Raw genomic sequence first — 57,671 nt, forward strand, 5'->3', positions numbered from 1 at the left:
ATTGCGGAACTGGAACGCGCATTGTCGGATCGCCAGAGTGAAATCGATCGCTTGCGTGGAACTGCCGGGCAGGTGTCCTCCCTGGAGGATCAGCTCCGTCGCAAGGACCAGGAAATCTCCTCCCTGCAGTCTCTCTCGAGTGAGCGGGACCGACTGACCAGCGAAAAAGACCGACTGACCAGCGAAAAAGACCGACTGGCCAGCGAAAAAGACCGACTGGCCAGCGAAAAAGACCGACTGACCGGCGAAAAAGACCGACTGACCGGCCGCATCGCTGACCTTGAACAGCAACTGTCGTCCAAAGACCAGGAACTCGGCGGTCTGCGTGGGCAGGCAGCGGATAGCAACCGAACGGCGCAACAGCTCGCAGCCCTGCAGGGCCAGTTGTCGACGAAACAACAGGAGTTGGCCGCATTGAAAACCGGTGCAGAAGACCGGAATCGGTTATCCTCCGAGCTGGCGCAGGCCAAGCAGCGCGTCGCGGAGCTGGAGCGACAGCTGATGGCAAAGGACCAGGAGTTAGCTGCGCTCAAGGGCGCAGCCGCCGACCGGGATCGCGTGACCGCAGACCTCGCCGCGGCTCGACAGCGGTCCTCCGATCTGGAGGGCGAGCTCTCCCGACGCGACCAGGAAATGGCCGGCCTGAAGGGCGCCCTCGACCAACAGCGCACGACCCTAGCCCAGGCGAAGGATGACCTCTCGAAGCTCCTGCAGGCTGAGGTGGCTAAAGGCAATGTCACGATGAAACAGTTGGGAGACCAATTGACGCTCGGCCTGGCCACGACGCTGCTGTTTGATTCCGGAGAATCGAGCCTCAAGCCCGGGGGCATGGATGTCTTGAAGCGTATCGGCGGAGTGCTCAAACAATACCCGGACCGTTCGATCCACGTGGCAGGCCACACGGACAATGTGCCAATCAGAGGCGCATTGGCCAAGAAATTCCCGACCAACCAAGAACTCTCACAAGCTCGGGCAGAAAGTGCGCGTCAGGCATTGATCGAGGGCGGGATGACCGTCGACCGCATCGATGCGATGGGGCATGCCGACAGCCGCCCGATCGCCTCTAATTCAACCGTCGAAGGCCGCCAACGGAACCGACGCGTCGAAATCGTGGTCAAACAGTAATTCACTTCCCCCCGGTCAGACTTGCAAGCCCAACCGGGAAAGCGCTACAGTAACAGCGCTTTCCCGGTCGCGACGACTGTGAGTTCCTGTGGCCATGTCGTTTGACGGGTTGCGTCTTCTCTTCTGCTGCTGCCGCTCTTCGTGCCTGGCACTCTTTACCGGCGACAATCCCTTCCCGGGACATTCTAGCTATGTCCGTTTTCATTGGGAGGTCTCATGAATCGCCTTGGATGGTTTCCTTTACTCTGCATCATGACCGCCGGCTGCAGCGCCGGTCCTGCATCCACACAGAGCACGGGAATGCCCGTGCCGCAGGAGCGGCCCGTCGCTCGTTCAGCTACGGATCTCAAACTGATGGCCCTGCAGGAGGAACGCGAGCAATTGCTTGTCACGCTCGGTGAGTTCCATGACCGCATCGGGGAACTGGAAAGTATGTTGGCTGACCAAAGCGGTCGGCCGGTCGGAAAATCTTACGATGAACTGTTGGCCGCCAAAGAAGCCGAACTGGCGGACCTTCGCAAGTTGATTCCGGAACGGGACAAGCAAGCTGCGCAGCTCGTCGCCGTGACTGCGTCCCTCGATACCGCCCGTCAGCGGCACGCCACACTAGAGCAACAGCTCGCTGCGCGCGACCAGGAATTGGCGGCCGTTCGCACCCAGGTGAACGCGATCACCGAGCTGGAGGCGGCACGCCGTCGAGTATCGGAACTGGAAACGCGCACGGCCACGCATGAAATGGACCTACGGGCCCTGAAGAGCAGCGGCGCCGAACGGGAAAGCCTTGTCGCCCAGCTGCAGACCGCAACCTCCACGCTTGAGAAGATGAAAGAGCGCATCGCAGCACTGGAGCACCAGCTTGCTGATCGCGAGCAAGCCTTCACGGCATTGCGGGCCGGCCTCGGTGAACGAGACCGGCTTGCCATCCAAGCAAAGGGACTTTCCACTGACGTGCAGCAATCGAAAGTGAAAATCTCTAGCCTTACGGGACAATTGGCCGAGAAATCACGCGAGTTGGAGTCACTTCGAGGTGTGATCGCTGAACGCGACAAGTTGTTGTCGCAGCTCAATGCCAGAAATGCCGAGCTGGGGCAAGCCAAGCAGCTGATGAACGAAATGGCACGACAAGGAAACGGAAAGCCCGGTCCGCCCCCGACTCATCCCGGGCGCAATCCAACGAGTACTACCGCCACAGCATCCACGACCCAGGCTGCCCGCTCGCCCCAAACCGGGTTGAGTCAAACGAAGGCTGACTTGATAAGACTGCTTGCAAACGAAGGGGGACCTGACGGGGTACTGGTCGGGGAACGGGGAGGGAGAGTCACAGTTGCGCTCCCATCACACCTGCTGTTCTCACCGGGAGAGGTAACGCTCAAGCCTGAAGGCATCGCGATTCTGAAGCGTATCGGCAACGTGCTGGGCCAACGCCCCGAGGCATTGGTGCAGGTCGCCGGCCATACGGATAATCAGCCGCCCAGCAAAACCCTACGGAAGTCGTTTCCAAACAATAAGGCGCTTTCGTGGGCGAGGGCGGAGAATGCGCGTCGCGCTCTGATAACCGGCGGTCTACCGGCCGATTCGACAAAGGCCATGGGGCTGGCCGATTCTCATCCGATCGCCACAAACAAGACCGAGGAAGGACGCCAGAAAAATCGGCGCGTGGAACTCGTCATCGCCCCATCGGCAATGACCGGTTCCGCCACCCAAGACCGCCAAACGCCCGACGGTCACCATGTTGCGGCACTATCCAACGCCGACTCCTCGCCCACGCACTAAGGCGGAAGGAGCCGACCTGTCTCAGGTCACAGATGGCAGAGACTGCTTTCAGGAGAACCCGCCACCGTTTCGCCAGACACCGTGGCCAGGATCCTGTAGTGGCCAAGTCCAAGTTCTTTTCCAAAAGCCTCACCGACCAGAACATCTTGCACGTGCTGATGGTCTGTCGCACGGAAATAGGAACGCCCTTCCTTGAGCCCATCGAACTCATGCCCATCGAGCGCTTTGATCAGCGCGCTCGCCTCGGTCGTGCCCGCACGTTGAATCGCTTCTAGGATTTGGGTCATCGCGGCATAGCCCAAATAGCAGCGCGACGTCGGGGTATGGTTGTACTTCTCGACGACGCCTTGAATGAATCGACGGGAACCCTCCGTATTGATCTTGGGATCCCAGATGAGCCCCCAGATTCCGGCGTTGTTGGCATATCCGAGCGGGCGTCCGATCTGTTCGCCGCTGATCATGCCTCCGACTCCTATCTTCTCCTTGGCCAACTCCAGTTTGCTGTAGGCCTTGAGCGCGTTGACGAGATCCCAGCCATATAAATTGAGGAGGATCCCCTGCGGTTTCGCATTCTTGGCATCCGTCATGGCGTTGGTGAAATCGGTCGTTCCGAAAGTTGTCGTCGCAGAGCCGATGATTTCTCCCCCAGCCCCTCTGAGCGCCTCCGCCATAGCATGATCGGCGGCCCGTCCGTCGAATGTGTCGGCCGTAATGGCATACCACTTGTTTCCATAAGCCTTCACCAGATGAGGCACCACCGCCTGCGCTAGCATTCTGGCACTCGGCATGAACACAAATGTATGGCTCTCACATTTTGCCCCGGTCAGGTCCGGAACGTAGGAACCGGTGACCATGAATAATTTCCGTTCCTGCTTAGCAATCTCAGACACTGCCAACGCCACGTCCCCGTTGAATGTGCCCATCAGGACATCGACACGGTCTTCCTTGATGAACTTCATGGCTGCCTTCACGGCCGCCTGTGGGTTGGAGGCATCGTCGGCCTCAAGTATCATGACTTGTCGCCCTAACACCCCGCCTCGTTTATTGAACAAATCCACCGCCACATTGGCGCCGTGGACATCATGAATCGAGGAAGTCTTATAGGGGCTCGAAAGCGGATCGAGGATTCCGATCTTAATCGGTTCGGCGGCATGAACCTGATTTAGTGGCCGCAACCGCCAGAAGTCTGGAAGGGAGAGAGTTCCCAGCACCATCGCCCCGCCCGTGGCAGCGGAGAGGCGCAAGAATTGTCGGCGCGACATGGTTTTCATGGGTTTCTCCACATTATTATCGTGATAATCCTGACGCCCTGCTGCTGCCTTTTTGGTACAGCTGCGTCGGAGAGACTTGTAGCACCGACGTCCATACCGGTCAAACGGTAGACAGAGCGGCTGGGGGAACGCTGGCTGGGAATTCCAACAACCAATACTGACACCGACAGGAGTCTAGGCAGGCAAAGCCGTGCAGGTTGGATCAAGAAGGGGACAACACACGATTAACTGTATTGGTCCCACGTATCACATTGCTTAATAGCCCAAAATACTGCCTCTTTTAGTCGCTTGAGGGCCATATTATCAGGATCCCTGATTGCCTGAAGTTTCTTGTCGAGGTCGTATAGCGGCTGAATAGACCGCTTGTCGGGGATCTTGCCGAGGGCCCACGCCACCTCCGTCAACACGGCCCAATCGGTCTTGGGGTCCTGCAGCTTCGCGAGCAGCGGCAACACGACTGACGCATCGCCATGTATTCCACCCAACTGCCCGAGCCCCTTAGCCGCCGCCGCTTGAAGTTCGATCTGCGGAGCTGAATCCAGCATTTCGACAAGCAAGGGAACGCCATCCTTCCCCATGTTTCCCATGGCGACCAAGGCCTGGTTAGCCAAATCGCGATCCTGCAGCGCTTCCCGCAGTTTCGGCAGAGCGGTATCAGCTTGCATCTCACCGAGAAGGGCAATAACTTTCAGCTTTCGGGCCTGTGATGTGTCGGAAGAATCCAGCACCTTGAGTAACCGGTCCGGCTGTCCCCATTCAGCCGCCAGTAACAGGGGAAATTCATACTTCTCGAGCCCCTCGCGCAGCGCAGCCATCGCATAGGGAGCTGCGTCTCCAGCCTGGGCCACCTGCGCCGCTTTCCCTGCATCCTCGAAGTCGGTGCGGACCTCCTTCTGCCATCGGACCTTCATCCCGCCCAAGGCATAGGTCAGCTGACAAGCAGGCCCCTTCCACAAACGGGACGGTGCATCGGGGAGATCATTGTCTCCCCCGGAAGAAGCCGTACCTTCCCACGTCTTCCGTTGCTCACATTTCACACGGAAGACCACATCATGGGGCTTAGCTGAATCGGTTACGACGGTATAGCCCAGGCTGGATAGCCGGCGCGCGATGACGTCGGCAAACTCACGCGGATCGCCTGGCCCCTTCTCGGACAACACCAGGGCCTCCACGAGCACGGTCTGAATTCGGCTGAGTTGGGCTTTTTGCTCTTCGGTGAAGTAGTCACGATAGGCCCAGGCACCGGTTATGGCGCCGAACAGGATGGCCGCACTCGCCGCAAGACTTGATAGCCGCTTCATCGCCAGTCCCTCCAGGTTCACCAGTACGCCGGACGGTGCTGCGTGGCGGGTCCCCCGCCCATCTATCTATTATATCCTCTCAGTTAGTGCCACTCCACCCATTTGCCAATCGGAATGTCCCGTCACCGCACACGCGCCAACCCGCAACGCCCATCGGCGAGGAGGTACCCGTCTATAGCCGTCTCAAATGCTGGAATTGAGACGGTGCCCCACCTGTGTATGGGTTGACAGGTATGCTCATTCGACGGTACAAAATGCCATTATCTAACGGGTCTTTCCACACGCAGGCAGCTGGTAAGGCATCCGGATACGCGATGCTCAGCGTCGTGCGAGAGTGGCGGAACTGGCAGACGCGCGAGACTTAGGATCTCGTGGGCAACCGTGGGGGTTCAAGTCCCCCCTCTCGCACCATTTCCCGAAGATCTCACAGCATCCATAATCTCACTCGGTATCCGGAGGGTTCGATCTCAACATGAAGATGGAAGTGACAGAGCTTGGCCCGATGAAACGGGCTCTAAAAATTGAAGTGCCCGCCGACGAAGTCAATCTGCGATTCAAAACTGCCTATTCCGAGCTGAACCGACAAGTCCGAATTCCGGGGTTCCGGCCTGGCAAGGCGCCGTTGCATCTCCTCGAACAACGCTACGCCAAGTCTGTTGAAGAAGATGTCATCCGCAGCCTGGTTCCAGACTATTATGATCGCGCCGTCCGTCAAGCAGGGATCGTTCCGGTGCTGGTTGAAATTCCTCCGCTCGAGCGGGTCAAGATCAAGAAAGATACGCCCTTTACGTTTACTGCAACCGTAGAGATCAAACCTACATTCGAGCTGCGGGACTACAAAGCACCGAATCCGATCTCCCTCAAGAAGGATGAGCGAACGGTCAGCGACGAACAAGTGCAGAAGGCGCTCGATGTGCTGCGGGAACAGATGGCGCAGTTGCATCCGGCACCCGAGACTGCTGCACTATCCGAAGGGGACTACGCGGTCCTCGACATCACCGGTACTCTCGATGGCCAGCCGCTTGAAGGAACTAAGAAGGAAGGCCATCTACACAAGGTAGGCTCAAAGGCCGCGGTCCTCGGGATCGATATCGAACCACACCTGCTGGGCAAGAAGCAGGGCGAGACGATCACCATCCCCCAGGCCTATCCTCCGACCCACCCAGACGCGCGTGTGGCTGGAAAGACGGTGACGTTCACCTGCACCGTGAAGTCGATCAAGCAGAAACAACTTCCCAAACTTGACGACGAGTTCGCCAAAGACTGCGGCCCATACCAATCATTGGATGAGATTCGCACCAAGTTGCGCACGGAAATCGAGCGCGCCCTTGCAAGAGACGTCGAGGAATCATACAAAGATACGATCTTGAAGCGACTCTCCGAGACACACCACTTCGACCTCCCGGAAACCCTCGTGGAGCGCGAACTCTCCGCCATGGTGCGGCAGCAACTCCAGAGCCGGCAGCGTCAGGCCGATGAGCCGACGGATCCCACCGCGTCGTCCCGAACCGAAGAAATCACTAAGCTTCAGACTGACTATCGTCCGGAGGCCGAACGCCGCGTGAAGGTCAGTTTGGTTCTGGAAGCCATCGCAGAGAAAGAAGGGCTCTCCGTCACGAACGAAGATTTCAATGCAGAGATTTCTCGTCTGGCCGCCGAAGTGAAACTCTCAGTCGAGGAAATTACCCGCATGATTCAGGCGGGAGGACGGGACTCGATTGATGACCTCAAGTCCAGAATTCTGGCGGACAAGGCGCTGGACTTCGTATATCGCCACGCCATGATCCAAGGGTAAAATTTGTATGGATCGTCAACGTCGAGTCCACAATGGTGCCGTCGACGTTCACTGTAGCGACCATGTAGACTGAAACACGTGCTCGCACTGGGCCTTTAGCGGAAAGGACTTGGCTGAATGCTAGTTCCGATTGTCGTCGAACAAACCAACCGCGGTGAACGTGCTTACGATATCTATTCGCGACTGCTCAAAGATCGCATCATTTTCCTTGGTGCCCCGATCGATGACGTTTTCGCAAATTTGATCATCGCGCAGCTGTTGTTTTTGGAGGCTGAGGATCCTGAAAAGGACATTAACCTCTATATCAATTCCCCCGGCGGGAGTGTGACAGCAGGCCTTGGGATCTACGACACGATGCAATACGTCAAGGCGCCCATTACGACCATCTGCCTCGGACAGGCCGCTAGCATGGGGGCATTCCTCCTGACCGCAGGCACCAAAGGCAAGCGTTTCGCCCTGCCGAACGCCCGAGTCATGATTCACCAACCGATGGGCGGTTTTCAGGGGCAGGCCACGGAGATCGACATCCATGCGCGCGAGATCCTCAAGATTCGCGAACGCCTCAACGAGATCATGGCCAAACACACCGGACAGCCGCTCGACAAGATTTCCCAGGATACTGAACGTGACTATTTCATGTCGGCGGAAGAGGCCAAACGGTACGGGCTCATTGATGAAGTGATCACAAGGCCGCTCAAGAGTCTCAAAGGGGCGGGGCAGTCGGAATCTGGCAAAGACGGTGGAAAGAGCTAGTTGACCTTGGAGTACAGGAGGCAGCATGGCTAAGCAGGAGAAGATCGACCGGCATCTGAGGTGTTCGTTCTGCGGGAAGAGCCGCGACGAAGTCCGCAAGCTGATTGCCGGGCCGACAGTGTATATCTGCGACGAGTGCGTCAATCTCTGCAATGACATCATTGCGGAGGATTGGGAAGAGGCCAAAGAGGAGATCTCGTCTAAACTCAAGAAGCCTGCTGAGATCAAGCACCACCTGGACCAATACGTCGTCGGACAGGATCGCGCCAAACGCATCCTATCGGTGGCAGTCCATAATCACTACAAGCGTATCTCGGCCAAGGAAAAGGACGTCGACGATGTTGAACTCCAGAAGGGCAACATCTTGATGATCGGTCCGACTGGGACCGGCAAGACTCTTTTGGCCCAAACGCTTGCCAAGTTCTTGGATGTCCCCTTTACGCTGGCGGATGCTACCACCTTGACGGAAGCCGGCTACGTCGGCGAGGACGTCGAGAATATCATTCTCAAACTGCTGCAAGCAGCGGACTACGATGTCGAGCGGGCGGAGCGGGGGATCGTCTACATCGATGAAATCGACAAGATCAGCAGAAAGAGCGACAGCCCCTCCATCACGCGCGATGTGTCCGGTGAAGGGGTCCAGCAGGCACTGCTGAAGCTGATAGAGGGGACGGTTGCGAACGTTCCTCCACAGGGTGGTCGTAAGCATCCCCATCAGGAATTCATCCAGGTGAACACCGCTAATATTTTGTTCATCTGCGGCGGAGCCTTCGTCGGGTTGGAGCATATCATCGAGCAACGGCTGAACCGCAAATCAATGGGGTTCGGTGCGGAAGTCAGGGGCAAGAATGATATCAGGCTGGGAGAACTCCTCCCACACGTCCAGCCGGAGGACCTTCTCCGATACGGGCTTATCCCGGAGTTCATCGGGCGATTACCTGTGACTGCGACCCTGGATGAATTGGACGAGAAGGCCCTGATCAAGATCTTGACTGAGCCGAGGAATGCCCTCACGAAACAGTACGAAAAGCTCTTGTCTTTCGAGAAGGTGAAGCTGCGGTTCACGGAAGGGGCTTTGGGCGCCATTGCTCGCAGGGCGTTCACCCAGAAAACCGGAGCCCGCGGGCTCCGTGCGATTCTGGAAGAAGTGATGCTGGACGTGATGTACGACGCCCCGTCCCAAAAGCAAATCAAGGAAGTCCTGATCACCGAGGATGCCATTAGCGGCAAACACGCGCCGATCCGCATCTTCGAGCATGATAAGGACGTTAAGAGCGCCTAGCCTCGAACCCGGTCTCGAGAAGGCAGGACCGCACATATGTCGGAGAGGAGGGGGCTTCGGCCCCCTCCTTGTTTTCTCCTAGACCCGTCCCCCTCCCCCCTACCAAGCCTAAAACTCTGTTTTAGTCGACAATCGACAATCCTGCGGTATACTTCCAGCAAGGACGGGATACCCTAGAACTTTACCTAAGGACGATGTCTGTGAAATTCCCCGTTGTTTCCAGCAACCGACACAAGGGCAAAACCATAGAGATCGATGCCTCGCGGGAGACCATTACGCTGGTTGGCATTAACGGAGAACCGATGGGGAGCCTCGCATGGGACTTCGTCGTCGACCAGATTCTCGCCTACCGAAAACCCCAGCAGCCGCGAGACGCACGCTCGGAGCCACGCATCTCGCTGTCCATACGCGTCAAGTACAACACCCCCGAAGGTCACCAGTTTGAAAGCCGTGCCGGAGGAATCGGCGGCGGCGGATTGTTTATAGAAAGTTCAAGCCCCCTGTCGGTTGGCATCAAACTGTCGATGGAATTTACATTACCTGAGAGCCCCACTGAGTGGCTCTCGGCGAAAGGCGTGGTCGCCTGGGTATGCCCCAAGGCCGATCAATACACGTTCAGCCCAGGCATGGGCGTTCGGTTTACCGATATCGCCCCGGAAACCAGAAATCGCGTGCTGAGCTTGGTGCACTCGGTCAAGGGTGTACCGCCGGCCGCATAGGAACCCTCGCCACGTACCACGCGACGGGTACGCAACACACCCTCGACGCCTTCAGGAACTAAATCGCGATGAAATTTCCGGTTACTGCCACGCGTGAGCACCAGGGCAAGACCATTGAAATCGATTGCGACCAGGAAACGCTCACGCTCTTTAACGAGCGGGGCCAGCGGATGGGAACCTTGGGATGGGGCACATTGATCGAACGCATCCTTTCCGTGGATGAAGATGCCAGATTCGCACATAGCCGGGCACACCCACGGGCCCCCTTGGCAATCAAGGTGCATTGCGTCACGCACGACGGCAAGAAGTTTGATAGCCTGACGGGTGGAATTGGAGGGGGCGGGCTATTTATTGAAAGCAGTACGCCGCTTGCCCAAGGCACCGAACTCAGCCTCGAATTTGCCCTTCCTGACAGACCCGGTGAGAAGTTCACGGCACGTGCGAAGGTGGCCTGGACCCGGTCAAAACCCGAGCGGTACCTTCTCTTCCCTGGAATGGGCGTTCAATTTACCGACATCGATCAGCAGGCACAGCAGCGCTTGGTCGAACTGGTCAACGCCCTCAATCGTTCCCGGGCCGTGGCATAGAAAACTCGACGGCCCATTCCGCCCAGCGCCGCACATTCGAATTCGCATCGCGTGCGGCAACCCGCTGCAGATTCGCTAACACCTTCGGATCTCCAAGTTTCCCGAGACGATAGGCACATTCCGCCCGCACCCCGGCATCCGAATCCCGTTCCATCAACTCTGCAAGCGGCGTGACTGCGCGGGGATCACCCGTTTCCCCGAGCGTCGCCGCGGCGCCTTGCCTCACCGAAGCATCGGAGTCATTCAGAGCCGCCACCAGCACAGGAGAGTACTGGGGCGCGCTCTGTCCAAGCAGTGCATGGCTCGCCGCCGTCCGACTTGAAGTTCGGCCACTCGCCAACACCTTCAACATGTCGCGTTGCCGGTCGCGCCCGAGCTCCAGTTCCCCCAACGCCAATGCACTCGCCGCCGACACGTTGGACTGGGGGTCATCAAGGCCCACAACCAGGGCGGCCGCGGCCCCCTTGGCCCCAACCCGTCCCAACGCCAAAGCAACCGCCTCACGCACCCGAGGATCTTTATCTCTCAGGGCACCGGTCAATGCCGGTCCAGCCACAGGCGATCCCAGTTTCCCCAGCGCTTCGGCGGCGGTTCGACGCACATCCGCCGTGGGGTCCTGAAGAAGGGCGATCATTCGAGTGGCTACGGCGTCAAGAGGCGAAGGCGGAGTGTCGACGTAGCAAGCTGAGAGGGTGCCGACACAGATGGCGATGGCGGCACGAGCCCAGAAAGGACGGAGGGTACCCGCCGAACCATCCAGAGCAGCCGTCATGGGGAATATCCACTCAGACAGGTTTGGCGGGAGGAGGTTCATCCATCGCGGGAGCCTGTTTCGCAGCCTCGATGGATTGCTCCAGTTCCTTTTGTGCCGCGTCGATTTCTGCTTGAATCGTGCGCATTTCAGGATCGACAGAGCCTCGGACGTCCGCAACAGCCTGGCGGAACGTTCTCAAGGCATCGCCTAGCCCCTCCCCGAGACTCTGCATGTCGTTTGGAGACACACCCGTGGACGTCGGCGCCGCATTCTTAGCCTTCATGGCCGCTTGTGCCGCCTGCACACGAGCAACGGCGTCCTTATTGACGATGGCGGAGGGTCGCTTTGCGGCCGGCTTCGCTTGAGCGCCAGGGGGAAGGGGCGGATACTGGCCGCGCCCCATTGGAGCAGGGGTGGCCATGCGTTCTTCCATTGTTGGGGGTTGATGTCCCTGGGCTACGGCGGAGCCCTGCGCTGCCTGACCGGGAGCGACGGTTGCGACACGGGGCCTGTAAGGCTGGGCCGACTGCGGACCTTGCGGGGCCGCGGAAGCCATGAGTGCTGCCGTGGTCCCAGGCGTGAGTTCAGGTCCCGGCGTATAGGGGGCGGTTGGGGTCGGCCGAGGTGCCGAAGCCATCGCTGCCTGGGTAGCAACAGCGGGTGGTGCTGGTTCAGCCGAAGGTGTCGCGGCCGCAGGAGCCTGCACCGCTGAAGTCTCAGGGCTGCCGGCGGCAGCCTCGGGCGGCGGAATATCGTTCACTTCCTTCTTGAATCCTCTGAGCGCCTTCCCAACTCCTTCTCCGATCTGGGGAAGCTTTCCTGCGCCAAAAATGATCAAGACAATGACCAAGATGATGATCAGTTCGGAAAATCCCATGGTGCCAAACATTGTATATACCCTCTCTCGGTAAAAAGGGACCGCCGACCCTGACAACCGTCGCATCCGTGGCCCAAAGTATCACGTTAGCCGCCCGACAAGTTGCCTGTCAAGAAAGCAAGAAGCGTTGAAGGAATAGGGACTGGAGCCAGAGACTAGCGCGCAGGAATCGGTATGGGAACGATGGTCGTTTGGAGAGGTTGCCCATAGACAACCGCGTCATTTGGTGACAGATACACATCCAACTCGCTGCGAATACCGAATTCCCCTGGAAGGTAGATCCCCGGTTCAATCGAGAAACAGGTGTTCGGTAAGAGACGACGGCCATCCTGCGTCTCGAGGTTGTCGATGTTAGCCCCATTGCCGTGTACCTCTTCGCCGATGGAATGTCCGGTGCGATGTACAAACCGCTCGCCGTAGCCGGCAGACTGAATCACCTCTCGGCACACATCGTCCGCTTCCCACCCGAATGGGAAACTTCCACTCCTCACCCGTTCCTGGACAAAACTCAATGCGGCGTCCCGTGCTTGTCGCACGATCTGGAAGACCTCTTCCTGGCGTGGGGGAATGCGTTCGCCCACATAGCCGGTCCAGGTGATGTCTGCATACACCGACCCCTGCGTCGTTTGTTTGGCCCACAAATCAATTAGCACGAGATCTCCCGGCCTGATGGGGGAAGAACCCTCGGCCGTCGGACCATAATGAGGATCTGCGCTATGGGCATTTACGGCAGCGATCGGCGGGCTGGAGGTGTGCAAACCACGGGCAGCCATCCGTGACAGGATGAATTGCTGAAGATCGTATTCCGTCAATGGGGCCTGCCGAGCAAGCGCCGAGCCAACGAAAGCAAAGGCCTCGTCTACAATCGCCCGCAACCCTTCGGCAGCCACACGATGGGAGGCCAGTTGATCGGCATCCCAAACCGCTTCAAAGCGCTGGACGAGATCCGCGGAAGACACTACCTCGACGTCATAACTGCGCACGAGTTCGAGCGTTCCCGCATCGACACGCGACAAGTACGGGATCGCATTCATCGGGGAATACTGCATGGCGATACGCCGCGCCGACTGCAGGACATAGCCCAGCGCGCTCTGCTGCTCCTTCCAGGAGACATAAGGCCACGCTTCGCCGGGTAACGCGTCGAGCACATGCGGCTCGATGCGATGCAGCAGTTTTACCGGAGTGCCGTAGGCGGGAATCCAATAGTACCAGCGACGGGTCACATGCAAGGTTGAATCAAGCATCAACACTCGGTAGGCGATCGGATCTAGATGTCGAAAGTCGTAAAACAACCAGCCGTCGAGCTGCGGCTGCTCCCGTATGGCCTCCTGGATCCGCGCCACGCGGGTTGCATGAAGGGGTGAGTCGTCCATAGGCCCATCATATCCCGCTCGGCCCGTGGATGCCACCACTCCAGGCTGTTTTCGCCGACGCACGAATGGTACAATCCCACTCCTTGTCCATGACGCTCCAACCTGCATCCGACTCCAACGCATTTCGTGTCACGTTTTTTTTCGGGCCCGACCCGGTCGACGAACGGCCGGACCTGTCACACTGTGTGTTCAACGTGAAGAAGCGGAGTTGGAAAGGCGGCGTGCAGGTCTCAGTGGAGGTGACCCAGGATCAGATCGACCGGCTGAGACAGCAGATCGGTTATCAGGATTGGTTCATGACACTGCTCACCAAGATCAGCCCCGAGGACCGGCAGCCGGTTCTGGACCGCAGTGATGATCTCTTCGTCCAAGCGTTATGCGCGTGCAAGCTCGATTTGGCGATGGAACAAGGCTTGGAGCAAGCGAATCAAACACTCGCCGCAGATCGCCTTGGGCAAGAGCTGGAACTGCTCGCGAGCCAACGCCCGACCGCGATCATCGACTATGTGACCGCGGAGCTCGATCTGGCGACGGAGCTCTGAGAGGGGTTTGAAATCCAGATTGAATTTGTTATAACCGCTGAGACTGGCTACAATTGAGCGATACTGCGTCATTATTTCAACACATCACCCATCCAGCACACGGACTACTAGCATCAAGGAGGGGCCCATCGTGAACGTTTTGTCAAACAGCTGCGCCCGGACGACGCGCCGCCTCTGCACCCAGCTCGTCATTCTCACGATCATCATGACTTTCTGTTCAGCCCTCTTCGTGGCCCCGCTCTCCGCGCAGGAAACCGGCAACACGACGGCGTCATCGGCGGACAGCTCGCCCTCGGGTGTCGGCATCCAAGCCGGCTCGGCCCTGGCGACGATTCTCTACTTCCCGTTCAAGGCCGCCTTTGCACTGGGTGGAGGCGTCGTAGGGGGTCTGGCCTATGCATTCTCCGGTGGAAGCGAACAGACGGCCAAGAGCATTTGGATCCCCAGCATGTACGGCACCTACATCATCACTCCCGATCACCTGAGAGGCGATAAGCCGATCCGGTTCCTCGGCGTCCCGGGCGATTCATCGAAGGACGCCTCTGACGCACCGGTCCAAGAACCGGCGCCGCTCCCACTGGAGCCGATCCGATAGCATGAAACCGGTCATCGGCGTCACTCCGGACTTCAATGCCGGCGATCGGGAAGAGTGGGGAGGGAAGGAGCCGACGTACTTTCTCCGTGCCCGCTACGTCCGGGCCATCGAAGAATTGGGTGGCATTCCACTCATCCTTCCCCTCGTAGCCGGCCATTCCTCGCGCAAACGACTCCTCGATCGTGTCGATGGGCTGTTGTTCACGGGAAGTGGCCCTGACCTGAATCCCTCGCTCTACGGAGAACGTCAACGCTATAAGTTTCGGGTGGTGGCCGGCCGGCGCGCCGACTTCGAACTCGACCTCGTCTCGCTGGCGGCGACCAAGCAAGTGCCGACCCTCGCGATTTGCGGCGGCATGCAATCCATGAACGTCGCCTGTGGAGGCAGTCTTTATCAGGATATTGCCTCCCAGGTGAAAGCATCCCTCCCCCACCGGCAAACCGAACCGGCAACGAAACTCTCCCACAGCATCTCCATCACAGCCGGCAGTTTGCTGGCCCGCATCGTCAAAAAGCTGCGGATCAATGTGAACAGCTCCCACCATCAGTCGGTGAAAACGGTGGGGCACTCGCTGATCGCCAGCGCTACCGCACCGGATGGGATCGTCGAGGCGATCGAGTTGCCCTCGCACCCCTTCTTTTTGGGTCTGCAGTGGCATCCGGAATTTCTATTTGAACGGCATAAGCCGCATCGCCAGCTATTTCTGGCCTTCTTGAAAGCCGCTGGCCATCGGCCGTAGCGCAATGTCCAATCTCTCACAGGTCACTCCTTCCGTGCTTCGGCGATCTGCGCGCCCAAGCCACCCCCTACTTCCACCGCACAAGACGAACAGGAGCCTGCGTGGGTAACCCGTTGTTTCGAACGAAATCGATCGAGCGCATCCTGGCCGATTCGGACGCCCCTGAGCACAAGCTCAAACGAACTCTGACGGCCTGGGATCTGACCGGACTTGGGATCGGCGCAATCATCGGCACCGGGATTTTTGTCCTGATCGGCACGGCAGTGGTGGGCGACGCGCACCGACCCGGAGCCGGCCCCGGCATCATCCTGTCGTTCATTCTCTCCGGCATCACCTGCGCCTTGGCCGCCCTGTGCTATGCCGAGTTCGCCGCGATGATTCCGGTCGCCGGCAGCGCCTACACCTACAGCTACGCGACGCTCGGAGAATTCTTGGCCTGGCTGACGGGATGGAACTTGATCCTCGAGTATGGAGTCGCCTGTGTCGCGGTCGCAATCGGCTGGTCGGGCTATTTTAACAACATCCTCAAACTTTGCGGAATTGAATTGCCCTACTGGGCCACGCATCCGCCCGATGCGAACGGAGGGATCGCCAATATCCCGGCCGCCGTCATCGTGCTGCTGGTCACAATCATCCTCATCATCGGCGTGAAGGAAAGCGCCCGCGCCACCTGTACTATCGTGCTCATCAAGCTGGCCGTGATTATCTTCTTCATCACGGTCGGCGTCTCGTCCGTCAATAGCGCCAATTGGTCGCCATTCATGCCGTTCGGATTTTCTGGCGTCGGCGCGGCCGCGGCGATCGTCTTTTTCGCCTACATCGGATTCGACGCCGTGTCGACCACCGCGGAGGAAGCCCGCAACCCTCAACGCGACCTGCCGATCGGGATATTCGCGTCCCTGGCTCTCTGCACCATCCTGTATATCGCCGTGGCGGGTGTCCTGACCGGCCTTATTCCCTACGATAAGATCGACGTGCATGCCCCCGTTGCCGAAGCTCTCCGCGTTGTAGGATTTCAATGGGGCGCGGCAATCGTGGCCACTGGCGCCGTTGCCGGCATCACCAGTGTGTTAGTGGTGATGATGTTGGGCCAAATCCGGGTATTTTTCGCCATGTCACGGGATGGGCTCCTCGGCCCTTGGCTCAGCGCCGTGCACCCGCGTTTCCGGACACCGCACCACGCGACCTACTTGACGGGGATTGCGGTCGCCATCATGTCGGCTCTCATTCCCATCGGCGACGCAGCGGACATGACCAACATCGGCACACTCTTCGCGTTTGTTCTGGTCTGTGCTGGTGTCGTGGTCCTGCGCTACACCAGGCCCGACCACCCCCGCCCATTCCGCATGCCGCTGATGCCGTTCGTCCCGATCCTCGCCATGCTGGCCTGTCTCGGCCTGATGTACTTCTTGCCCTGGCTGACTTGGGTCCGCTTCGTGGTATGGACCATCATCGGCATCGGCGTGTACATGGGATACGGCAAACGCCACAGCAAACTCGCAGCCCTGCCTTCATCGGAAGCGGCTTGAGCCATTTCCGTGAGTCGAGCGGAGAAGAACAGCCGATTGGACCGAAACTAAGAAGAAGATTCGGTAGAAGCAGGGGTCTGTTGAGCCGGTTGTGCAGGCGTCGCGGCCGATGCCGCTGACGCAGGGGGCTTCACTGGCGTGGGAGCAGTCGCCGTTCCAGCCGTCGCAGCCGCCGGACTTTGGGCAGTTGGCTTTGCGGGAGCGGCCGGTGCGGCACCTCCGGCGGGGGCCTTTACAGCGGCAGGGGGCGCAGTTGCTCCAGGGGTAGCCGACGCCGCACCGGCCGCAGGAGCAGCAGCTGGTTTCGGTGGCGCAGCCGGTTTGGGCGGAGCCGGTTTCTCGGGCTTGATCCCCCCTTCCCAGGATGGACCGGAATACATATCCGCCGAGAGCCCCTTCCCCTTCCACTTATCCTCGAAGTCCGCCGCAGCCTTGTTCGGCGTCTCTCCCGCCCCCACCACGTCGTTCCACGGATACACCTTGGGGCCGATCTGGCAGCCCGTTTCGGTCCGCCGCAGATATAGCGCAATGGGATTGCCGCGGTAGGGTCCTAAGAAGATATGGACGGACCCGACGTATTCGAGCAAGTTGGCCACACTCCCTCCGGAAAGAGGTGCATGATGCCATAACAGGCGTCAGGAGGGCAAGAACGACCTGCAGGCCGGGGAGGATGCTCCCTTTCGGGGTCAGTGTGCGGGAACTACGGTCGGCGTGGGACGTTTGCGGAGAAGATAGACGGCAATGATAAGGACCAGTATCACCGTGACATTCAGCCCGACATCGACGACATATTGCTGAAACAATTCCGATTTCAATTCTTTGGCCGCCGCCTCCAGTTGGTGGGAGAGTTCGGCACTAGCCGTCAAAATCCGCCTTGTGCACGCAATGATTCCCACCGCCAGATAGGGTTCGAGCTCGAGGATCTCCGTCTGAAGAAACTTCACAACGGTGCGGAACAACTCCAGCAGGATGATGACGAGCAGCAGGTCATTGAGAAGTTTGAGGCCAGCCGGCAGCAGATCTACATGGTCGGGGCGTAACACGAACATGTACCAGGCATGGGCGAAGATGACCATTCCCAGGATCAACAGGCTGAAACCAGCGGTGATGTAGCCCAGCCGGTCGAGCCAATCCATGAACCCCAAAAGTCGCCGCATCGCGGCTCGTCGGGTCTTCTCGATCGCACCCGCTGAGCCAGCGTCGTCGTTCATGCGTGACCTGCTGGTCCCGACGGCATCGGAGGCTCGCCCGAGCGATGGCCGAGTCTCAGATCATTGATTGCCCCGGTCGTCATGGTATGGCCACAGCAGGCGATGCCCTGGAAACCGGCGCCGCCGTCCATCACCATGACGCGTAGTCCGCAAGAATCGGGGAATTGCCGTTTTTCTTCCAACATGCCTCCAAGAGGAAGTTGGCCTTTTTTTCGGCCCCGCGACGGCAGAATGTCGGGGACCACATCGGCTTCCGTGAGCTCGTGGCCGCAACACTGGATCGCGTGAAAGCCGTCGCCCCCACCCACGATCTTCACCACCAGCCCACAGGAATCGGGAAACCGTTTTCGCTCGTCGAGAATATCCCCGCGCTTCAACGCCATGTCGCCTCCCGAACAGTTCGAGCGAACTGCTCCTGCTAGTGAATCAAAAACAGTAAGGAAAAGCCAGTATAATCATCGGAGGCCCGTCTATCCGTGAACGACCGGCGAAGCTTCCGCCGGTTGAGTCCGGGCAACGGAGGAGGGATTGGCCTGCACGACCCGAGCGTGGGCTCTTGTGACGGAGTCCAGCAACACCCGGTGCGACCGGCAACCGACAACCAGACGCGCGTCGGAGATCGTGACAGGTCGGTACGGCAGGACATAGCGAGCTTTGACCCGCGCGATCCGACTCAACGACTGTCCCAGCCGCTCCTGTGTGATGCGGCCCTCCTTCACAGCAGCTTCCACCGCCTGCATTGCCGCCACCTCGCGTTCTTGATCCTTACAGATCAAGAGGATGTCGCAGCCCGCCAGAACCGCTCGAACCGCTGCTTCTCCCACACCGTAGTGGTCGATGATGGCATGCATCTCCAGATCGTCGGTCAAGATCAGTCCATCGTAGCGCCATTCATCCCGCACCAGCCCTTGGATGATCGCAGGAGACAGCGTCGCGGGCAGCTCGGAATCCAACGCCCTATACAAGACATGCGCCGTCATCATGCTGGCTACGCCGGCTTTCGCTGCCTGCTGAAACGGAGGGAACTCCACCTCACGCAGCCGCTGCAGAGTAGCCTCCACGACCGGTAATTCTTTGTGGGAGTCCGTGGCAGTGTCCCCATGGCCGGGTACATGTTTGCCGCAGGCGACCACTCGATTGTCCTGAAGGCCTGACAACATCGCCATTCCCATCTCGCCGACCAACTCGGGCACGGATCCGAACGCCCGATCTCCGATGACCGGATTCTCCGGGTTACTGTCGACGTCCAGCACCGGGGCCATGTTCATGTTAATGCCGACGGCGCGCAGCTCCTTCGCAACGGTAGCGGCGGCGGAATACGCCAGATCACGCGAATTGCACTGACCCAACACTTCGCAGGGCGGGAAGATCGTAAATTCCTTGGGAAGCCGGGACACCCGTCCCCCCTCCTGGTCGATCGAGATGAGCAGGGGTGACTGAGCAGAAAGCCGTTGCAGGTCGTTGGTCAATTGGACGATCTGCTCCACGGACTCAAGATTGCGCCTGAAGAAGATGATGCCGCCGGGCCGATACTCCTTGATGAACGACGCCCACTCATTGGTCACGGTGGGGCCCGCAAACCCCACCATGAACAATTGACCGATCTGCTCTCGCAACGTCATAGCCACGATCACACCATCCCGTCGGGAATTCATTGCACGTGGCGCGGCGTCGGGGATGCGTTCCCCATCGACCGCGCCGGCAGTCAATGTTTCAACGTGCGGTCGATCAGGAACTGAATGAGAAGTCTCGTCCCGATGCCGGTTGGGCCCTTGGGGATATAGGCCCGTTCGCGCTCGCTCCAATCGGTGCTGGCAATGTCGAGGTGAATCCAAGGACAATCGCCGACGAACTTGCTGAGGAACAGCGCAGCCGTGATCATCCCTCCCCCACGACCGCCGATATTGCGCATGTCGGCGACGTCGCTGCGAAGCTGCTCGAAATACTCATCCCACAGGGGCATTTCCCACACGCGTTCACCGGCCCGCAAGCCGGCCTTGCGCACCGACTCTTTTAGGCGGTCGTTGGTGCCGAACATGCCGATGGCGAACTGCCCCAGCGCCACCACGCAGGCACCCGTAAGGGTAGCAATGTCGATCAGAGCCGCGGGTTTGTACCGCGTGGCATAGGCGAGGGCATCCGAAAGAATCAGCCGACCTTCGGCGTCGGTATTTTGCACCTCAACCGTTTTTCCGGACAGCGTCTTCACGACATCCCCCGGCTTCATCGCCCGACCGCCCGGCATATTCTCAGCGACGGGCAGGATGCTGATCAGATGCAGAGGCAACTTGAGCCGAGCCGCCGCGCGCATCGTGGCCATCACCTCGGCTCCGCCGGTCATGTCCGCCTTCATCTGCTCCATGTTTTCGGAGGGCTTGAGCGAGATGCCTCCCGTGTCGAACGTGATCGTCTTCCCCACCAGCACAACCGGCTGCTCCGTTTTCTTCGCCTTCTCGCCTTTATATTCGAGAATGATGAACTTGGGCGGCTCGTGGCTGCCGCGCGCGACGCCCAGCAACGCCCCCATCCCGAGCTGCTCCATGTCCTTCTGCTCGAGTATCTTCACCGTCACGCCCGATTCCTTGGCCACTGCCTTAGCTTCGGTGGCAATCCGGCTTGGCGTCATCACGTTGGAGGGGTGATTGCACAGGTCCCGGACGAAGATGGTCGCTTCAGCCGCCGCAACGCCGCGTCGGATTCCCTCCACCAATTGCCGCTGCTGCACCCGTTGCGACGAATAGATCGTCATCCGCTCGACCTCGGACGGTTTGGCGCCGTTTTCGCTGCGGTAGGCGGTGAACTGATAACTTCCCAGAATCGCCCCTTCGGCCATGGTCTGGGCGAGATCCAGCGGCGACGCGCCGCGCGGCGCGTCCGAGGGCATGGCCACTGCAAAGGCGGTGACCTTCGCTAGGCGTACGCGCTTCACCGCGGCACCCAAGGCCTGGCGCACGGCGTCCAATCGAAGATCCTTTTTCTTGCCCAGACCGGCCAGGATAAGCCGCTTGACCGGCGCTTTGTCCTGGGTGTGCACTAAGAGCAACTCGCCGGATTTGCCTTCGAACTCTCCGCGGCGCACCAACTCAGTCAGGTGGCCAGCGAGCTGCTTATCGATCGCCGCGGCTTCCTGTTTGAGCCCCTCGCCTTCGCAATGCAGCAGAACCAACACTTCTCCCGACTGTTGGTCGACTCGACCGATCTGCGCATCAACCTGAACAATCTTCATCACGCCTCCACGTTCTGTCTATTCGCTGCAACTCGGGTCCCCGATTTCTCTCGTCCCTGCGCCCAGCCCCGTAACCGGCGCTGTTGGGCGGGCAGCACATCAGATGCTGTTTATACCCCACGCATGTCAGGAGCCCAAATATATTTGTGCATTTGCAGTTGGAAGCGGACCGGCAATCGGTCTGCCAGCACCCACTCGGCAAGCTGACGCGCATCGGTCACGCCAAAAACCGGACTGACCAGCACCGTGCAACGGCTTGCCAGGTTCTCGCGGCGCATGACCTCGCGAGCCCATTCGTAGTCGGCGCGATCGCGGATCACGAACTTTGCCTCGTCTCTTGCGGTGAGACGCGCCAGGTTCGGCCAGTGCATGCGGTCCGCCATACCGCTACCGGGACACTTCACGTCTAAAATCACGTGAACTCGTTCGTCGACGGTACTCGTATCGATCGCGCCGCTGGTTTCCAGCAGCACCTCGTACCCCTCATCGCACAGGCGCCGGAGGAGCAGCGGCGCATCGGGCTGACTGAGCGGCTCGCCGCCGGTGACTTCCACCAGATTGCAGCCTGTCCGTCGGATCTCCTCAAGGATCTCGTCGAGACTCATCTCCCGGCCTCCGTAGAAGGAGTACTCGGTATCGCACCAGGTACAGCGCAGCGGACAACCGGTTAAGCGGATGAAGACACAGGGACGTCCCGCATGGGTCGATTCGCCCTGAATGCTATGGAAGATTTCGGTGATGCGCATGCGCGTCTGTCTGATCGGAACGGCGCCGGTGCTCGGAGCCGGGGCTAGCGCCATCGAACCGTGGTCCAGCCTTGCTGACGGGCGATCCTACCCATGCCTCGTATGGGATTGACGACCAGCGGGTTGCCGACCATCCGTAACAACTCGACGTCCCCGGGACTATCGCCATAGGCGAAAGAGCGTGAAAGGTCGATGTTCGAACCACGGACCCACGCCGTGATGAGCTCCCGTTTACCCGGCCCATAGGGATAGGGCGCCAGGAGGTTACCGGTGAAGCGGCAATGCTCCTGTTCGGGACTGGCCGCCAACACTGTCTCCACACCCAACCATCGGGCCAGGGGAGCGATTAAAAAATCCAGCGATCCTGTCACCAGCACGATTCGGTGTCCGGCGCGGCGATGCTCGTCCATCCGCGCCAATCCTTCGGCTGCAATGCGGGGGAAAATTTCCCCGCGACAAAATTCGTCGGCCAACGGCACGATATCCGCCACGGGTTTCCCCGCCAGATATAGCTTCCTTTCGCGCAGCGGCTGCAGCGACAAGGGCGGCACTCGACGGAGCAGCCAGCCCGTGCTTTCCCGCAGCTCACGCCATCCAACCAAGCCCCGCCGCCACAGGAAGCGAAAAAATCGCACCTCGCTGGCCTGTCCCGGCAGGAGCGTATTGTCCACGTCAAACAGCGCGGCAATATCCGTCATCTGGCTCGTATGCATGGTGCGGGAGGTCGACAGCGGGGGCATCTGCATATCCTGCAGGCTAATCCGGTTCGTGATTCTAACGGACAACTAGTTGATTGACAAGCATTTTGGCCCGCTCTTATAATGCGCCTTCCTGATTCGTCGTTCGTCCCTCGGGGAGGAAGCGAACCCGAATTCAGGTAATCTGTCGCGAGAGATGTAGGCCGACAGCCCCCTCAGTCCTCATCCTGCGAAAGACGCTTCACCTGCGACGTTTCACGGATTCGGTAGCCGAAGTGGTGGAATGGCAGACACGCACGTTTGAGGGGCGTGTGGCGCAAGCCGTGCGGGTTCAAGTCCCGCCTTCGGCACCAACCTTCGCGCCAGCGAAGGTGACTTTCTGAACAACCTGCATTAGTCATCCGCATCAACACCATCCCGGTTCGGACTTCCCCCTGATTCTCTCCGCAGACGCCACGCCGACACGATTCGGTATTGCGAGTTCGGCATTGGACCTGTCCCCATCGGCGAAATGCATCCATTTGAGACACACTTGACCGACGCCCGAGCAATCTTGCTCATCCCTCCTTCTGAAGGTCACGCAGTGGACATTTTCTGAAAAAATAGCGCAAAATATGCTGCCTGAGCGGCCGGGAAGCTGGTTTACCGTCCACCTGGCTTCCCTCTGCGCAGGTCCATGCAGACCGCTGCGGGGGAGGATCAGACGTGGGAGCAGCGCACACTCCGGCAGCGTCGTCTCGATCACCGCGCTCAGCCGTCACCATCCCGGACAGGTCCTCGATGTATGACGTAGCCAACTTCTCGCTGGCCGACATGGTTCGAGTCACGGGCGTCCTGCGCAGGCTCGGGCTCGCCGCAGCCAGCATGGAAGAAACGGCCGTCCGAATCGTACGGCATCTCCAGGAACAACTGCTCGACACCGACGAGCAGCGTCCCGCCTGTCCACTCGTGCAGTGCTTCACGACTCAGCCGTTTGCGGCGTTGCCGGAAGCCGACCGTGAGGCCGCCAAGAGCAGAATCGTCGAGGGTACGCTGTCGCCTTGCACGCTCTGCTGGACCCTGCTGGCGTCGGCAGGCGACCTCCCGGAGTGGAACGACCGTCTCCATGCGAGACAGGCCCCGGTGGCCGCGATTACCGACGAGGAATTTCCCGTCAGCTTTCCGTTGTTCGCCCCCTTGCTGGCACAGTTCGGTCTCGGCACCGCGGCACCACAGCAGAAAGATCTGCACATTCTCCTCGACCCACAGGAACGGACCTTCGGCGTCTTCCATGTCCCCGATGCCACTGCCAGCCCATACCTGCATTCCACCCAGCTGCAGCTGGCAAACCGATACGGAATCCGATCGGTTGTGGGATTCGGCGGCCTGCTGCCATCCCTGAATGCCTTCGTCCTGGCCTTGTTTACCCGCGTTCCTCTATCGAAGCCGCAGATTGAAATGTTCCGAACCATCGCTCTGGCCGCCAAATTGGCCTTTCTGCCGTTCGACGGAGGCCCCGTTTTTTCGTCTCATCGATCGCTGTCCTGTGAGGAGCGCGTATGACCGCCAACGGAACCATTACCGAACTCGACATTCTGCACGCACGGGTGACCACCCTGGAGCAGCTGGTCGAGACATACGAACAGACGGTGGCGACCCAAACCGAGCGGCTTCTCACATCGGCCGAGCGTGTCAAAGAGCAATCGTCCATTCTCCGGGCGTTGGTGTCGGCAACCGATCCGACTCAGGGCGGAGAGTTCTTCCATTCCATCGTCTTTCATCTGGCCGCCCTCTCCCAGGCCCGCTACGTCGTGCTCGGCGAATATTCGCGTGACGTCACCCCCTCCGTGCGAACCCTCGCAGTCTGGAGCGGCGACGATTTCGGCCAGAACTTTTCCTATTCGTTGGAGGGGACGCCCTGCGCAACCCTTGCCAACGACCGCCTGATCCTAATCGGCACCGGAGCAAAACTCCGATTCCCCACCGCAAAGGTTCTCTCGGATTTGAATATCGACGGCTACTGCGGCGCTCCGATTTACAGCACCGCAGGCACTCCGTTGGGTGTCCTCGCGCTATTGGACGATCATCCCCTGACGGTCTCGATGGAAATCCAGTCGGTACTGATGTTGTTCGCGGCCCGCGCGGGTGCCGAATTGGAGCGACGGCGCGCAGAAGAGGCCTTGCGTGCCAGCGAGGAGCGCTTTCGAGCCTTTCTCGATCACGCGCCGAGCACCGCATTTATGAAGTCTCCCGACGGCCGATACCTCTACACCAACGAACGATTCAATCGATTGCTGATGCCGGCGGGCACATCCGCATTGGGCAAGACCGACTTCGACCTGTTCGACCCTTCAGAGGCGACTGAGACCGCAGCCCATGATCGGTGGATTGCGGAAACGGGCGCTTCGATGGAATGCGAACAGTCGGTTCCACATCCGGATGGCCCTCACACCAGCATCGCAGTCAAGTTCCCGCTACGCGACGAGACCGGCCACCTCTATGCCATCGGCGGCATCGCGACGGATATCACCGACCAGAAACGCTCCTATTCGCTCCTCGAGGCCGCCATGAACTCTACGGCCGACGGGCTCCTGGTGGTCGATCGGCAGGGACGGGTGACGGTCCTGAACGAACGATTCATCAGCCTGTGGCGCATCCCGGATAAGCTGGTCCACAGCCGGGAAGACGACGCCCTGTTGGATTTCGCCGCCGACCAGGTGAAGGATCCTCAAGGCTTCAGGAAACGGATCCGCGAACTGTACGACCATCCCCATCAGGAAAGTAACGACGTACTCGAATTCAGGGATGGCCGGATCTACGAGCGGGCGTCTCGCCCCCAAATCCTCGACGGCGAGATCGTCGGCCGAGTCTGGAGTTTCCACGACATTACCGATCTCAAGCGGATGGAGTCTGCCTTGCGGACCAGCGAAGAACGGTTGGCGCTGGCGGCACGTGGCTCAACCGATGCGTGGTGGGACGGCCATTGCTTGCCGGACCGCGCATGGCACGATCCCGAAAATCCGCTGTGGTGGTCGCCGCGAATTCGGGAGATCCTGACGCTTGAGGATTCGGAACCGTTTGCGACTCTCGACCACTGGGCCCAACGGCTACATCCGGACGATCGTGAGTCTGCGCTCGGGGCACTGCGGGCGCATATCGAGGAGCGAGTCCCCTTCGACACGGACTATCGTCTGCAGACCGGGCAGGGAGACTATCGCTGGATCCGGGCCCGCGGCCAGGCCATCTGGGATACCGAGGGAACACCGCAGCGCATGTCGGGCTCATGCCAGGACATCACCGAACAAAGAGCTGCGGAGGAGGCCCTGCGAGCCAGTGAAGAACGCTATGCCCGCGCAACCGCCGTCGGCAAGGTCGGGGTATGGGAGCTGGACGTGCCTCGCGCCCACTATCACGGCGATGCCAACCTGAAAACCCTGTTCGGATACGGGGCGGACGAACTCTCGACAGATCCGTTCGCCTGGCTGAGCTTGGTACATCCGGACGATCAAGGCGTCGCGCTCGAGCGTTGGACTCAGGTCGTCGAGGGACGCACCGATCAACTGACCTATGAACTTCGCATGGTGCGCAAGGATGGCACCATCATCTGGACCGAGGTCCGTGGGCACGCGCTGCGTGCCCCCAATGGGGCCGTTTCCCGGCTCATCGGCACCACGGTCGACATCACCGAACGGAAACAGGCCGAAGACCGGCTCCGCGAAAGCGAACAACGTCTGCGACTCACGCAATTCGCCGTGGACCAAGCCGGTGACGCGATTTTCTGGGCGGACGAACAGGACCGGCTGGTCTACGCCAACGAAGCAGCCTGCCGCTCTTTGGGGTATTCGCGCGAAGAACTCCTCGCCCGGATGATCCATGACATTGCGCCGTTCCATACGCCTCACGCCCCGGAGACCCAGGGGCGCCCGCTCGAACCGGGACGAGCCGGGAAGTTTGAGTCAATGCACCGGACGAAAAGCGGCAGGGTGTTTCCAGTCGAGGTGTCGATCAGTCGCCTGGAACATCAAGGTCGGAGTTTCACGTGCTGTATCGCGCGGGACGTCAGCGAACGGAAACGGATGGAGGCCGAGCTGCGGGATGCGATCGAGCGATTCGATCTCGCCGTCGGCGGATCGCAGGACGGACTGTGGGATGCCCAAGTGCATCCCGATTACCATTGGTCCGACCCTCGAACGCCGGTCTGGTGGTCGCCTCGCACGAGGGAACTGCTCGGCTTCGCGGAACATGAATTCCCCAATGTCCTCGGGAGCTGGCTGCCATTGATTCATCCGGAGGACCTGGACCGCGTCATGAGCGCCCTCACGGCCACGGTCGAACATCGCGTGCCGTACGATGTCGAGTATCGCCTATTCACAAAATCCGGAGACCTGCGGTGGCACAGGGCCAAAGGCCAGGGAGTGTGGGATGAGCAGGGACGGCCGGTTCGCATGGCCGGGTCGACAAGCGACATTACGGAGCAAAAGCTCGCGGAACAAGCCCTGAGGGAGAGCGAGGAGCTATTCGGCAAGGCCTTTCGGTCCAGCCCTTACCCGATCGTCATTTCCGAGCTGGCGGACGGGCGCTGCCTCGACGCAAACGACGCCGCGATTTCACTCTTCGGCTACCGAAGGGACGAAGTGACCGGCTACACCGCCACCGATTTGAATCTCTGGCCTGATGCCGAAACCAGACTGCGATTCGTCGAACAGCTAAACCGGGTCGGATCGATTCGGAACATGGAACTCAGCCTGCGGGACAAGGCGGGACAATTCAGGCGCTGCCTGGTGTCCGCAGAACGTATCGAGCTCCACGGCAAACAGTGCATGGTCACCGTCGGAACCGACATCACCGAACAAATGCGCGCTGAAGCGGAGGAACGCGCGCGCGCAGCCCAGATGATCGACTTTCAAGCCGCATTGGTCGAGCTGGCGCGCCTCAATCATGAGGAATTGTCGGTCCCGGTCGCTTTCCGTCGAATCACCGAGGTGGCGGCCCGCGCCGTGCGGGTATCGCGAGTCGGTATCTGGCTGTTTCGGGAGGACCGGTCGGCGCTGGTATGCCACGACTTGTATCAGCGCGTCGCCGTCACGCATGGCGGAGGCATCACATTGGAAACCGCGGACCATCCCCGCTACTTGGAGGCACTCGAGGCCGGCGCCGTCATGACCGCGCATCAGGCCAGAACCGACCCCCAGACGAGCGAGCTCCTGGATCGATACCTCTTGCCGTTAGGCATCACGTCCATGATGAGCGTCCCAATTCGCCGGCAGGGCAGGCTCGTCGGGGTCGTCGCATTTGAACACGCCGGACCCGCGCGGAGTTGGAGCCTGGAAGAACAGAATTTTGTGACCACGGTCGCGGACATGGTGACGATCGCGCTCGAAACCGAGGAGCGTGTGCGCGCCGAGCAAGAAATGCGACAAAGCGAGGAGCGATTCCGCGCCATGGTACAGAACTCCTCGGACATCACGACCATCCTGGAAGCGGACGGTTCGATCCGATACGAGAGCCCGATGTTCACCCGCCTGTTCGGCTATCCCGAGGAGCATGTCGTCGGCACCAATGCGCTCTCCTACGTCCACCCGAACGACCTCGAGAACGTGAAGGCAGTGCTCGAGAAGCAGTTGATGACGCCAGGCGTGGGGGATCCCATCGTCTTTCGCTATCGACGAGCCGATGGGCAATACCTGACCTTGGAGGCCATCGGGAACAATCGGTTGCAGGACGACACGGTCCGCGGAATCGTGGTGAATTCGCGGGACATTACGGAGCGGATGCAGGCTGAAGAGGCCTTGCGCCACAATCACGCACTCTTGTCGGCCATCATGGAGGCTGCAACCGATATCATTTTCGTGAAGGACCTCCACGGTCGATATCTCCACATGAACCCGGCCGGTTTCCGGCAGATGGGAACGGGCCTCTCCGAGCTGGTAGGGAAGACGGACGAGGACATCTTCCCTCAGGATTTGGCAGCGAGTTGCCGCTCGACCGACGCCATCGTCCTTCGTACCGGCACCACGCAGACGATCGAGGAAGTAACCAAGTCAAGCGGCACGTCGACGACCTATCTGACCACCAAGGCTCCCTATCGCGACGGCACCGGTCGAATCATCGGCGTCATCGGCGTCGCACGCGATATCACCGAACAGAAACAATCCGAAGAAGTCCTGCGCCAACGGGAACAAGACCTCCGAAAAGCGCTCGATGAACGGGAACGTATCAGCCAAGACCTCCATGACGGCATCCTCCAATCCCTGTATGCCGTCGGGCTCGGGCTGGAAACCTGCAAATCCCTGCTGGTCCGAGATCCCAAGAAAGCGGCCGGCACGCTCGATCGAGGCATCAAACAATTGAACGGGTTGATGCGGGAGTTGCGCAACTTCATCGCCGGCCTGGAATCCGAAGTCCTGCAGGGCCGTGATTTGGCGTCGGCCTTGCGCAGCGTCGTCGAATCCCTGGCCCAGCCACACCATTTGCCGTTCCAAGTCTCGATCGAACGGAAGGCGGCCCAACATGTGTCCCGCGAGCAGGGGCTACACCTGCTCAATGTCGTGCGGGAAGCCGTCAGCAACAGCCTTCGCCATGCTAAGGCCCGGCGGGGATCCGTCATACTCAAGTCCCTGAAGCATCAGATTCGGTTGACCGTTCGCGACGACGGAATCGGGTTTCGGCCGGCCGCCGTGGCTGGATTGGGTCATGGCTTGACCAATATGGCGGCACGCGCTATGAAACTCGGCGCGCGCTTGACCGTGCATTCCAAGCCGCGCGGCGGAACTCGCATCGTGTTCGACTTGCCAAGGAGGTAACGCATGCCCGCACTGAAGACACACACGATCCGCATTCTGTTGGTGGATGACCACGAGGTCGTTCGCGTAGGACTGCGCACGCTGCTCAATGAACATCAGGACCTGCGGATTGTGGGAGAGGCCGGTACGATGGCCGACTCCATCCGTGAGGCGTTCCGGCTGAGGCCGGACGTGGTGCTGATGGATGCGCGCCTTCCCGACGGCTCTGGCGTGGAAGCCTGCCGGGAGATTGTGTCGAGTTGCCCGGACACCCGCGTAATCTTCCTGACTTCCTACGCCGATGACGACTCGGTCCTGGCCGCCGTCCTCGCGGGCGCGCATGGGTACGTGCTGAAGGAAATCGATTCCTCCGCGCTCGTCGGCGCGATCCAAGCCGTCGCGGAGGGTCAGTCCATCCTCGACCCGACCATCACGGAGCGGGCGCTCGACTGGATCAAGGGAGCAGATCGCACCCGCATACGAGGCGGGATCGACCAACTCTCACCCCAAGAGGAACGGGTCTTGGCTCTGGTAGCGGAAGGACGCACCAACAAGGAGATTGCGGCCTCGCTCCAGCTGAGCGACAAGACCGTCAAGAACTACCTGTCGAACATTTTCCAGAAGCTGCACATCACCCGGCGCGCCCAGGCTGCCGCCTTCTTCATCCGCCGGAAATCCTGACCGCTACGAATCCGCCGTGAGGGCATTCGGCTCTACACGTATAGAGCCGAATGCCCTCAGCGTCTCGATCTCCAATCATATCTATCTGATAGTCCCTAGGTCGGTTATACTATCAATCAGGCACCTTTCCGGTGCCCCTGATCGACGGCGAACGGAACCCCGCTTGACCTCTACTGGTACGACCGCACACTCGCCTGAGACCCGAGGGCCCAGCGCGACGGACGCATTTCTCCAGGCGCTCGCCAACCAGGCTTCCGTCGGCATCTTCCTCACCGACTCATGCGGCAACTGCCTTTATCTCAACGATCGCCTCTACGCACTGACCGGGCTACCCCGCTCAGGCGCGAGCGGCCAGGGGTGGCTCACCGCGCTGCATCCCGATGATCAAGGACATCTCATCGCCGAATGGACAAAGGCCACCGCCGAAGGCCGCACCTTCCTCACCGAGTGCCGATTCCAACGCCCCGACGCCACGGTCAGATGGGTGACGGTCGAAGCCTTCCCGTTGAAGACGGGCGGGATGGACGTCACCGGCTATGTAGGGACGGTTCGGGATATGACCGCCAGGAAGCATGCGTTGGAAGCACTGCAGGCGAGTGAAGAACGGTACCGTAACCTCATCCAGGCATCGCCTCAACCGGTCCTTGTCAGTTCCGGCGGAGTCATCGTGTTTACCAATCCCGCCGGTGCGCACCTCTTCGGCGCAGCCTCGCCGAGGGAACTGATCGGGCAGCCGATCACGAACTGGCTGTCCACCGATCTCCTGCACGCAGCCTATGCAACAGAAGAAGCCGAGGGCGGCGCAGTCGCGCCTTGCGAGGCACGCCTTGTAAGGCCTGATGGAACCACCGTCGAGATTGAACTCACGGCGGCCCCGATCACCTTCGACGGCACCTCGGCCCTCCAACTGATCTTGTCCGACCTGACGGCACAAAAGGAATCGGCCGCACGCCAGCACCACGCCAACAAGATGGAAGCGATCGCGACCCTCTCAGGCGGAATTGCGCACGAGTTCAACAACTGCCTGACCGCCATCCTCGGTTTTACCGAGTTGACGCTGCCGGCGATTCCGCCCGACAGCAAACCCTATGGACATCTGCAGCAGGTGATCGTCGCTTCAAAACGGGCACGGGACCTCGTCCACCAGATGCTCGTGTTCAGCCGACAGGCTGGAAGCACCAAACAACCCATGGCGTTGCACTGGCTGCTTAAGGAGACCTTGCGCGTGCTGCGGATCGGCCTGCCGGACCATATCACTCTACGTGAATGGATCCATGGGCCTACGCGTCCGGTCTTGGCCGATCCCACTCAGATCCACCAGCTCTTTGTGAACCTGCTGGCTAATGCCGAACAGGCAATGAGTACAACCGGCGGGGTTCTGGAAGTTCGCCTCGACGACGTACGCCTGGGGCCGAGCGCGACCGGATCCACGCCGCAATTGCCGTCCGGAGATTATGTGCGTCTGACCGTCTCCGACGGCGGTGAAGGCATGAGTAGCGGCGTGCAGGCCAGGATGTTTGATCCCTTTTTCACCACCAAGGGCATCGGCGAGGGCATCGGCATGGGATTGGCAGTCGTCCACGGCATCGTCACGGAACACGGTGGAACCATCCGGGTGACGAGCCAGCTAGGCCACGGCACCACTGTCGAGGTCTATCTCCCTTCGCTTCCAGACGAGCCCCCTCCGCCCACACATCCGTCGATCGAAAGGTAGAAACCGGCGCGGTGAATTGAAGAATCCCTTGCTGGGGATGAGGAGGAGCGTTACAGTCATAGAGACGAAGCGAAGGGCGGCCGCCCCCGGCAGTGCAGGTCCGTGGTCCTCGACCGATCGGACCTTCGGAGCCGCCCGCTATCTATGAAGGAGTACTATGCCGTCGGTTTTGGTCGTGGACGATGAGGACGCGATCCGCCAGTTGATCCGCCAAACTCTCGAGCAGGCCGGCTATCAAGTGAGCGCCGCCCGGGACGGGAAGGAAGGGCTCGCACGGTACCGCAAGGCTCCGGCTGACCTCGTGATTATGGATATCCTGATGCCGGACCAAGACGGCCTCGAAAGCATCCTCACCCTGCGCCGCGAGTTTCCGAACGCAAAGATCGTGGCCATCACCGGCGGCAGCGACATGATCGGCATCCTGAACTTTCTCGACGTGGCCAAAATGCTGGGCGCGCGACGGACGCTGCAGAAACCGTTCGAGATGAAGCAACTCTTGGACGTCGTGCACGGCGAGCTCACCAGCTAGCGGTCGTTGATGGTCCGATCGACCTCCCGTTGACTTTCCTTCACCCACCTCCGCACACTAGCGCCCGCACAGTCGTCCCGATGGAAGCCACTTACCCCTCATGACGTGGTCGATAGTACCGTTGCATGCAGCGCTCGGCGGGCTCGTACTCGCCGTCGGCGCATTGTTGATGTGGGACCAGGTGCCGACGGCCTTGCCTCTGTTGGTCGGGGCCGGCGCGGCAGGCTTTCTGTGGTGGCGCAGCCCAGATATCGGCTCGGTCTGGGCCTGGACGACCATGTTGATGGGAGTCGAGAGTATGGCATGGCCCGTCGCGACCATGCTGATCGTGAGATCGACTGGAACAGAACCCACCGAGGCCCAGATGGGAACGATCCTCAATGCGGTGCTGTTCGGACTCTTCTCATCAGTCTTTTGGGTCACCTTCTCGCTGGGACTCTTCAAGCGACTGAAGGAAAGAAACCAGCCGCCCGTACCGCCCGCAACCGAGCCTGCTCCAGAGCAGATCCGAAAAAAGCGTGCTCGCCGCTGACAGAGTCCTCCGCAAGGTGCTGACGCGTGGAGCGTCCGGCGCGCAGGAGATTCATCTCACGACTCCCGGTTCCGCTAAGCCATCGCCACCGGATCCACATCCACGTCGAATCGCAGTTGTCCCACCCGCTGCTCCTGTTCGAGCCGATCGAGCGTCCCCGTCACCGTCCTTCGCGCGAGGGACAGATCCGTGGACTTGACCAGGATCTGCCAACAATAGCGATCCCGCACCAGCAGCTTGGGCGCCGGAGAGGGCCCCAGAATCGTAACGTCTCCGCCGCCGAATGATCCCGGCTGTTTCGCTCCAGCTGTCCCGTAGGGTCCTGGAAGCCGAGTCGCTCGGCCTCCGTCACCCGCCAGCGCCGCATGCAGCAAGTCCGCCCAGCGCTGCGCGGCTCGCGCCACCGCGGATTCAACCCGTCCGGAGATGTCCAGTCGAATCAGGTGGGTGAAGGGCGGATATTGCAGCATCTCTCGAAAGACGCGCTCGTGCGTCAGGAACTGGGTCGGATCGCCGGCGACGATCGCGGCAATGGCATGATGATCGCCAAACCGTGTCTGCAGCATCACCCGCCCGCCCGGCCTCGCGAGTTCCACCGCATCTACCAGGCCATGGTATGTCCGTTCAGCAGAGCGAAAATCCGACACATGCAAGCCGGCGTCCGCATCGGGGATGCCGACAAACGCGGCTCGGGGCGAGAGGGGTAATCGGAAGAGCATTTCCGTCCCGATCAGAATGTCGAGTTCCTTGTCGGCAAGAAGCTGTGCAACGGCCCTGGCATCGGCTGGACGCCTGACCGCGTCACTGTCCATGCGACCGACTCGCGCTCCCGGGAACATCCGCTTGACCGTCTCCTCGACCCGTTCAGTCCCGGACCCGACCGGTTCCAAATGCGGGCCGTGACACTTCGGGCACTCCTCCGGCAGCGATTTCGTGCGGCCGCAATAGTGGCAACGCAGATGTCGATTCAGCTTATGGAAGGTCAACGTGACGCTACATGCCCCGCACTGCGGCATCGTGCCGCAGTCACGGCAATGCAACACGCTGGCGTACCCTTTTCGATTCAAATACAAGATCGCGAGTTCTCCCCGCTGCAGAGCGCCCCGAATGCCCTCGCAGAGCGCCGGGACGAGCAACGTCCCGCTTGGGAGCCCCTTCGCATCGATCACCTCCACCGTTGGAGCCATGGCGCTGTCCCGGTAGCTCGCGGGGACCATGGTTGCCAGCGCCACTTCGTGCCAGGCCTCGAGCGAGGGATGGTTTGACGCCCATACCAGCGCAGCCCCCTCACGTCCCGCCCGAAAACGGGCCACGTCGCGCGCGTGATATCGCGGCGCCTGCTCTTCCTTCAATGCACCTTCATCTTCGCCATCCACCCAGATCAGGCCCAGTTCGGGCAGCGGGGCAAAGACCGCGAGGCGCGTCCCGATCAACACGTTGCCAGCCCCGCTCTTTGCAGCCTGCCAAACCGCCCCCCGCGCCGATGTGGACAACGCACCGTGGAGCAGCAAGGCGCCGAGTCCCGCCTCCGTGACCAACGCAGCGAGCCTGGTTGCCCGCTCGACTTCACCGGTTACAACCAACACACGGCGTCCCATGGCAAACGTTTGCCTAATTGCTTCCACGAGACACTGCCCGCGAAGGTCACGACCAGCATCGAGCACCACCCTTCCCGGAGGAGCCTGTTGCAAGGCCAAACGGATTGTCGCCGGCCAGCCTGAGGCGGCCGGAGCATCGTCCGTGACGCTGGGAAGCAGATCGAGGGTGGAAGACAACACAGTCGGAGGAGTGCGGCCTGATACAGGGACGCATGACGAGCCGGAGGTCGCAATGTCTTCGGAAAGCCGCACGAGCCCCAGATCGGTCAGGTGCCGTAGCGCACGAGAGGGACTGGAGGCCACTCCCTTCGTAAGCGCATTCTCAGACAAGCCCTTCCGCCGCCGTTGTAGCCGTTCCAATAGCGTCTGTTCCGACTCATCCAGGCCGGCCTCCGGCAGCCGGCAGGTTCGTCCTTCTTCGGTCGCCACATAGCGTCGGCGTATCTTTGGCGACTGACTCGCCCCAGGGGGAAGAATCAGATTGATACATTGCCCCCAGGGGGCCGCGTAATACTCTGCGACCCATCGCAGGAGATCGACGCGATCCTTCGCCAGATCCTGGTCGGCAAGCGGGTCGGCGAGGGCACGAATGGGCTTCAATGCCCCGGTTGGAGCATGCCGTGGCAGCCGCGTATGCACCCCAACCACAAGGCCATGCAGGGTCTGGGTCCCAAACGGGATCAGCACCTGCCGCCCGATCGTGACCTGTCCGGTCAATTCCCTGGGTATTTGGTAGGTGAAGGCGCGACGCAACCGCCGGGGCACAATCACATCGGCAAAGACAGCGGGTTCTGGGACGGACGCGGAAGCGACCGGAGACTGCGAGACGTCGGACATGCGCCATTGTAGCAACACGAGTGACAGCCAACAATGAGGCGAGGCTTCACGGAGCCGGTGGTTGGAGTCGGTCGAGGATTCTTGAGGGAAGGGGGGACGCCTGACAGGCCACCGGCGTCTGGGACACCGGTGGCCCGAGTTGTGGCTCAGAGACCGGGAGTATTGCTCGGCGCGGCTTCGCCTGAAGGAGGCGCAGAAGCCGGTTGCGCGGATGTTGGGACCGTCCGCTCAGACCCGCTGTCCACCGAAGCCGTCCCGCTGCCGGGAACGGGAACCGCCTGAGCCGGCGTCACATCGGCCGGCGCCGCACCCATTTGATTGAACGTATACTTGCCTGCCTCGGGTAGACCGGCATCCGTCACCTCGTGAACCGGCTGGGCCTTCGGCTCTTCCTCCGGCGCATAGAGAACCACTTCGATGCGGCGGTTCTTCTTGCGTCCTTCTTCGGTGCCGTTGCTCGCCACAGGCCGACTCGCGCCATACCCCACGGAGGACAGCTTCGCCGAATCCATTCCGCCCTTCTCCACCAGGTAACGAACAATTCCAGCAGCGCGGGCCTTGGAGAGCTCCCAATTCGACGGATAGCGGCCCTTCAGGGACGGACCAATCTCCATGTTGTCCGCGTGACCCTCCACGCGAATCTGTTTGTCGACCCCGGCAATCTTGAGATAGGCGGTGATGTCGTCCAGGATGGCTATGGCCGACGGTTTGACTTTCACCTCGCCGGACTCGTACTCGAGTTGATCGACCAGGTCATCGAGGCTGAGCTTGGTCACACCTCCCGCTCGTTCGAGCCGCACTTTCGACGGCTGGCGTGGTTCAGCAGCCGCGGCACTCGCGGTCTCGGAACGGCCGGCTGCAACCGGCGTAGCGGACAGAGGCGCGACATCGCCCTCGACACCATCCATCACCATCGCTTCGACCGGCGAATGGTCCTTATACTGAACCAGGTCGCCGACCAGAACCCGCGCAGTGGCCCGATAGAGGTAGCCGGTGGAGGTCCGCGGCTCGGTCGAGAGGATTTTCACCTCCCCGACCTTGCGCTTGGGTAATCCATTCCCGATCCTCGAAACATCCAGACGGTCGCCGACTTGAAGTCCATCGTCCCGCCCCTTATCGAGGTAGACAATGTTGTATTGCCCCACCAGCGACATGTTCTTGTCGGCCTGGAGATCAAGGATCATGCCCTCGAGTTCCGTCGCCGGGGCGGCAGGCGCAGCCGATTCCTCCGCAGCAGGCGGCGTGAAGCGCATGATCGGGTCGCCGGGCGAGATCGGAGCGAAACTACGGACAACCTGTGCTCCCACAGTCGTCGCGTCGAGCTGGGTGACCTTCACGACGCCCAACTTCACGATGACGTGGCCCAGATATGCTTTGGTTTTTGGATGAAACACCTTTCGGGCACGGCGATAGACCGTATAGAGGTCGCCCAACGCCGCATCCCCGGGGTTCTTCAACTTGAGATAGAGGTGATCGGTCCCGGCCCAGCCGATGACCATTCGATTGCCGGTCATCTGGTTGTCGCCGGTAATGAAATTCACGATGCCGTCGAGCGGCATCTGCTCACGAATGGAGCCCGCCGAATAGGTTAAGGCTGCCTCCCCGGAACCCACACTTTGGGCATTCTCAGCCGACGCGGTAAGCGCGTGGAGGGGCAGCATTGTGCAGGACACAAGAAGCAGGCTGGCGCGCATCGATCGTGTCATCATGGTGGTTACACCTTCGGTTATATGTAGCAACCTTAGCAAAGACAGGGGGGTTGTCAAGAAATGCGGGCCTTTGGCGGCCGTTTGCTCCCCACACCATGCCGGTGATATCGTGAGACTGAACGCCTCGTAGGAGCTACCCGTGGGAGCGCACAAGGGTCGGATCAACACGCAGGTTCGTCGGCGACTGAAAGTCCACGAGACGACACCGCTGGAATCCGAATGGGATGAGCAGAGCGGTCGCGAATCAACGGACCTCCGCATGCCCGCTGATCGCATGGTTTCCCGGCCCTCCGTCCCTCACGCTCCGACCGCTCCATCTTCCGATTCCAATCCCAAAAGCGACCCGCAGTCGAACTCTTCTCAGCCGTCCTAATCGCGTCTTATAACTACTCGACAGTATTCAGATTCTAGGACTTTCGGGACTAGAAGCCCTAGGTCCTTTGTGCGCTTGCTATTAAAAATCGGTGGGGGCTAAGATTCCGACCTCTTTGTAAGTCCGCAAGACCGTTTGAGGTTCGATCCATGGCTGGTTCCGAGCTCCTCTTAGAATATCTCACGCGGTATTTTCCCATTTTGGTGTTCGTCTTCGTCGCGCTTGCATTCGGCGGAGTGACGCTGCTCATCAGCTACTTCCTCCAGCCGAAGTACCCGGAACCGGAGAAGCTGTCGGCCTACGAGTGCGGGTCCGAGCCTTTTTCCGACGCCCGGATGCCCTTCCCGGTCCGCTATTACATTTTCGCGATGCTGTTCGTGATTTTCGACGTCGAAGTCATCTTCCTGTATCCCTGGGCCGTCGTGTTCAAGAAGATCGGCTTGGTCGGGCTCCTGGAGATGTTGCTGTTCATCGGCCTCTTCCTGGTCGCCTACGTCTATGCCTGGCGCAAAGGAGCCTTGGAATGGGACTGATACAAATCGGGCGACAGGATAAGGACGGCAGTCCCGATGTCATCACGACCACGGTCGAGAAAGCCGTCAATTGGGCACGCAAGGGCTCTCTATGGCCCATGACGTTCGGGCTGGCCTGCTGCGCCATCGAGATGATCGCCGCGGTGTCGTCGCGTTATGACATGGACCGCTATGGAGCAGGTGTGTTCCGCGCCTCCCCTCGGCAATCCGATCTCATGATCGTGGCTGGAACCGTTTGCCGTCGCATGGCCCCGGTCATCCGCAAGATTTACGATCAGATGCCGGAGCCGAAGTACGTGATCGCCATGGGATCATGCGCCACGTCCGGCAACATTTACGATACCTATAGTGTGGTGCAGGGCGTCGATCGGTTCGTGCCGGTCGATATCTATGTCCCAGGGTGCCCTCCTACGCCGGAAGCGCTGTTTGACGGGATCTTGAAACTGCAAGAGCGCATCATGCAAAAGCGCGTCTTCACCAAACAGCCCAAGCAAGTGAAGGAAGCCCTGAACGTCTAAGTCGGACAATTCAACGATGCATCAGTTGGCCGCGCGCATAGAAGAAACGTTTCCGGGTTCATTCGTCTCTGCCACCGAGTGGCGCGGCGACGTGGCGGTTACCGTCAAGCGAGACGCGCTGCACGAGGTCGCCAAATTTTTGCACGACGATCCCAGCATGCAGTTCGACTATATTGTTCACGTCAGCTCCGTGGACTGGCCGGACGATGAAGAACGGTTCGAAGTGGTATACGAGGTCTATTCCATCCGGAAGCGCCAGCGCATCCGCCTGAAAACGCGGGTTCCGGAGTCCGACTGCGTGGTCGACTCCTTGGTAGACATCTGGAAGGGCGCTGATTTCATGGAGCGTGAAGTCTACGACATGATGGGCATCCGCTTCCGGAATCACCCTGACCTTCGCAGGATTTTGATGCCAGACGACTACGACGAAGGCTATCCCTTGCGCAAAGATTTCCCGATGCGCGGCCGCGGATGGCGAGACACTTTTGAATTTTTGGATGAGCCGGCCCGCTAAGGCCAGCCCCATCTGAGACGCATACACAGGCGTATGGGACAGTTAGAAGACCAGAGAACAACCGTCTATAAAGTCGATCCCGAGCACCCGGAGAGCGAAAGCCTTCCTACGCTTCGGACCGAGGAGCTCCTCCTGAATATGGGGCCGCAGCACCCGAGCACGCATGGCGTGTTGAAGGTGATCCTCGAACTCGAAGGGGAACGGTTGGTCAAATCAACCCCGGTAATGGGATTTCTCCACCGCGGCGTGGAAAAGCTCGCCGAGGACGGAACCTACCACCAGTTCATTCCCCACACCGACCGGCTCGACTACGTCTGCGCGATGTACAACAACTTCGCGTATTGCCGCGCCGTTGAAAAACTGATGAACATCACCGTGCCGGATCGTGCCGAATATCTCCGCACGATCGTGGCCGAGGTACAGCGAATCATCGGCCATCAGTTCTGGCTGGGGACGCAGGCCCTCGACATCGGAGCGATGACGGTCTTTTTCTACTGCTTCCGCGACCGCGAGATCTTACTCGACTGGTTTGACGAACTCTGCGGTGCACGTCTGACGACCAGCTGGTACCGTATCGGAGGCGTGGAACGGGACTTCACGCCCTCCCTGTTTGCCAAGCTGAAGCAGTTCCTCGACTACTTCCCGCCGAAGATCGACGAGTACGTCGTCTTCTTGGAAAAGAATCGTATTTGGTTGGCGCGGACCAAGGGTGTGGCGGTCATTTCCGCAGAAGACGCCCTAAGCTTCGGTCTCAGCGGCCCCACGTTGCGTGGCTCCGGCGTCGATTACGACCTGCGGAAATACGAACCCTACTCGGCCTATCCAAAGTGCGAGTTCAGCGTCCCCGTCGGCAAGAACGGCGACACCTACGACCGGTATTGGATTCGCGTTCAGGAACTCTACGAGAGCGTGAAGATCATCCGGCAGTGCTTGGAACAGATTCAGGACGGCCCGATCATGGCCGACGTGCCGAGCGTCACGTTCCCTCCAAAGGAACGAGTCTTCACGAATCTCGAAGCCATGATCCAGCAGTTCAAACTGTTTTCGCAGGGATTCAACGCCCCTCCGGGTGAAATCTACTGCGGAACCGAAGCCCACAAGGGAGAGTTGGGCTTCTATATCGTCAGCACGGGCGGGGGCAAACCCTACCGCCTCAAGATCCGCGCCCCGTCCTTCATTCATATGGGAGCGTTCGACCATATGTCGCGCGGATACATGATTGCCGACGCCGTCACGATCTTCGGCACCTACGATATCGTGATGGGAGAATGCGACCGGTAGAGAATTTGATCACTCGGTGACTTGACGATTTGGCCGCGAATCCGGAACCGGATCACTCACCAAATCGAGACATCATATTTGAGGCAACATGGGTCTAAAGCCAGCCACGAACCCGGATGTTGAAGCCGCCTCGATCGAACTGACCATCGACGGTCGGACGGTCACGGCCAAGGACGGGGTGTCGCTGTACGACGTCATTGCGAGCACGGGCAAGATCATTCCGGCCATGTGCTACCACTATACATTCGATCCCTTCGGCTCCTGCGGCATGTGTTTGGTCATGCAGGAAGGAAAGAAGGCGCCGGTCCGCTCGTGTACGGCCAAAGCCACCGCCGGCATGGTCATCCGGACCGAAGGCGACGATCTCTTCGCCGCACGCAAGAAGGCGGTCGAAAAGCACCTTTCCGTTCACCCGTTGGACTGCCCGGTCTGCGATGCGGACGGCCACTGCGAGCTGCAGGACATGGCCTTCCAGCACGGCGTCACCAACCTGCCGAACGCGAAGCAAAAATTCATCCCGGAAGACACGCGGAGCCTGGTCCTCGACTTCAACATGAACCGCTGCATCGCCTGCGCGGAATGCATCAACGTCTGCAAGGACGTCTTGATGATCGACGCCCTGCAGTTCATGAAGAAGGGCGGCTTCAACCAGGTCGTGGCCAAGGGCGATTTGCCGCTCTCCTGTGAATTCTGCGGCGACTGCCTGGCCGTCTGCCCGGTGGGAGCGATCACCAATAAGTATTCCAAGTATCTGTACAAGCCGTGGCAGATGAGGAAGACCACGACAACCTGCAACTACTGCGGCGACGGATGCCAGATGTACTTGGAAACCAAAGACACCGAAGTCGTCCGAGTCACGTCACCCCTTTCTTGGAAGAACAAGTGGGGAGACCGGACGGAAACGGCCAAAGGTCACGGTGGGCTCTGTGTGCGGGGACGGTTCGGCTTCCAATACATCGACAGCCAGCAACGATTGCGCCAGCCGCTCGTCCGGAAGGGTGAGACGCTGGCCGAAACGCCCTGGCTGGAGACCATGCACACGCTGGTCGACCGTCTGTCGGAAATTCACCGCAAGCACGGACCGGAATCCATCGCCGGCCTGATCACGGCCCGCTGCACGAATGAAGAATTGTATCTCTTCCAGAAATTGATGCGGGCTGGCTTCCGTACGAATCAGCTCGACAGCAGCGCCCGTTACGGCCACGTCAATTTCGTGCACGCCGCCCGGCACGCCGTCGGCATCGGCCGCGCGCTCAACGACTGGGAAGACCTCACGAAGGCCAAGACGATCCTCGTGATCGGATCCAATGTCACTGATACCAACCCCTTGACCTCCGTCCGCATCAAGGAGGCCATCCGGGTCTACAAGGCACAAGTCATTGTCGCCGACTCCGCGGTGACCAGCATCGGCCAGTTGGCCTCACATCCCCTGCTGATTAAACCGGGATCCGAATCCTCCCTGATCGACGGACTCCTCAAGGCCGTAATCGATCAAGACCTGGTGGATGAGGACACGGTCAAAAAGCACCCGGAGGCCTTCGCCGCACTGAAACAGGCGCTGGCGCAGGTCTCGCTGGACGACGTAGCGACGCGGACGGGAGTCTCCGCCGACCAGATCCGCGAGGCAGCGGCGCTCTTCGCCGAAGCCCCGCGATCCATCGCGCTCTGCGCGGAAGGCATCGTGCGCCGGCCGAACGGCTATCACAATGTCCTCAAGTTGATGGACCTCGCCTGGGTGACGGGAAAGCTTGGGCGTCCCGGCTGCGGCGTAACCACCGCGACTGAGGAAGTGAATGAACAGGGCGCACTCGATATGGGAGCAGCCCCTGAGTTCCTACCGGGACAAGCCCGCTTCGACGATCCCGGCGCTCGCGAACGATTCGGCAAGGCGTGGGACGTCACGCTTCCAGCCAGCAACAGCGGCGCCAATCTGATGGAAATTCTCCGGCGGATTCGCGGCGGCCAGATCAAGGCCCTGTATGTGATCGGGGAAAATCCCCTTGCCACACTGCCGGCCTCCCTCGATGTGAAGAACGCCTTGGCGCAGCTCCAGTTATTGGTGGTTCAGGATCCGTTCCTGACCGAGACGGCCAAGCTGGCACACTTCGTACTGCCGGCATCGACTTATGCGGAGAAGGACGGCACCTTCACCAATCTCGAAGGCAAAGTCCTCCGCGTTCGCCAGGCCATCGATCCGATCGGCGAAAGCTTGCCGGACTGGCATATCATGACCGCCTTGGCAAACGGGTTGGGCTATGACTGGACATACGAGTCTCCGCAAGACGTGCAAAACGAAATCATGAAGCTGTTGCCCGGGTATTACAATTTGGGGCAACCTCGACGCGTGACGCCGAACGCCGACGCTTATTTGGCGAACGGCTTTGCGGCGGAAGTCGGAGGCAGGTATCACGGGAAACCCGCCGCCGGGGATGCCACGAGACCCTTCACGCTCTTGATGGGGCAAGTTCTCTATCACTCGGGCAAGATGTCCACGCAGGCCTCGGGTCTGATCAACATCGAACCGAATCGCGGCCGGCTGCAGATGCACCCCGCGGACATAGAACGATTGGGGCTGACCGAGGACTCCAAGATCCGGATAACGTCGCAACAGGGCTCGGTGCAACTCGGGGTCAAAGCAGACCCGACGGTGATGGCCGGGACCTGCTTCTTCCCGGAACATTTCAACGAACCCCCGGTGAAAGACCTCATGACCGTGGAAACTGATCCGACGACCGGAGTGCCGTACTTCAAATCGACCCGCGTCAATATTGAAAAGGCCGCTGGGTAAGAGTAAGCTCGTCCGTCTTTTTCGCGCAGATAGAGAGACAAGGTGCAGGGAATGAGTGTCGGGGCATTGACCAAAAAGATTCTTCAGGCCGCGCTGTTCTATGAGATCTGGGACGCGATGAAGGTGACGTTCAAGCACATGTTCCATCGCCCCATCACGTTCCAATATCCCCGCGAGCAGCGCACGATTCCGGATGCACATCGGGGCGCCCTGGGCCTGCTCCGATACGACGATGGCCGGGACCGCTGCGTGGGTTGCGACCTCTGCGAGGCCGCCTGCCCGTCGCGCTGCATCAAGGTCATCAGCCAGGAAGATCCGGAGCGTCCGTTGCAGCGATATGCCACGGAGTTCTACATCGACATTACCAAGTGCGTCTTTTGCGGCTACTGTGTGGAAGCCTGTCCCGTCAACGCGCTTGCCATGACCAAGATGTATGAGTTCTCCACCCACGACAAGCGCACCCTCCTGTTCGACAAGAAGCGGCTCTATGAGATCGGTGAACGCCATCTCTCGGACGCAAAGAAATATCTGTACGCCCATAATCAGGAAAAGAATTCAACCGAGAGTCGCGAGTACCGGTACTATTTTCCGCAGTCGGTCGTGAAGCCGACGCAGGCACAACCTAAACATTTGAGCTGAGCCGCACCGTCATGTCCTGGCTGTTTTTTGGATATTTTGCACTGATTAGTGTTGTCTCAGGCGTTCTGACCGTCGCGCTGAGAAACCCGGTTCAATGCGGGTTGGCACTCCTCTCGCTGCTGCTGCATGTCTCCGGCCTGTTCATCATCCTCAACGCCGAGTTTCTGTGGGCTGTTCAGGTGATCGTGTATGCCGGCGCCATCCTCGTGCTCTATCTGTTCGTCCTGATGTTGCTGAACCTTAAGACGGAAGAGCGCTATTTCCACTCCAAAGCGCCCTACATGCTGGCACCGGCCATGATCGGCCTGGTTTATCTGGTGACCCTGATTCTGAGGTCTCCCATGGGCGGAGCCAAAGGCGACGCCCCGACCGCAGCGATTCTTCAGGGCGGCGATACCCACGCAGTCGGGATCAAGATGTTCAGCGAGTATTTGCTCCAGTTTGAAATCATCGGTGTCTTTCTGACCGGCGCCATCATCGGCGCCATCGTCCTGGCGAAGACGCCCAAAACGATCGAATCGAGACGAGATTCATGATTCCGTTGTCCGCATACGTGGTCGTCAGCGCGATTCTCTTTGCGACCGGCCTCCTTGGGGTGCTGATCCGGCGCAATTTCATCATCGTCCTGATGGCCGTCGAGATCATGCTGAATGCCGCCAATATCAATCTGGTGGCGTTTTCGCACTATCTGGAGTCAATGCAGGGACAAATCGTCGCCTTGTTCATCATTGCCATCGCCGCAGGTGAAGCGGCGGTCGGCTTGGCCATCATCATTGTGGTCTTCCGCGGCAAAATCTCCACCAACGTCGACGAGATGAACCTGCTGAAGTGGTAACGTGACTGATTCCATCGATCTCATCATCAAGCTGATTCCGGTGTTTCCGCTGCTGGCCGCCACCATCAACGGCCTGTTCGGACATCGCTACTCCCACGACCTCGCGCACCGTTTCGCCTGGGGGTCGGTGCTGATGTCGTTCCTTTCGGTGCTGGCCGTCTTCACCGACGTTCTCAAGACCGGCGCGGTCCATGAAGTTGTCGCCTACAAGTGGATCTTCGGCGGCGATCTCACGATCAACCTTGCCTTCTTGGTCGACCCCCTGACCTGCATCATGTTGCTGGTCGTCACCGGAGTGGGATTCCTTATCCATGTCTACTCCGTCGGGTACATGCACGGAGAGGAGGGGTTCACCAGGTTCTTCGTGTACCTGAACCTCTTCATGGTCTCCATGCTCCTCCTGGTGATGGGCAACAACTATGTCGTGCTCTTCATCGGGTGGGAAGGCGTCGGTCTCTGTTCCTATCTGTTGATCGGCTACTACTATGATAAGGTCTCGGCCGCGAAGGCCGCGACCAAAGCCTTTGTCGTCAACCGCATCGGCGACGCCGGCTTCCTCCTGGCTATCTTCTTGGTCTTCGTGAACTTCCGCACCCTGGACTACACCCAGGTCATGGCCAAGGTCGGGCAGCTGTCGCCGGAAATGGCCACCGCCATCGCGCTCTGCCTGCTGGTCGGCGCAGTCGGCAAGTCAGCCCAGCTTCCCCTGTACACCTGGCTTCCGGACGCGATGGAAGGCCCCACTCCCGTCAGCGCGCTGATCCACGCGGCGACAATGGTGACGGCGGGCGTCTACATGATCGTCCGCAACCACCCGATTTACGATTTGTCCCCGGTCGCCATGACGATCGTGGCCTGCGTCGGCGGCACGACCGCCCTCTTTGCCGCCACCATCGGCCTCGTTCAAACAGACATCAAGCGGGTACTGGCCTACTCAACCGTCAGCCAGTTGGGCTACATGTTCCTCGGCTGCGGCATCGGGGCCTATACTGCGGCTGTCTTCCATCTGATGACCCACGCGTTCTTCAAGGCGCTCTTGTTCCTTTCCGCCGGCTCGGTGATCCATGCCCTCTCGGGCGAGCAAGACATCCGCAAGATGGGGGCCCTGAAGTCGAAGATTCCTTGGACCCATGCCTTGTTCCTCATCGGCACCGTGGCCATCGCCGGTATTCCGCCGCTGGCCGGGTTCTGGAGCAAGGACGAGATTATGGGACATGCCTTCGTCCATCACCACTATGTGCTCTACGGCATGGCGGCGATTGGGGCCTTCTTGACCTCCTTCTATATGTTCCGGCTGACGTACCTGACCTTCTACGGTAATTCGCGACTCGACCACCATACGGCTTCGCATGTGCACGAGTCCCCGATGGTGATGATCGGCCCCCTGGTAGTGCTTGGTACCCTGTCCGTCGTCGGCGGCTTCCCCGGTGTCCCGCCCGAGAACGGATGGTTCCACCACTTCCTCCAACCGGTCGCGGGAGTTGCAGGGGCGGGTGAGCACGAAACCGGATCCGGCTTGTTGTTGGCCCTGATGGGTACAGCCACGATCATCGCGTTGATGGGCTGGGGATTGGCCCACTACTTCTACAGCGGTCATACGACCGCAGCCGACGCCCTTGCCGCCAAGATGCCCGGCGCCTACACGACGCTGTTGAACAAGTACTATGTCGACGAACTCTATGACAGCCTGTTCGTGGAGCCGACGAAGCGCCTTGGCATGTTGTGGGACTGGTTCGATCGTACGATCATCGATGGGATCGTCCGGGGGGTGGGGCAGATGGCCGAAACCAGTTCCGCCGCCTCAACTTGGACCGAGAAATACGTCGTCTACGGATTTCTGAACATCATAGGGTACGCCAATCATTTGCTGGCCCTCTCCTGGCGGCGCCTGCAGAGCGGGATGGTGCACCATTACGCCGCGATCATCATCGGCGGGTTGTTTATCTTGGTCCACATCATTTTATTGTTGTGGACCAGCACGAGTTCCACGGGCTATCCCACCCGCTGAGACGGAAGGACGGGGCTTCGCGTAGATCATGTTGGAAGAATTCAGTTTCGGGTTCCCCATCCTCTCCTACCTGATATTCCTGCCGTTGGTAGGGGCGGCGATCCTGTGGTTGATCGAGGATGAGGATCTCGTCAAGACGACGGCCTTGGGAATTTCCCTCGTCGAGTTGGCGCTGACTATCTTGGTGTTGCTCCGCTTCGTGCCCGATTCACCGGCGATGCAGTTTTCCGAACATGCGCGTTGGCTGCCGGCCCTGGGCATCAGCTATCACCTGGCGGTAGACGGCATCAGCGTGTTGTTCGTCGGACTGACGGCGTTCCTGACCGTCCTCATCGTGATCTATTCGTGGGACACGGTCCGCAGCCAGGTTCGACTCTACTTCATGGCCCTGCTTGCGCTCGAGACCACCACGATCGGCATTTTCTGCTCCATCGACCTGATTCTCTTCTTCGTCTTCTGGGAACTCATGCTGATTCCCAGCTACTTCATGATCAAGCTGTGGGGCGGCGGAGCCGAGCGCCATTACGCGGCCCTTAAATATGTCCTCTACACGCTCCTGGGCAGCGTGTTCATGCTGGTCGGTATCGCCCTCCTCGACATCAACTATCATCAGTGGGCGGTGGCGCACCACCTGGAACATGTCTATTCCTTCGATTTGTTGGAATTGCTCTCGGTGCCGATTCCGCTCGGCCAACAGATCCTGATTTTCTGGCTCATGTTCATGGGCTTCGCGTTCAAAGCACCGGTGTTCCCGTTCCACACCTGGCTCCCGGACGCCCTCGTCGAAGGCCCCATCGGCATGGCAGTCATGCTGGCCGGGATGAAGCTCGGAACCTATGGATTCCTCCGCTTCACGTTCCCCCTGGTCCCGGAAGCTTCCAAGAGTGAAGGAGTCGTGTCCATCGTCATGGTGCTGGGACTGATCGCGATCGTCTATGGCGCAATCGTCGCGTTGATTCAGCCGGACTTTAAGCGGCTCCTCGCGTTCAGCAGCATCAGCCACCTTGGGTTCGTAATCGTCGGCCTCTTCGCGCTGAACTACCAGGGCTTGCAGGGCAGCCTGTTGACCATGATCAACCTAGGCTTCAGCACGGCCGGTCTCTTTTTCATCGCCGGCTTCCTCAGCACCAGGCAACAAACTACCCACATGTCGGCCTTTGGTGGTCTGGCCAAACAGCTCCCGCTGCTCGCCATCTTTTTCCTGATCATTGGCCTTGCCTCGATCGGACTGCCCGGCACGAACGGCTTCGTGGGTGAGTTTTTGATTCTCCTCGGAGCGTTCAAGGCGAAGTGGTGGTACGCAGCCATCGCCGTCACAGGCGTGATCTTCGGAGCGGCCTACTTCCTCTGGTACTACGAACGGGCCATGCTCGGTCCCCTGACGAAGCAGATCTCCGGCGCCGTGAAGGATCTGCACATGCGCGAAATTACGATCGCTCTGTCCTTATCGGTCATGATTCTCTGGATCGGCCTGTATCCGTCGCCTTTTTTACGCATGATGAACGGGTCCATCCAGGCGGTCGTCGACCGTCTGGACCGCGCCAAGGTCGCCACGGCTGAAACCATTGTTCGAATCCCGGGTAAATAGCACCTATGGCTGATTATGTACTGCTGATCATTCTGTTTGCGCCATTCGTCGGAGCGCTGGCGCTGATCTTCGTCTCCAACCGCCAAGCGACGCTGGTGCGCGGCATTGCAGCCGGATCCGCTTTCGTGGCGCTGGTCGCCTCGATCTACCTGTTCTACGCCTACGATCCGATCAAGGGCGGATTCCAGTTCCTTCAGCGCATTGAATGGTCACGGCAGCTCGGCATCTCACTGTATCTCGGGGTCGATGGTATCGGAACCCCTCTGGTTCTGGCGTCGTGCATCCTTCTCTTTGCCGGAGTCTTCGTGTCCTGGCACATCAAGGACCGGGCCAAGGAATTCTACATCTGGATTCTGATTCTGGCGGCCGCCACAATCGGCGTATTCATGTCCTTGGACCTGTTCTTCCTGTATTTCTTCTATGAGATGTCGGTCATTCCGATGTACTTGCTCCTCGGCATGTGGGGCAGCCACACCAAGAAGTACCTTGAGATGACCGATCCGGATGGACTCAAACAGCGGGACTCGGTCGGTTTCATTTTCAATTTTGGCGCCAACAGCAAAGAGTATGCAGCCATGAAGCTGGTGCTCTTTCTCTCGGCGTTCGCCGTCGCCGCCTTCATGGGCATCCTCCTCATCTATAAGTTCTCGGGCCTGAATACTTTCGATATCCTGGTGCTCCGAGAAAAGGCGCACTTCACCGGGCCGCTGGCAACGCTCATCTGGGTACTGATCTTCTTTGGGTTTGCCTCGATCGCGCCCTTGTGGCCCTTGCACTCCTGGTCGCCCGTCGGGCATGCAGCCGCGCCGGCCGCCACGAGCATGCTGCACGCCGGCGTCCTCATGAAGCTCGGCCACTTCTCGATCATCCGCGTGGCATACGAAATCCTCCCGGAGACAACCCGCGAGCTCATGCCGATGGCGGCCGTCCTTTGTATTTTCAGTATTGTCTACGGCGGCTTGGTGGCGTATTACGCGAAGGACACCAAGTATGTCATCGGCTATTCCAGCTCCAGCCACATGGGCTATGTGTTTCTCGGCATGGCGGCTCTTGACTACATCAGCCTGAGCGGAGCAGTCATTTATATGTTCGCCCACGCGATGGCAACGGGGATGCTCTTCGCCATGGCCGGGTGGGTCTATGACCAAACGCATACTCGCGACATTCCGTCTCTCGGAGGCCTGTCCAACCGCATGCCGTTCATCTCAGCCTGTTTCGTAATCGGCTGTATGGCCTCGATCGGCATGCCCGGCACCGTCAACTTCATCGCCGAAGTGATGATCATCGTCGGCAGCTGGAACAAGTATCCGTTCCAGGTCGTGGTGGCGGTCCTCGGCATCGTGCTCACCCTGGGCTATCTGTTCAAGATGATGCGGGGCCTGTTCTATGGCGCCATGGCCGAGAAGTACAGCCATTCGCACGATGCGGTGGCCGTCGTCGACCGTCTCCCGCTGTTGATCATGATCACGGTGAGCATCGGATTCGGCATTTTCCCGGGGCATCTCTACACGGTCGTTCGATCCGGGGTCGATCCCTTGATTGCGCGGGTGACGAAGGTCGTGCCGGTTGCGGAGCAACCGACCGTGGCTGCGCCTCCCCTTGCGCAGACCGGACGCCCCTCGAATGAACCGATCGCGAAGGTGACCGCCCGATGAACTTTTCACTCACGATGTCACCCAGCGACCTCTTGCTCCTGCTGCCGGAGCTCTTCCTGACGGCTTGGCTGTGCTTCGTCGTCATCGTCGACTTTTCGTTCAAACGAATAGTCCAGGAACAGCTGGCCTACCTCAGCATCTTGGGCCTTGCGATCACGTTGGGCTGTCTGGCCTGGTTCGACGTCAGCGGCATCAGCGGGACCCTCTTCGCCAAGATGTTCGTCGTCGACCGCATGGCGCTGTTCTTCAAGATGCTGATCCTCGGCGCCACGATCCTGGTGATCTTGATCTCCATCGACTACGTCCATCGCTTCTCGTTCTTCCGCGGTGAATATTATTTCCTGGTCGTGATGTCGGCCTTGGGCATGATGTTCATGGCCTCCGCGAACGATCTCCTGTCTCTGTTCGTCACGCTGGAGTTTTCCACCTTCGGCTTCTACGTGCTCGTGGCCTATCTCCGTGAGGACGTCGCATCCAACGAAGCCGGCCTTAAGTTCTTCATTCTCGGCGTCTTTGCCGCAGGGTTGCTTGCCTACGGCATCAGCCTGGTCTATGGCGAGACCGGGAAGCTCGTCTTCTCCGACATGACCAGCGCCCAGGCCACATCGGGCCTGGTGATCGGGTTCCTGCTGATCTTTGCGGCGCTCGGTTTCAAGATCGGCGCGGTCCCCTTCCATTCCTGGATTCCGGACACGTATCACGGCGCCCCAACCCCGGTGACGGCATTCCTGTCCATCGCGCCGAAGGTTGCGGCATTCGCGATCCTGTTGCGCATGTTCCTGGTCGCCCTGTCGACCTTCAAGCCGGCCTGGGCTCTGCTGCTGGTTGCGGCCTCGATCCTGTCCATGACCTACGGCAACATCGTTGCGATCGCGCAGCGCAACATCAAGCGATTGCTGGCCTATTCCGGTATCGCGCAGGTCGGCAACGTGTTGATCGGTCTCGCAGCCGGCACGAAAATGGGCAGCGATTCGATCCTCTTCTACCTGCTGACTTACATGTTTGCGAACCTGGGAGCCTTCGCGGTGATCATCGCCGTGAGCAGCGCGGTGGGGAGTGATGAAATTGAAGATTACCGAGGGTTGAATCGGCGGTCTCCGTTCCTCGCCTTTGCCATGCTGATTTTCCTCCTATCGCTGGCCGGCGTGCCTCCGTTGGCGGGATTCATCGGCAAGATCTACATTTTCGTGGCCGCCATCAAGGAAGGCCTGTATACGCTGATTACGGTCGGTCTCCTCAACATCGTCATCTCGATGTACTACTACCTCGTGGTCGTGAAGAAGATGTACATCAACGAGCCGATCGACGCCACGCCCATCAAAACGAGCGGCCCCATGCGAGCGGTCGTATATATTGGCCTGGCGGGCACACTGGTCATCGGCATTTACCCGCAGCCCTTCATCGATTGGGTCGTCTCCGCGACCCTCATGTTCTCGAATCTGGTCGGCCCCGCGGCTTCCATTCCGCCAGCCGCTCCGCCCTTCGGTGGCTGACACCGGATACGCTCCGGTGATTTGTCTCAAATTCCTTCGCTAATCAAGGCCTTCTGCTAGAATACGGGTTGCAGTGATTGCTGGAGCGGGTTACAGTCACTCCAGTGTGTCTGCACGTCGTTTTCCGTTCACGAGCACGAGCATGCCCGACACGGATGCCCAACGAGCGACCAGTACCGCGCCGCAGCCCCCGGTTCCTGCCACCCCCTGGGCTGAAGGCGAGCCCTTGTCCAAACTGAGTCCCCTGCTGCGGCTGCTCAATGAGTTCCACGGCTGGTCGATCGAACGTCGGGTGTTGGCCGGGTTCGGCTTAGTCTTCGCCGGGATCCTCGTGATCTCTGCGATCTCCTATCGCAATATGACCATCCTGATCCGAAACGGGCAGCTCGATACCCGGAGCCACGAACTCGTTCGGCTCCTGGCTTCGACCGGTGAGGCCATGGACGAAGCCGAGGACGGCCACCGCCGCTTCCTTGTCACCGGGGATGCGAGCTATCTGAAGCCGTATGAGACGCTGAGGGAAAGAGGCCCGGAATACCTTCGATACTTGCGAGACTTGACTGACCCGGAGAGCGGTCAGCGGGTCAGGCTCGAGCAGCTCGAGCAATTCATGCAGAAGCAGCTTCGAGCCGAACAGGCTGCCATCGAGCTGCGGCGCGAAACCGGATTCGAAGCTGTCCGAGCCATTGCGCTGGCCGGGGCCGCGAAGGAAGAGTTGGACAGCGCCCACCGCCTGCAAGCACAGATGGAGCAGGAGGAGGCGAAAGGATTGCAGCGCCGGGTGATCGAATCCGCCACGTCTACCCGCTCGAGCATCGTCCTGCTGATTCTCGGGGCCATGCTGCTCTTCGTCCTGTTGGCCGCTGTGTACTATCTCATCCGACACGATATTACCGAGCGCCGCCGGGTGGCCGAGGAGCTGCACCATCGCGGCGAACAATTGCAGGCGGCGAACAAGGAGCTAGAGGCCTTCAGTTATTCCGTCTCACACGACCTGCGCGCCCCCCTCCGCCACATCGACGGCTATGCCTCCTTACTGGCAAAGGCCGCGGCCACCACGCTCGACGCGAAGGCGAAACGGTACCTGCAGACGATCTCGGAGTCTGCGACGAGGATGGGCCAACTCATCGACGATCTCTTGGTCTTTTCACGAATGGGCCGCCAGGAGATGTTGCACGCCCCGGTGAATCTGGATCAGCTGGTAAAGTCCGTCCTCCATGATCTTCGCCCCGACTTGCAAGATCGGCACATCTCATGGACAATCGCGCCGCTCCCCGAAGTGCAGGGGGATGCAGCCATGCTCCGTCAGGTATTCGCCAACCTATTGGCCAATGCCGTCAAATTTACAGGCACCACGGCCGAGCCCAGGATCGAGGTCGGCAGCCGTCAGACGGACCCCACCGAAGTCGTGCTGTTTGTCCGGGACAACGGTGTTGGGTTCGACATGCAGTATGCCGACAAACTGTTCGGCGTGTTCCAGCGTCTACACCGGGCCGATGAATTCGAAGGCACCGGGATCGGACTCGCCAACGTCCGCCGCATCATCCACCGCCACGGGGGCAAAACCTGGGCGGAAGGCGCGCTGGGCGAAGGCGCCACTTTTTATTTCACTCTCCCGACGAAGAGGCCGTAAGCATGACCGTCTCCAAACCGATTCTCCTTGCTGAAGACAACCCCCGTGACGCAGAACTGGCGCTGGCCGCGATGGAGGAACATCACCTCGCGGACAAGGTCATCCTCTGTCACGACGGCGCCGAGGTGCTCGATTACCTCTACTGCCGAGGCCAGTTCAAGACGCGCCTTCAGGGCAATCCGGCAGTCGTGTTTCTCGACCTGAAGATGCCGAAGGTCAATGGCCTGGAAGTGCTGCGGACGATCAAGAGCGACGCTACCCTGAAGCCGATCCCCGTGGTCATGTTGACCTCGTCACGGGAAGAGCGGGATCTGGTGGAGAGCTACGCCCTTGGCGCCAACGCCTACGTCGTCAAGCCGGTCGAATTTCATCAATTCTTGAAAGCGGTGAAGGAACTCGGGATTTTCTGGGGCGTGATCAACGAACCGCCTCCCGAAGGCACCGGTCCGTCACCCAGCTAGCTTCACCAGGACATCGAGCGACCGTCCCGATGCAACAGCCGCTGCGCCTCCTTCACCTGGAGGACAATCCCCAGGATGCCGAGCTGATTCTGTCGACGCTCAATGAAGCGGGCATCCGCTGTCTCTCCAAACGGGTCGAGACACGGGACGCCTTTCTCAAGGCCATCCGGCAAGGCGACATCGACCTCATCATGGCCGATTATTCGGTGCCGGGTTTCGACGGGGCTGCCGCGCTCTCCCTGGCGCGCAAGCTCTGCCCCGATGTGCCGTTCCTCTTCGTCTCCGGCACGATCCTCGAAGAGTTCGCCATCGATATGATGCAGCGTGGCGCGACCGACTACATTTTCAAGCAACGGTTGGGCCGTCTCGTACCGTCCGTGCAACGGACGCTCCGCGAGCTGGATGAACGCCTCGAACGCAAGCGCGCGGAAGAGGCCCTCCGTCTCAGCGAAAAGCAGTTCCGTCAAGCCCAGAAGATGGAAGCCGTCGGCCGTCTGGCCGGAGGACTGGCGCACGATTTCAACAACCTTCTGACGGTCATCATGGGGCACAGCCAAGTGCTGCTGGCAGACCTCAACCCTGAGGACCCCATCCGCCCGAAGATCGAAGAGATGCAGAAAGCAGGGGAACGGGCAGTCGGCCTGATTCGCCAGCTCCTGGCCTTCAGCCGCAAGCAGGCGCTGGAGCCAAAAGTGTTGTCGATGAATGCGGTCGTCGGCAATCTCGAGAACATGCTCCGCCGCCTGATCGGCGAGGACATCCAGTTGGTCATCAGATCCGATGCCAACAACGGACACGTCAAGGCCGACCAAAGCCAACTCGAGCAGGTTGTGATGAACTTGGTGGTGAATGCGCGGGATGCCATGCCCAACGGCGGCCTCCTCGCCATCGAAACATCGCAGACCGAATTGACCAAAACTCCCATGCACCACCTGCAGCCGCTGCCATCGGGGCCGTACGTCAAATTGACCGTGACGGATACGGGTTGCGGCATGGACTCGAACACGCTTTCGCACATCTTCGAGCCCTTCTTCACCACCAAGGGCGAACACAAGGGAAGCGGGCTGGGGCTTTCGACGGTGTTCGGCATCGTCACCAAGAGCGGAGGAGGCATCGACGTGTGGAGTCAAGTCGGCCACGGCACCACCTTCGAGATCTACTTGCCGCGGATCAACCCTGCGTCGCTCCAAGTGCCGCTCCCCGACCAACCGTTGCACGCTCGTAGGGGAATCGAACGGATTCTGTTGGTCGAAGATGAACCCAGTGTGCGCGACCTCGTCAGGGACGAGTTGGCAAAGGCCGGTTACCAGGTGATCGAGGCAACCAACGGCGTCGAGGCCTGTTTGGTTGCGACTCAGCAGAGCGGCCCGATCGACCTACTGCTGACGGACGTGGTCATGCCGGGGATGAATGGCCGGGAGCTGGCCCAGCACCTCTATGTGATCAAGCCCAACCTCCGCGTGCTGTTTATGTCCGGCTATTTGGACGATATCTGCCTCAGCGCCGGTCTGGACGCACACCGCACGGCCTTTCTCCAGAAGCCCTTCACGCCGGACGTGCTCGTCCATACGGTTCGCGACTTGCTCGATCGACCGGCTCACGGGGTCGGGGGCACCAAGAGGCCCGCCGCGTAGCTTTCGTTGGAACTGCAGACATCCTAACTTCGAGAGCCGGGCATAATGCCCGCTTTCATTGACCCCGCTACGGGGGATTCTTATACTCGTGTGACCGTATCCCTTGATGCCTGGTGGTCGCGTCCTACTAAGGAGACAGGGACGAATCGTGAAACCCCATCGCCTCTCACGCTCCATCAATGCCGGCGACAGGTTGCCGAGATTCCTGGCGGCCCTCGTCTTGGGATGGATGATGGCAGGTCCCGCGTCCTCATTCGGCGCCCCGCCGGAGATGGCGTGGGAAGGACTGACGTCTGGCCTGTCCGTCTCGATCTGGAACCCCGCCGAGGCCTGTCCTGACGTGCCGACCTTGCTGATGCTTCGCATCGACCCGGAGCGGTTTCGTTTTGCAATCCACCACTATCACCACGAAGGACTAGCCGCGCCGCCGACGATCCAGGAGTGGCAACGGCGCACCGACGCCTACGTGGTATTTAACGCGGGGTTGTTTCGGGAGGACTATTCCTATTTGGGGTTGCTGTACAAGGATGGGCATGCGCTCGGAGGGAAGCGGCACCATTCATGGCAGGGGCTCTTCGTTGCCGAACCGACCGATTCGACGCTCCGTAAGGCCCGGGTGCTGGATCTCGCATTCGATCCCTTTGCGGAAGACAACCCGCCGTACCGGGAAGCAGCGCAATCCCTGATGCTCCTCGATCGGACGGGGAAACTGCGCGTCAAGGACAGCGGGAAGCGCTCGTATCAAACCGTGGTGGGAGAAAGCGGGGAGGGCGCAATCGTCGTGATCAAGACGGTCGACACCGTCTCGCTGCACCAGCTCGCCGAGTGCCTGAGGAATCGATTTCCCGCCATCCGGCAGGCGATGGCGATGGATGGCGGGGCTTCATCGGACGTCGTCGCGAGCTCCGACCTCCTGCATGCCGTCAGGGAATCGCCCCAGCAACTGGAGTGGCGTTCCTTGCTCACCGGGATGAACCGCGTCCATATCGGGCTGCCCGCGGTCATCGCCATCAGTCCGAGAACGGCCGGCCGCCCTCTTCAAGCCGGCGCCGCCCGCTGATTCCGCCGCTACCGCCCCGGAGGCGCAACAGGGAAGCCCGCTTCCGTCCACGCATTCATGCTGCCCACGACATTGTAGACGTGCGAGTAGCCTAGGTCGGCCAACGTTTCAGCCGCGATGTTGCTCCGGTGGCCGGACTGGCAATAGACCACGATATGGTCATCCAATTTGACGCCGAGTTCGCGGTGGCGCGCCTTGATTTCCCGAAAATCGATGTTCAAGTCCGTCCCCGGAATCATCCCGGAAGCATGCTCTTCCGGCGAACGAACATCGACGAGCACGAATCCCTTCGAGCCGGTCGAGGAGGCCTTCATCAGCCCCGACCGCAGTTGCTGGACTGACAGGGCGTACGAATGGTAGGCGGACGTGGGAACGACGTCGTTGATCGCGAAGATCGAAAGGGCCAACAGCGTTGCGGCCGCAATCCGAAAGATCATGGGCTGCCTCCTTCTCAATTCACAATGCCACTCCCTCCTTGTATGATAGGAGCCGCATGAAAACCTGGTCAAGAGTGGCTACGCTGGTCGTCCTGATCGGTCTTTCAGGCTGCGGGGAGGGAGCCCTCCTGGTCCAGGACTTTCAGGCCGGCGGCGTCGTCGTGTATCCCTACCGAGCCGAGCAAGGGACGATGCTATCCTCCTTCCGCAAGGAAGCGATGGCGATCATCGAGGGCAAGTGCCCGCGCGGCTATACCATCGTGAGGGAAGGAGAGACCAAAGGCCGGTTGCGGCAAGCCAGCCCTATCGGCGGGGCGAACGACATCGTGGAGGAGCGGCGGTGGGGAATCCAGTTTCAGTGCAAGGAACCGGCTACTTCCGTCCCTTCATCAGATCGTCGATCGTGAGCAGACTTCGCACCTTGACCTTTTCCTGCTCGATCCGCGCACGGCCATCTTGTTCCTTCCGATCCACGATCACCAACGCATCATCGACCCGCAGACCCGCCTCGCGCGCGGCTCTGATGGCTTTGAGGACCGAACCTCCGCTGGTCAACACGTCGTCGACGATCAAGGCCCGATCTCCCGCCTGCACCACCCCTTCGACCAATCGACCCAATCCATGGTCCTTGGGCTGCTTCCGAACGAAGAAAGTCCGCCATTCCCGGCGTGGCGCGGCAGAATAGGCGAAATCGGAAATACTGGTCGCGATCGAAATCGCTCCAATCTCCAATCCGCCCAAGCAATCGATCTGCAAATCCCCCGTGATCTCATGCGCCAACCGTGCGACCAACAGGCGGGCAGAGGGATGGGCCATCAACGTCCGGCAATCGACGTAAAACGGGCTCATGATGCCTGACGCCAATTTGAATCCGCCCGTGGGATCCCACTTGAAGGCCTGCGTGTGCTCGAAAGCGCGGACTAACTCGTCTTTTAACATACGACCAAGATCTCCAGCGAAGATA

At 60.0% G+C, this 57,671-nt stretch carries 50 protein-coding genes and 2 tRNA genes (1 of these 52 cut by a window edge); 36 read left to right on the plus strand and 16 right to left on the minus strand.

Translation table 11 applies throughout. The annotated features are described in order from the left end of the window. Positions 1-1,125 carry the 3' portion of an OmpA family protein gene (locus KF814_15675; GenBank protein MBX3237587.1) on the plus strand. Its footprint begins 159 nt before the window's first position, so 1,125 of the gene's 1,284 nt are visible here — the last part of the coding sequence; the start codon falls outside the window, past its left edge; it ends in the stop codon at positions 1,123-1,125. A gap of 216 nt (positions 1,126-1,341) precedes the next feature. After that, entirely contained in the window at positions 1,342-2,898 is a 1,557-nt protein-coding gene (locus tag KF814_15680; protein MBX3237588.1) for an OmpA family protein, read from the plus strand. Between the two features lie 26 nt (positions 2,899-2,924). On the opposite strand, the gene KF814_15685 is transcribed toward KF814_15680, so the two are convergent. Together KF814_15685 and KF814_15690 are read right to left on the minus strand one after the other, a co-directional pair. Then, on the minus strand, positions 2,925-4,169 hold the full coding sequence (locus KF814_15685) for an ABC transporter substrate-binding protein (GenBank protein MBX3237589.1): 1,245 nt from the start codon (positions 4,167-4,169) through the stop codon (positions 2,925-2,927). 224 nt (positions 4,170-4,393) lie between these two features. Then, entirely contained in the window at positions 4,394-5,470 is a 1,077-nt protein-coding gene (locus KF814_15690) for a HEAT repeat domain-containing protein (protein MBX3237590.1), read from the minus strand. 328 nt (positions 5,471-5,798) lie between these two features. On the opposite strand from KF814_15690, the gene KF814_15695 reads away from it, so the two are divergent. From KF814_15695 to KF814_15720, 6 genes are all read left to right on the plus strand, one after another. Continuing rightward, a tRNA-Leu gene (locus KF814_15695) sits at positions 5,799-5,881 on the plus strand. Between the two features lie 61 nt (positions 5,882-5,942). Continuing rightward, positions 5,943-7,265 carry a trigger factor gene (gene tig / locus KF814_15700; GenBank protein ID MBX3237591.1) on the plus strand — a complete coding sequence of 441 codons (1,323 nt, stop codon included), beginning with the start codon at positions 5,943-5,945 and terminating at the stop codon, positions 7,263-7,265. 117 nt (positions 7,266-7,382) lie between these two features. Then, complete coding sequence (gene clpP / locus KF814_15705; protein MBX3237592.1) at positions 7,383-8,018, plus strand: ATP-dependent Clp endopeptidase proteolytic subunit ClpP; 636 nt, start codon at positions 7,383-7,385, stop codon at positions 8,016-8,018. Positions 8,019-8,043: 25 nt separating this feature from the next. Continuing rightward, positions 8,044-9,300 carry an ATP-dependent Clp protease ATP-binding subunit ClpX gene (gene clpX, locus KF814_15710; GenBank protein ID MBX3237593.1) on the plus strand — a complete coding sequence of 419 codons (1,257 nt, stop codon included), beginning with the start codon at positions 8,044-8,046 and terminating at the stop codon, positions 9,298-9,300. A gap of 200 nt (positions 9,301-9,500) precedes the next feature. Continuing rightward, the gene (locus KF814_15715) at positions 9,501-10,019 is read left to right on the plus strand and encodes a PilZ domain-containing protein (protein ID MBX3237594.1); all 519 of its coding nucleotides are present in this window, start codon (positions 9,501-9,503) and stop codon (positions 10,017-10,019) included. Between the two features lie 68 nt (positions 10,020-10,087). After that, positions 10,088-10,606: a PilZ domain-containing protein gene (locus KF814_15720; GenBank protein MBX3237595.1), complete on the plus strand. Its 519-nt coding sequence runs from the start codon at positions 10,088-10,090 to the stop codon at positions 10,604-10,606. Here the strand turns inward: KF814_15720 and KF814_15725 are convergent. The 3 genes from KF814_15725 to KF814_15735 all read right to left on the minus strand — a co-directional run bounded on the left by KF814_15725 (position 10,581) and on the right by KF814_15735 (position 13,610). Beyond that, positions 10,581-11,378, minus strand: a complete 798-nt coding sequence (locus KF814_15725) for a HEAT repeat domain-containing protein (GenBank protein MBX3237596.1) — start codon at positions 11,376-11,378, stop codon at positions 10,581-10,583. The two genes, KF814_15720 and KF814_15725, sit on opposite strands and share 26 nt — an antisense overlap. A gap of 13 nt (positions 11,379-11,391) precedes the next feature. After that, positions 11,392-12,249: a twin-arginine translocase TatA/TatE family subunit gene (gene tatA, locus KF814_15730; GenBank protein ID MBX3237597.1), complete on the minus strand. Its 858-nt coding sequence runs from the start codon at positions 12,247-12,249 to the stop codon at positions 11,392-11,394. Positions 12,250-12,392: 143 nt separating this feature from the next. Beyond that, entirely contained in the window at positions 12,393-13,610 is a 1,218-nt protein-coding gene (locus tag KF814_15735; GenBank protein MBX3237598.1) for an aminopeptidase P family protein, read from the minus strand. A 65-nt stretch (positions 13,611-13,675) separates the two neighbouring features. On the opposite strand from KF814_15735, the gene KF814_15740 reads away from it, so the two are divergent. The 4 genes from KF814_15740 to KF814_15755 all read left to right on the plus strand — a co-directional run bounded on the left by KF814_15740 (position 13,676) and on the right by KF814_15755 (position 17,015). Beyond that, a complete protein-coding gene (locus tag KF814_15740) occupies positions 13,676-14,152 on the plus strand; it encodes a hypothetical protein (protein MBX3237599.1) in 477 nt (158 codons plus the stop codon). A 130-nt stretch (positions 14,153-14,282) separates the two neighbouring features. Beyond that, positions 14,283-14,747 (plus strand): hypothetical protein, encoded by a 465-nt coding sequence (locus KF814_15745; GenBank protein ID MBX3237600.1) that lies wholly within the window; start codon positions 14,283-14,285, stop codon positions 14,745-14,747. Position 14,748: 1 nt separating this feature from the next. Continuing rightward, positions 14,749-15,486 (plus strand): gamma-glutamyl-gamma-aminobutyrate hydrolase family protein, encoded by a 738-nt coding sequence (locus KF814_15750; protein ID MBX3237601.1) that lies wholly within the window; start codon positions 14,749-14,751, stop codon positions 15,484-15,486. A 101-nt stretch (positions 15,487-15,587) separates the two neighbouring features. Next, positions 15,588-17,015, plus strand: coding sequence for an amino acid permease (locus KF814_15755; protein MBX3237602.1), 1,428 nt, complete (start codon positions 15,588-15,590; stop codon positions 17,013-17,015). Between the two features lie 47 nt (positions 17,016-17,062). On the opposite strand, the gene KF814_15760 is transcribed toward KF814_15755, so the two are convergent. From KF814_15760 to KF814_15790, 7 genes are all read right to left on the minus strand, one after another. Then, on the minus strand, positions 17,063-17,611 hold the full coding sequence (locus tag KF814_15760; GenBank protein ID MBX3237603.1) for a hypothetical protein: 549 nt from the start codon (positions 17,609-17,611) through the stop codon (positions 17,063-17,065). A gap of 90 nt (positions 17,612-17,701) precedes the next feature. Further along, a complete protein-coding gene (locus KF814_15765) occupies positions 17,702-18,226 on the minus strand; it encodes a phosphate-starvation-inducible PsiE family protein (protein ID MBX3237604.1) in 525 nt (174 codons plus the stop codon). Continuing rightward, on the minus strand, positions 18,223-18,609 hold the full coding sequence (locus tag KF814_15770; GenBank protein MBX3237605.1) for a hypothetical protein: 387 nt from the start codon (positions 18,607-18,609) through the stop codon (positions 18,223-18,225). The genes KF814_15765 and KF814_15770 overlap by 4 nt, the downstream gene beginning before the upstream one ends. Positions 18,610-18,696: 87 nt before the next feature. After that, positions 18,697-19,848: a beta-N-acetylhexosaminidase gene (nagZ, locus tag KF814_15775; GenBank protein ID MBX3237606.1), complete on the minus strand. Its 1,152-nt coding sequence runs from the start codon at positions 19,846-19,848 to the stop codon at positions 18,697-18,699. Positions 19,849-19,931: 83 nt separating this feature from the next. Further along, positions 19,932-21,452 (minus strand): leucyl aminopeptidase, encoded by a 1,521-nt coding sequence (locus KF814_15780; protein MBX3237607.1) that lies wholly within the window; start codon positions 21,450-21,452, stop codon positions 19,932-19,934. Positions 21,453-21,562: 110 nt separating this feature from the next. Then, the gene (queE, locus tag KF814_15785) at positions 21,563-22,198 is read right to left on the minus strand and encodes a 7-carboxy-7-deazaguanine synthase QueE (protein ID MBX3237608.1); all 636 of its coding nucleotides are present in this window, start codon (positions 22,196-22,198) and stop codon (positions 21,563-21,565) included. A 44-nt stretch (positions 22,199-22,242) separates the two neighbouring features. Next, on the minus strand, positions 22,243-22,938 hold the full coding sequence (locus KF814_15790) for an HAD family hydrolase (GenBank protein ID MBX3237609.1): 696 nt from the start codon (positions 22,936-22,938) through the stop codon (positions 22,243-22,245). Positions 22,939-23,165: 227 nt separating this feature from the next. Here KF814_15790 and KF814_15795 point away from each other — a divergent pair. The 7 genes from KF814_15795 to KF814_15825 all read left to right on the plus strand — a co-directional run bounded on the left by KF814_15795 (position 23,166) and on the right by KF814_15825 (position 33,113). Beyond that, positions 23,166-23,249 (plus strand) — tRNA-Leu (locus KF814_15795). A gap of 427 nt (positions 23,250-23,676) precedes the next feature. After that, entirely contained in the window at positions 23,677-24,438 is a 762-nt protein-coding gene (locus KF814_15800) for a hypothetical protein (protein MBX3237610.1), read from the plus strand. Further along, positions 24,435-29,678: a PAS domain S-box protein gene (locus KF814_15805; protein ID MBX3237611.1), complete on the plus strand. Its 5,244-nt coding sequence runs from the start codon at positions 24,435-24,437 to the stop codon at positions 29,676-29,678. The genes KF814_15800 and KF814_15805 overlap by 4 nt, the downstream gene beginning before the upstream one ends. A 3-nt stretch (positions 29,679-29,681) precedes the next feature. After that, positions 29,682-30,338, plus strand: a complete 657-nt coding sequence (locus tag KF814_15810) for a response regulator transcription factor (protein ID MBX3237612.1) — start codon at positions 29,682-29,684, stop codon at positions 30,336-30,338. A 163-nt stretch (positions 30,339-30,501) separates the two neighbouring features. Beyond that, a complete protein-coding gene (locus KF814_15815; GenBank protein MBX3237613.1) occupies positions 30,502-32,052 on the plus strand; it encodes a PAS domain S-box protein in 1,551 nt (516 codons plus the stop codon). Between the two features lie 157 nt (positions 32,053-32,209). Beyond that, complete coding sequence (locus KF814_15820; GenBank protein MBX3237614.1) at positions 32,210-32,581, plus strand: response regulator; 372 nt, start codon at positions 32,210-32,212, stop codon at positions 32,579-32,581. A 100-nt stretch (positions 32,582-32,681) separates the two neighbouring features. Next, on the plus strand, positions 32,682-33,113 hold the full coding sequence (locus KF814_15825) for a hypothetical protein (protein ID MBX3237615.1): 432 nt from the start codon (positions 32,682-32,684) through the stop codon (positions 33,111-33,113). A 74-nt stretch (positions 33,114-33,187) separates the two neighbouring features. Here the strand turns inward: KF814_15825 and priA are convergent, their stop codons facing one another. Both priA and KF814_15835 read right to left on the minus strand, forming a co-directional pair. Beyond that, a complete protein-coding gene (gene priA / locus KF814_15830) occupies positions 33,188-35,548 on the minus strand; it encodes a primosomal protein N' (GenBank protein MBX3237616.1) in 2,361 nt (786 codons plus the stop codon). A gap of 146 nt (positions 35,549-35,694) precedes the next feature. After that, positions 35,695-37,257, minus strand: coding sequence for an OmpA family protein (locus tag KF814_15835; GenBank protein ID MBX3237617.1), 1,563 nt, complete (start codon positions 37,255-37,257; stop codon positions 35,695-35,697). Positions 37,258-37,779: 522 nt separating this feature from the next. Between KF814_15835 and ndhC the strand changes: the two genes are divergently transcribed. The 16 genes from ndhC to KF814_15915 all read left to right on the plus strand — a co-directional run bounded on the left by ndhC (position 37,780) and on the right by KF814_15915 (position 56,270). Beyond that, on the plus strand, positions 37,780-38,163 hold the full coding sequence (gene ndhC / locus KF814_15840) for an NADH-quinone oxidoreductase subunit A (GenBank protein MBX3237618.1): 384 nt from the start codon (positions 37,780-37,782) through the stop codon (positions 38,161-38,163). Continuing rightward, on the plus strand, positions 38,154-38,681 hold the full coding sequence (locus tag KF814_15845) for an NADH-quinone oxidoreductase subunit B (protein MBX3237619.1): 528 nt from the start codon (positions 38,154-38,156) through the stop codon (positions 38,679-38,681). The genes ndhC and KF814_15845 overlap by 10 nt, the downstream gene beginning before the upstream one ends. 16 nt (positions 38,682-38,697) lie before the next feature. Next, on the plus strand, positions 38,698-39,195 hold the full coding sequence (locus KF814_15850) for an NADH-quinone oxidoreductase subunit C (GenBank protein ID MBX3237620.1): 498 nt from the start codon (positions 38,698-38,700) through the stop codon (positions 39,193-39,195). Between the two features lie 33 nt (positions 39,196-39,228). Continuing rightward, positions 39,229-40,476 (plus strand): NADH dehydrogenase (quinone) subunit D, encoded by a 1,248-nt coding sequence (nuoD, locus tag KF814_15855; GenBank protein MBX3237621.1) that lies wholly within the window; start codon positions 39,229-39,231, stop codon positions 40,474-40,476. 88 nt (positions 40,477-40,564) lie between these two features. Next, positions 40,565-43,264, plus strand: coding sequence for a molybdopterin-dependent oxidoreductase (locus tag KF814_15860; GenBank protein MBX3237622.1), 2,700 nt, complete (start codon positions 40,565-40,567; stop codon positions 43,262-43,264). Positions 43,265-43,315: 51 nt separating this feature from the next. Then, positions 43,316-43,903 carry an NADH-quinone oxidoreductase subunit NuoI gene (nuoI, locus tag KF814_15865; protein MBX3237623.1) on the plus strand — a complete coding sequence of 196 codons (588 nt, stop codon included), beginning with the start codon at positions 43,316-43,318 and terminating at the stop codon, positions 43,901-43,903. Positions 43,904-43,914: 11 nt separating this feature from the next. After that, positions 43,915-44,439: an NADH-quinone oxidoreductase subunit J gene (locus KF814_15870; protein MBX3237624.1), complete on the plus strand. Its 525-nt coding sequence runs from the start codon at positions 43,915-43,917 to the stop codon at positions 44,437-44,439. Then, positions 44,436-44,738, plus strand: a complete 303-nt coding sequence (gene nuoK, locus KF814_15875) for an NADH-quinone oxidoreductase subunit NuoK (protein ID MBX3237625.1) — start codon at positions 44,436-44,438, stop codon at positions 44,736-44,738. The genes KF814_15870 and nuoK overlap by 4 nt, the downstream gene beginning before the upstream one ends. A 1-nt stretch (position 44,739) precedes the next feature. Beyond that, the gene (gene nuoL / locus KF814_15880) at positions 44,740-46,746 is read left to right on the plus strand and encodes an NADH-quinone oxidoreductase subunit L (GenBank protein ID MBX3237626.1); all 2,007 of its coding nucleotides are present in this window, start codon (positions 44,740-44,742) and stop codon (positions 46,744-46,746) included. 28 nt (positions 46,747-46,774) lie between these two features. Next, positions 46,775-48,334, plus strand: coding sequence for an NADH-quinone oxidoreductase subunit M (locus KF814_15885; GenBank protein ID MBX3237627.1), 1,560 nt, complete (start codon positions 46,775-46,777; stop codon positions 48,332-48,334). A 5-nt stretch (positions 48,335-48,339) separates the two neighbouring features. After that, positions 48,340-49,989 carry an NADH-quinone oxidoreductase subunit M gene (locus KF814_15890; GenBank protein MBX3237628.1) on the plus strand — a complete coding sequence of 550 codons (1,650 nt, stop codon included), beginning with the start codon at positions 48,340-48,342 and terminating at the stop codon, positions 49,987-49,989. Further along, positions 49,986-51,482: an NADH-quinone oxidoreductase subunit N gene (locus KF814_15895; GenBank protein MBX3237629.1), complete on the plus strand. Its 1,497-nt coding sequence runs from the start codon at positions 49,986-49,988 to the stop codon at positions 51,480-51,482. Before KF814_15890 ends, KF814_15895 begins: the two co-directional genes overlap by 4 nt. Positions 51,483-51,624: 142 nt before the next feature. Continuing rightward, on the plus strand, positions 51,625-53,115 hold the full coding sequence (locus KF814_15900) for a CHASE3 domain-containing protein (GenBank protein MBX3237630.1): 1,491 nt from the start codon (positions 51,625-51,627) through the stop codon (positions 53,113-53,115). Between the two features lie 2 nt (positions 53,116-53,117). Then, entirely contained in the window at positions 53,118-53,576 is a 459-nt protein-coding gene (locus KF814_15905) for a response regulator (GenBank protein MBX3237631.1), read from the plus strand. 29 nt (positions 53,577-53,605) lie between these two features. Continuing rightward, positions 53,606-55,210, plus strand: coding sequence for a response regulator (locus KF814_15910; GenBank protein ID MBX3237632.1), 1,605 nt, complete (start codon positions 53,606-53,608; stop codon positions 55,208-55,210). A 148-nt stretch (positions 55,211-55,358) separates the two neighbouring features. After that, positions 55,359-56,270, plus strand: coding sequence for a phosphodiester glycosidase family protein (locus KF814_15915; protein ID MBX3237633.1), 912 nt, complete (start codon positions 55,359-55,361; stop codon positions 56,268-56,270). 8 nt (positions 56,271-56,278) lie between these two features. Here the strand turns inward: KF814_15915 and KF814_15920 are convergent, their stop codons facing one another. After that, a complete protein-coding gene (locus KF814_15920; protein MBX3237634.1) occupies positions 56,279-56,707 on the minus strand; it encodes a rhodanese-like domain-containing protein in 429 nt (142 codons plus the stop codon). Between the two features lie 56 nt (positions 56,708-56,763). Here KF814_15920 and KF814_15925 point away from each other — a divergent pair, with 56 nt between their 5' ends. Then, the gene (locus tag KF814_15925; protein MBX3237635.1) at positions 56,764-57,114 is read left to right on the plus strand and encodes a hypothetical protein; all 351 of its coding nucleotides are present in this window, start codon (positions 56,764-56,766) and stop codon (positions 57,112-57,114) included. Here KF814_15925 and pyrE read toward each other — a convergent pair. Next, complete coding sequence (gene pyrE / locus KF814_15930) at positions 57,080-57,646, minus strand: orotate phosphoribosyltransferase (GenBank protein ID MBX3237636.1); 567 nt, start codon at positions 57,644-57,646, stop codon at positions 57,080-57,082. The genes KF814_15925 and pyrE overlap by 35 nt on opposite strands. Positions 57,647-57,671: the final 25 nt, after the last annotated feature.

The sequence above is a fragment of the Nitrospiraceae bacterium genome (assembly GCA_019637075.1).
Classification (GTDB): Bacteria; Nitrospirota; Nitrospiria; order Nitrospirales; family Nitrospiraceae; genus JAHBWI01.

What these genes read in the sequence shown, in the direction of transcription:
- KF814_15680 (MBX3237588.1), top strand. Translation starts at nt 1,342, where the DNA reads ATGAATCGCCTTGGATGGTTTCCTTTACTCTGCATCATGACCGCCGGC.
- KF814_15685 (MBX3237589.1), bottom strand. Translation starts at nt 4,169, where the DNA reads ATGAAAACCATGTCGCGCCGACAATTCTTGCGCCTCTCCGCTGCCACG.
- KF814_15690 (MBX3237590.1), bottom strand. Translation starts at nt 5,470, where the DNA reads ATGAAGCGGCTATCAAGTCTTGCGGCGAGTGCGGCCATCCTGTTCGGC.
- tig (MBX3237591.1), top strand. Translation starts at nt 5,943, where the DNA reads ATGAAGATGGAAGTGACAGAGCTTGGCCCGATGAAACGGGCTCTAAAA.
- clpP (MBX3237592.1), top strand. Translation starts at nt 7,383, where the DNA reads ATGCTAGTTCCGATTGTCGTCGAACAAACCAACCGCGGTGAACGTGCT.
- clpX (MBX3237593.1), top strand. Translation starts at nt 8,044, where the DNA reads ATGGCTAAGCAGGAGAAGATCGACCGGCATCTGAGGTGTTCGTTCTGC.
- KF814_15720 (MBX3237595.1), top strand. Translation starts at nt 10,088, where the DNA reads ATGAAATTTCCGGTTACTGCCACGCGTGAGCACCAGGGCAAGACCATT.
- KF814_15725 (MBX3237596.1), bottom strand. Translation starts at nt 11,378, where the DNA reads ATGACGGCTGCTCTGGATGGTTCGGCGGGTACCCTCCGTCCTTTCTGG.
- tatA (MBX3237597.1), bottom strand. Translation starts at nt 12,249, where the DNA reads ATGTTTGGCACCATGGGATTTTCCGAACTGATCATCATCTTGGTCATT.
- KF814_15735 (MBX3237598.1), bottom strand. Translation starts at nt 13,610, where the DNA reads ATGGACGACTCACCCCTTCATGCAACCCGCGTGGCGCGGATCCAGGAG.
- KF814_15740 (MBX3237599.1), top strand. Translation starts at nt 13,676, where the DNA reads ATGGTACAATCCCACTCCTTGTCCATGACGCTCCAACCTGCATCCGAC.
- KF814_15750 (MBX3237601.1), top strand. Translation starts at nt 14,749, where the DNA reads ATGAAACCGGTCATCGGCGTCACTCCGGACTTCAATGCCGGCGATCGG.
- KF814_15765 (MBX3237604.1), bottom strand. Translation starts at nt 18,226, where the DNA reads ATGAACGACGACGCTGGCTCAGCGGGTGCGATCGAGAAGACCCGACGA.
- KF814_15770 (MBX3237605.1), bottom strand. Translation starts at nt 18,609, where the DNA reads ATGGCGTTGAAGCGCGGGGATATTCTCGACGAGCGAAAACGGTTTCCC.
- nagZ (MBX3237606.1), bottom strand. Translation starts at nt 19,848, where the DNA reads ATGACGTTGCGAGAGCAGATCGGTCAATTGTTCATGGTGGGGTTTGCG.
- KF814_15780 (MBX3237607.1), bottom strand. Translation starts at nt 21,452, where the DNA reads ATGAAGATTGTTCAGGTTGATGCGCAGATCGGTCGAGTCGACCAACAG.
- queE (MBX3237608.1), bottom strand. Translation starts at nt 22,198, where the DNA reads ATGCGCATCACCGAAATCTTCCATAGCATTCAGGGCGAATCGACCCAT.
- KF814_15790 (MBX3237609.1), bottom strand. Translation starts at nt 22,938, where the DNA reads ATGCCCCCGCTGTCGACCTCCCGCACCATGCATACGAGCCAGATGACG.
- KF814_15800 (MBX3237610.1), top strand. Translation starts at nt 23,677, where the DNA reads ATGTATGACGTAGCCAACTTCTCGCTGGCCGACATGGTTCGAGTCACG.
- KF814_15805 (MBX3237611.1), top strand. Translation starts at nt 24,435, where the DNA reads ATGACCGCCAACGGAACCATTACCGAACTCGACATTCTGCACGCACGG.
- KF814_15810 (MBX3237612.1), top strand. Translation starts at nt 29,682, where the DNA reads ATGCCCGCACTGAAGACACACACGATCCGCATTCTGTTGGTGGATGAC.
- KF814_15820 (MBX3237614.1), top strand. Translation starts at nt 32,210, where the DNA reads ATGCCGTCGGTTTTGGTCGTGGACGATGAGGACGCGATCCGCCAGTTG.
- KF814_15825 (MBX3237615.1), top strand. Translation starts at nt 32,682, where the DNA reads ATGACGTGGTCGATAGTACCGTTGCATGCAGCGCTCGGCGGGCTCGTA.
- priA (MBX3237616.1), bottom strand. Translation starts at nt 35,548, where the DNA reads ATGTCCGACGTCTCGCAGTCTCCGGTCGCTTCCGCGTCCGTCCCAGAA.
- KF814_15835 (MBX3237617.1), bottom strand. Translation starts at nt 37,257, where the DNA reads ATGATGACACGATCGATGCGCGCCAGCCTGCTTCTTGTGTCCTGCACA.
- ndhC (MBX3237618.1), top strand. Translation starts at nt 37,780, where the DNA reads ATGGCTGGTTCCGAGCTCCTCTTAGAATATCTCACGCGGTATTTTCCC.
- KF814_15845 (MBX3237619.1), top strand. Translation starts at nt 38,154, where the DNA reads ATGGGACTGATACAAATCGGGCGACAGGATAAGGACGGCAGTCCCGAT.
- KF814_15850 (MBX3237620.1), top strand. Translation starts at nt 38,698, where the DNA reads ATGCATCAGTTGGCCGCGCGCATAGAAGAAACGTTTCCGGGTTCATTC.
- nuoD (MBX3237621.1), top strand. Translation starts at nt 39,229, where the DNA reads ATGGGACAGTTAGAAGACCAGAGAACAACCGTCTATAAAGTCGATCCC.
- KF814_15860 (MBX3237622.1), top strand. Translation starts at nt 40,565, where the DNA reads ATGGGTCTAAAGCCAGCCACGAACCCGGATGTTGAAGCCGCCTCGATC.
- nuoI (MBX3237623.1), top strand. Translation starts at nt 43,316, where the DNA reads ATGAGTGTCGGGGCATTGACCAAAAAGATTCTTCAGGCCGCGCTGTTC.
- KF814_15870 (MBX3237624.1), top strand. Translation starts at nt 43,915, where the DNA reads ATGTCCTGGCTGTTTTTTGGATATTTTGCACTGATTAGTGTTGTCTCA.
- nuoK (MBX3237625.1), top strand. Translation starts at nt 44,436, where the DNA reads ATGATTCCGTTGTCCGCATACGTGGTCGTCAGCGCGATTCTCTTTGCG.
- KF814_15885 (MBX3237627.1), top strand. Translation starts at nt 46,775, where the DNA reads ATGTTGGAAGAATTCAGTTTCGGGTTCCCCATCCTCTCCTACCTGATA.
- KF814_15890 (MBX3237628.1), top strand. Translation starts at nt 48,340, where the DNA reads ATGGCTGATTATGTACTGCTGATCATTCTGTTTGCGCCATTCGTCGGA.
- KF814_15895 (MBX3237629.1), top strand. Translation starts at nt 49,986, where the DNA reads ATGAACTTTTCACTCACGATGTCACCCAGCGACCTCTTGCTCCTGCTG.
- KF814_15900 (MBX3237630.1), top strand. Translation starts at nt 51,625, where the DNA reads ATGCCCGACACGGATGCCCAACGAGCGACCAGTACCGCGCCGCAGCCC.
- KF814_15905 (MBX3237631.1), top strand. Translation starts at nt 53,118, where the DNA reads ATGACCGTCTCCAAACCGATTCTCCTTGCTGAAGACAACCCCCGTGAC.
- KF814_15910 (MBX3237632.1), top strand. Translation starts at nt 53,606, where the DNA reads ATGCAACAGCCGCTGCGCCTCCTTCACCTGGAGGACAATCCCCAGGAT.
- KF814_15920 (MBX3237634.1), bottom strand. Translation starts at nt 56,707, where the DNA reads ATGATCTTTCGGATTGCGGCCGCAACGCTGTTGGCCCTTTCGATCTTC.
- KF814_15925 (MBX3237635.1), top strand. Translation starts at nt 56,764, where the DNA reads ATGAAAACCTGGTCAAGAGTGGCTACGCTGGTCGTCCTGATCGGTCTT.
- pyrE (MBX3237636.1), bottom strand. Translation starts at nt 57,646, where the DNA reads ATGTTAAAAGACGAGTTAGTCCGCGCTTTCGAGCACACGCAGGCCTTC.